Source organism: Shewanella sp. YLB-07, from assembly GCF_009377275.1.
In genome coordinates this window covers 1-57,671 of sequence record NZ_VOQB01000002.1, presented here as the reverse complement: position 1 = coordinate 57,671, position 57,671 = coordinate 1, and the positions used below count along the sequence as shown (strand labels likewise).

51 protein-coding genes and 5 tRNA genes (1 of these 56 running past the window's edge) are annotated in these 57,671 nt (G+C 43.7%); 23 read left to right on the top strand and 33 right to left on the bottom strand.

Annotated elements, in window-relative coordinates:
* Positions 1-346, bottom strand: the 5' portion of a protein-coding gene (locus tag FS373_RS04305; protein WP_144047633.1) for a DUF924 family protein. Its footprint begins 128 nt before the window's first position; the window shows 346 of its 474 coding nt (coding positions 1-346); it begins with the start codon at positions 344-346; its stop codon lies beyond the left edge, outside the window.
* A gap of 217 nt (positions 347-563) precedes the next feature.
* Positions 564-1,124 carry a DUF4136 domain-containing protein gene (locus FS373_RS04300; protein ID WP_144047634.1) on the bottom strand — a complete coding sequence of 187 codons (561 nt, stop codon included), beginning with the start codon at positions 1,122-1,124 and terminating at the stop codon, positions 564-566.
* Between the two features lie 193 nt (positions 1,125-1,317).
* On the opposite strand from FS373_RS04300, the gene FS373_RS04295 reads away from it, so the two are divergent.
* From FS373_RS04295 to ruvX, 4 genes are all read left to right on the top strand, one after another.
* Positions 1,318-1,635: a hypothetical protein gene (locus FS373_RS04295; protein WP_144047635.1), complete on the top strand. Its 318-nt coding sequence runs from the start codon at positions 1,318-1,320 to the stop codon at positions 1,633-1,635.
* Positions 1,636-1,837: 202 nt separating this feature from the next.
* Positions 1,838-2,167: a stress response translation initiation inhibitor YciH gene (yciH, locus tag FS373_RS04290; RefSeq protein ID WP_144047636.1), complete on the top strand. Its 330-nt coding sequence runs from the start codon at positions 1,838-1,840 to the stop codon at positions 2,165-2,167.
* Between the two features lie 68 nt (positions 2,168-2,235).
* The gene (locus FS373_RS04285) at positions 2,236-2,796 is read left to right on the top strand and encodes a YqgE/AlgH family protein (protein WP_144047637.1); all 561 of its coding nucleotides are present in this window, start codon (positions 2,236-2,238) and stop codon (positions 2,794-2,796) included.
* A gap of 42 nt (positions 2,797-2,838) precedes the next feature.
* Entirely contained in the window at positions 2,839-3,261 is a 423-nt protein-coding gene (gene ruvX / locus FS373_RS04280) for a Holliday junction resolvase RuvX (RefSeq protein ID WP_144047638.1), read from the top strand.
* A 110-nt stretch (positions 3,262-3,371) separates the two neighbouring features.
* On the opposite strand, the gene FS373_RS04275 is transcribed toward ruvX, so the two are convergent.
* The 3 genes from FS373_RS04275 to FS373_RS04265 form a co-directional block, all read right to left on the bottom strand.
* The gene (locus FS373_RS04275) at positions 3,372-4,475 is read right to left on the bottom strand and encodes a porin (RefSeq protein ID WP_144047639.1); all 1,104 of its coding nucleotides are present in this window, start codon (positions 4,473-4,475) and stop codon (positions 3,372-3,374) included.
* Between the two features lie 168 nt (positions 4,476-4,643).
* Positions 4,644-5,756 (bottom strand): PilT/PilU family type 4a pilus ATPase, encoded by a 1,113-nt coding sequence (locus FS373_RS04270; protein WP_152828830.1) that lies wholly within the window; start codon positions 5,754-5,756, stop codon positions 4,644-4,646.
* 23 nt (positions 5,757-5,779) lie between these two features.
* On the bottom strand, positions 5,780-6,817 hold the full coding sequence (locus FS373_RS04265) for a type IV pilus twitching motility protein PilT (protein WP_144047640.1): 1,038 nt from the start codon (positions 6,815-6,817) through the stop codon (positions 5,780-5,782).
* A gap of 36 nt (positions 6,818-6,853) precedes the next feature.
* Between FS373_RS04265 and FS373_RS04260 the strand changes: the two genes are divergently transcribed.
* The 7 genes from FS373_RS04260 (at position 6,854) to FS373_RS04230 (ending at position 14,010) form a co-directional block, all read left to right on the top strand.
* Complete coding sequence (locus FS373_RS04260) at positions 6,854-7,549, top strand: YggS family pyridoxal phosphate-dependent enzyme (protein ID WP_144047641.1); 696 nt, start codon at positions 6,854-6,856, stop codon at positions 7,547-7,549.
* A 129-nt stretch (positions 7,550-7,678) separates the two neighbouring features.
* A complete protein-coding gene (gene proC, locus FS373_RS04255; protein ID WP_144047642.1) occupies positions 7,679-8,497 on the top strand; it encodes a pyrroline-5-carboxylate reductase in 819 nt (272 codons plus the stop codon).
* A gap of 59 nt (positions 8,498-8,556) precedes the next feature.
* Positions 8,557-9,105: a YggT family protein gene (locus tag FS373_RS04250; protein ID WP_144047643.1), complete on the top strand. Its 549-nt coding sequence runs from the start codon at positions 8,557-8,559 to the stop codon at positions 9,103-9,105.
* A gap of 172 nt (positions 9,106-9,277) precedes the next feature.
* Positions 9,278-9,712 carry a DUF4426 domain-containing protein gene (locus FS373_RS04245; protein ID WP_144047644.1) on the top strand — a complete coding sequence of 145 codons (435 nt, stop codon included), beginning with the start codon at positions 9,278-9,280 and terminating at the stop codon, positions 9,710-9,712.
* A 148-nt stretch (positions 9,713-9,860) separates the two neighbouring features.
* Positions 9,861-10,463 carry an RdgB/HAM1 family non-canonical purine NTP pyrophosphatase gene (rdgB, locus tag FS373_RS04240; RefSeq protein WP_152828829.1) on the top strand — a complete coding sequence of 201 codons (603 nt, stop codon included), beginning with the start codon at positions 9,861-9,863 and terminating at the stop codon, positions 10,461-10,463.
* Positions 10,464-10,765: 302 nt separating this feature from the next.
* A complete protein-coding gene (gene hemW, locus FS373_RS04235) occupies positions 10,766-11,902 on the top strand; it encodes a radical SAM family heme chaperone HemW (RefSeq protein ID WP_144047646.1) in 1,137 nt (378 codons plus the stop codon).
* 257 nt (positions 11,903-12,159) lie between these two features.
* Positions 12,160-14,010, top strand: a complete 1,851-nt coding sequence (locus tag FS373_RS04230) for a DUF885 domain-containing protein (protein ID WP_152828828.1) — start codon at positions 12,160-12,162, stop codon at positions 14,008-14,010.
* 592 nt (positions 14,011-14,602) lie between these two features.
* Here the strand turns inward: FS373_RS04230 and FS373_RS04225 are convergent.
* The 5 genes from FS373_RS04225 to trmB all read right to left on the bottom strand — a co-directional run bounded on the left by FS373_RS04225 (position 14,603) and on the right by trmB (position 19,086).
* Positions 14,603-15,544, bottom strand: a complete 942-nt coding sequence (locus FS373_RS04225) for a LysR family transcriptional regulator (RefSeq protein ID WP_144047648.1) — start codon at positions 15,542-15,544, stop codon at positions 14,603-14,605.
* A gap of 404 nt (positions 15,545-15,948) precedes the next feature.
* Positions 15,949-16,782, bottom strand: a complete 834-nt coding sequence (locus tag FS373_RS04220) for a YggN family protein (protein WP_144047649.1) — start codon at positions 16,780-16,782, stop codon at positions 15,949-15,951.
* Between the two features lie 267 nt (positions 16,783-17,049).
* Positions 17,050-17,964, bottom strand: coding sequence for a glutaminase B (glsB, locus tag FS373_RS04215; RefSeq protein ID WP_144047650.1), 915 nt, complete (start codon positions 17,962-17,964; stop codon positions 17,050-17,052).
* Positions 17,964-18,287, bottom strand: coding sequence for a YggL family protein (locus FS373_RS04210; protein ID WP_144047651.1), 324 nt, complete (start codon positions 18,285-18,287; stop codon positions 17,964-17,966). Before FS373_RS04210 ends, glsB begins: the two co-directional genes overlap by 1 nt.
* Positions 18,288-18,369: 82 nt before the next feature.
* Positions 18,370-19,086, bottom strand: coding sequence for a tRNA (guanosine(46)-N7)-methyltransferase TrmB (trmB, locus tag FS373_RS04205; RefSeq protein ID WP_144047652.1), 717 nt, complete (start codon positions 19,084-19,086; stop codon positions 18,370-18,372).
* A gap of 298 nt (positions 19,087-19,384) precedes the next feature.
* On the opposite strand from trmB, the gene mutY reads away from it, so the two are divergent.
* Together mutY and FS373_RS04195 are read left to right on the top strand one after the other, a co-directional pair.
* The gene (gene mutY, locus FS373_RS04200; protein ID WP_144047653.1) at positions 19,385-20,470 is read left to right on the top strand and encodes an A/G-specific adenine glycosylase; all 1,086 of its coding nucleotides are present in this window, start codon (positions 19,385-19,387) and stop codon (positions 20,468-20,470) included.
* A 2-nt stretch (positions 20,471-20,472) separates the two neighbouring features.
* The gene (locus tag FS373_RS04195; RefSeq protein WP_144047654.1) at positions 20,473-20,751 is read left to right on the top strand and encodes an oxidative damage protection protein; all 279 of its coding nucleotides are present in this window, start codon (positions 20,473-20,475) and stop codon (positions 20,749-20,751) included.
* A 53-nt stretch (positions 20,752-20,804) separates the two neighbouring features.
* On the opposite strand, the gene FS373_RS04190 is transcribed toward FS373_RS04195, so the two are convergent.
* On the bottom strand, positions 20,805-21,395 hold the full coding sequence (locus FS373_RS04190; protein ID WP_144047655.1) for a YceI family protein: 591 nt from the start codon (positions 21,393-21,395) through the stop codon (positions 20,805-20,807).
* Between the two features lie 103 nt (positions 21,396-21,498).
* Positions 21,499-22,047: a cytochrome b gene (locus FS373_RS04185; RefSeq protein ID WP_144047656.1), complete on the bottom strand. Its 549-nt coding sequence runs from the start codon at positions 22,045-22,047 to the stop codon at positions 21,499-21,501.
* Between the two features lie 457 nt (positions 22,048-22,504).
* Between FS373_RS04185 and FS373_RS04180 the strand changes: the two genes are divergently transcribed.
* The 5 genes from FS373_RS04180 (at position 22,505) to FS373_RS04160 (ending at position 23,596) form a co-directional block, all read left to right on the top strand.
* Positions 22,505-22,580, top strand: a tRNA-Phe gene (locus tag FS373_RS04180).
* A gap of 7 nt (positions 22,581-22,587) precedes the next feature.
* Positions 22,588-22,663, top strand: a tRNA-Thr gene (locus FS373_RS04175).
* 452 nt (positions 22,664-23,115) lie between these two features.
* Positions 23,116-23,191 (top strand) — tRNA-Phe (locus tag FS373_RS04170).
* 36 nt (positions 23,192-23,227) lie between these two features.
* Positions 23,228-23,303: transfer RNA gene (locus tag FS373_RS04165), tRNA-Thr, on the top strand.
* A 193-nt stretch (positions 23,304-23,496) separates the two neighbouring features.
* A tRNA-OTHER gene (locus FS373_RS04160) sits at positions 23,497-23,596 on the top strand.
* Positions 23,597-23,939: 343 nt separating this feature from the next.
* Here FS373_RS04160 and nagP read toward each other — a convergent pair.
* The 5 genes from nagP to FS373_RS04135 all read right to left on the bottom strand — a co-directional run bounded on the left by nagP (position 23,940) and on the right by FS373_RS04135 (position 31,656).
* Positions 23,940-25,247, bottom strand: coding sequence for an N-acetylglucosamine MFS transporter NagP (nagP, locus tag FS373_RS04155; RefSeq protein WP_407695610.1), 1,308 nt, complete (start codon positions 25,245-25,247; stop codon positions 23,940-23,942).
* 227 nt (positions 25,248-25,474) lie between these two features.
* Complete coding sequence (gene nagX, locus FS373_RS04150; RefSeq protein ID WP_144047657.1) at positions 25,475-26,611, bottom strand: transmembrane glucosamine N-acetyltransferase NagX; 1,137 nt, start codon at positions 26,609-26,611, stop codon at positions 25,475-25,477.
* A 122-nt stretch (positions 26,612-26,733) separates the two neighbouring features.
* A complete protein-coding gene (gene nagA, locus FS373_RS04145) occupies positions 26,734-27,867 on the bottom strand; it encodes an N-acetylglucosamine-6-phosphate deacetylase (RefSeq protein ID WP_144047658.1) in 1,134 nt (377 codons plus the stop codon).
* Positions 27,864-28,766 carry an N-acetylglucosamine kinase gene (gene nagK / locus FS373_RS04140; RefSeq protein WP_144047659.1) on the bottom strand — a complete coding sequence of 301 codons (903 nt, stop codon included), beginning with the start codon at positions 28,764-28,766 and terminating at the stop codon, positions 27,864-27,866. Before nagK ends, nagA begins: the two co-directional genes overlap by 4 nt.
* A gap of 223 nt (positions 28,767-28,989) precedes the next feature.
* A complete protein-coding gene (locus FS373_RS04135) occupies positions 28,990-31,656 on the bottom strand; it encodes a family 20 glycosylhydrolase (RefSeq protein WP_152828826.1) in 2,667 nt (888 codons plus the stop codon).
* Between the two features lie 882 nt (positions 31,657-32,538).
* Here FS373_RS04135 and FS373_RS04130 point away from each other — a divergent pair.
* Together FS373_RS04130 and FS373_RS04125 are read left to right on the top strand one after the other, a co-directional pair.
* On the top strand, positions 32,539-33,429 hold the full coding sequence (locus FS373_RS04130) for a sulfite exporter TauE/SafE family protein (RefSeq protein WP_144047661.1): 891 nt from the start codon (positions 32,539-32,541) through the stop codon (positions 33,427-33,429).
* Between the two features lie 12 nt (positions 33,430-33,441).
* Positions 33,442-34,950 carry a tryptophan halogenase family protein gene (locus FS373_RS04125; RefSeq protein ID WP_144047662.1) on the top strand — a complete coding sequence of 503 codons (1,509 nt, stop codon included), beginning with the start codon at positions 33,442-33,444 and terminating at the stop codon, positions 34,948-34,950.
* A gap of 46 nt (positions 34,951-34,996) precedes the next feature.
* On the opposite strand, the gene FS373_RS04120 is transcribed toward FS373_RS04125, so the two are convergent.
* From FS373_RS04120 to FS373_RS04110, 3 genes are all read right to left on the bottom strand, one after another.
* A complete protein-coding gene (locus FS373_RS04120; protein WP_144047663.1) occupies positions 34,997-36,550 on the bottom strand; it encodes a tryptophan halogenase family protein in 1,554 nt (517 codons plus the stop codon).
* 15 nt (positions 36,551-36,565) lie between these two features.
* Positions 36,566-37,267 (bottom strand): SapC family protein, encoded by a 702-nt coding sequence (locus tag FS373_RS04115; RefSeq protein WP_144047664.1) that lies wholly within the window; start codon positions 37,265-37,267, stop codon positions 36,566-36,568.
* Positions 37,268-37,370: 103 nt separating this feature from the next.
* Positions 37,371-40,007: a TonB-dependent receptor gene (locus tag FS373_RS04110; RefSeq protein ID WP_144047665.1), complete on the bottom strand. Its 2,637-nt coding sequence runs from the start codon at positions 40,005-40,007 to the stop codon at positions 37,371-37,373.
* Between the two features lie 433 nt (positions 40,008-40,440).
* Here FS373_RS04110 and FS373_RS04105 point away from each other — a divergent pair, with 433 nt between their 5' ends.
* A complete protein-coding gene (locus FS373_RS04105; protein ID WP_144047666.1) occupies positions 40,441-41,454 on the top strand; it encodes a LacI family DNA-binding transcriptional regulator in 1,014 nt (337 codons plus the stop codon).
* Between the two features lie 109 nt (positions 41,455-41,563).
* Here the strand turns inward: FS373_RS04105 and FS373_RS04100 are convergent, their stop codons facing one another.
* A complete protein-coding gene (locus FS373_RS04100; protein ID WP_144047667.1) occupies positions 41,564-41,902 on the bottom strand; it encodes a P-II family nitrogen regulator in 339 nt (112 codons plus the stop codon).
* Between the two features lie 256 nt (positions 41,903-42,158).
* On the opposite strand from FS373_RS04100, the gene FS373_RS04095 reads away from it, so the two are divergent.
* Together FS373_RS04095 and FS373_RS04090 are read left to right on the top strand one after the other, a co-directional pair.
* On the top strand, positions 42,159-42,668 hold the full coding sequence (locus tag FS373_RS04095; protein WP_144047668.1) for a GspH/FimT family pseudopilin: 510 nt from the start codon (positions 42,159-42,161) through the stop codon (positions 42,666-42,668).
* A 162-nt stretch (positions 42,669-42,830) separates the two neighbouring features.
* Positions 42,831-43,337 (top strand): GspH/FimT family pseudopilin, encoded by a 507-nt coding sequence (locus FS373_RS04090; protein WP_144047669.1) that lies wholly within the window; start codon positions 42,831-42,833, stop codon positions 43,335-43,337.
* Between the two features lie 2 nt (positions 43,338-43,339).
* Here the strand turns inward: FS373_RS04090 and FS373_RS04085 are convergent, their stop codons facing one another.
* The 12 genes from FS373_RS04085 to murJ all read right to left on the bottom strand — a co-directional run bounded on the left by FS373_RS04085 (position 43,340) and on the right by murJ (position 57,417).
* A complete protein-coding gene (locus FS373_RS04085; RefSeq protein ID WP_144047670.1) occupies positions 43,340-43,657 on the bottom strand; it encodes a TapY2 family type IVa secretion system protein in 318 nt (105 codons plus the stop codon).
* Complete coding sequence (locus FS373_RS04080; RefSeq protein WP_144047671.1) at positions 43,654-44,043, bottom strand: type IV pilin protein; 390 nt, start codon at positions 44,041-44,043, stop codon at positions 43,654-43,656. The genes FS373_RS04085 and FS373_RS04080 overlap by 4 nt, the downstream gene beginning before the upstream one ends.
* 28 nt (positions 44,044-44,071) lie before the next feature.
* Positions 44,072-47,584 carry a pilus assembly protein gene (locus tag FS373_RS04075; RefSeq protein ID WP_152828825.1) on the bottom strand — a complete coding sequence of 1,171 codons (3,513 nt, stop codon included), beginning with the start codon at positions 47,582-47,584 and terminating at the stop codon, positions 44,072-44,074.
* Positions 47,585-47,586: 2 nt separating this feature from the next.
* Entirely contained in the window at positions 47,587-48,018 is a 432-nt protein-coding gene (locus FS373_RS04070) for a pilus assembly PilX family protein (RefSeq protein ID WP_144047672.1), read from the bottom strand.
* A gap of 8 nt (positions 48,019-48,026) precedes the next feature.
* On the bottom strand, positions 48,027-49,010 hold the full coding sequence (locus FS373_RS04065) for a PilW family protein (protein WP_152828824.1): 984 nt from the start codon (positions 49,008-49,010) through the stop codon (positions 48,027-48,029).
* 13 nt (positions 49,011-49,023) lie between these two features.
* On the bottom strand, positions 49,024-49,590 hold the full coding sequence (gene pilV / locus FS373_RS04060) for a type IV pilus modification protein PilV (protein WP_144047673.1): 567 nt from the start codon (positions 49,588-49,590) through the stop codon (positions 49,024-49,026).
* 242 nt (positions 49,591-49,832) lie between these two features.
* Positions 49,833-50,780, bottom strand: a complete 948-nt coding sequence (ispH, locus tag FS373_RS04055; RefSeq protein WP_144047674.1) for a 4-hydroxy-3-methylbut-2-enyl diphosphate reductase — start codon at positions 50,778-50,780, stop codon at positions 49,833-49,835.
* A gap of 3 nt (positions 50,781-50,783) precedes the next feature.
* The gene (gene fkpB, locus FS373_RS04050) at positions 50,784-51,206 is read right to left on the bottom strand and encodes an FKBP-type peptidyl-prolyl cis-trans isomerase (RefSeq protein WP_144047675.1); all 423 of its coding nucleotides are present in this window, start codon (positions 51,204-51,206) and stop codon (positions 50,784-50,786) included.
* A gap of 5 nt (positions 51,207-51,211) precedes the next feature.
* On the bottom strand, positions 51,212-51,742 hold the full coding sequence (gene lspA, locus FS373_RS04045; protein ID WP_144047676.1) for a signal peptidase II: 531 nt from the start codon (positions 51,740-51,742) through the stop codon (positions 51,212-51,214).
* Positions 51,743-51,881: 139 nt separating this feature from the next.
* Entirely contained in the window at positions 51,882-54,704 is a 2,823-nt protein-coding gene (ileS, locus tag FS373_RS04040; protein WP_152828823.1) for an isoleucine--tRNA ligase, read from the bottom strand.
* A 31-nt stretch (positions 54,705-54,735) separates the two neighbouring features.
* Complete coding sequence (gene ribF, locus FS373_RS04035) at positions 54,736-55,671, bottom strand: bifunctional riboflavin kinase/FAD synthetase (protein WP_144047678.1); 936 nt, start codon at positions 55,669-55,671, stop codon at positions 54,736-54,738.
* A 186-nt stretch (positions 55,672-55,857) separates the two neighbouring features.
* Positions 55,858-57,417 carry a murein biosynthesis integral membrane protein MurJ gene (gene murJ / locus FS373_RS04030; protein ID WP_152828822.1) on the bottom strand — a complete coding sequence of 520 codons (1,560 nt, stop codon included), beginning with the start codon at positions 57,415-57,417 and terminating at the stop codon, positions 55,858-55,860.
* Positions 57,418-57,671: the final 254 nt, after the last annotated feature.

The window sequence follows — 57,671 nt, the reverse complement described above, 5'->3', positions numbered from 1 at the left end:
GGTCTTGGCTATTGCCGGAGTAAAATAGCGGGTCGTAGAAGCAGCGACGCTGAACAGGCTCCAGCTGAGTATCCAGGCCTAATTCGACTCCTTCAATGCATAGAGCTCGAGCCTCTGGATGCAGGTCAATTGCATCTTTATCATTTAAAAGGTGCGCTACAGGTCCCATGAGTAAGATGAGTGACATTCGCCCAGGTGGAGAGCGCTTCCAATCTTCGAGGTCACCCGATTTGACCCTTTGTAACAGAGTAAGCCATTCAGACCGAGTCTGTTGGCAAAGAGACTCAATTTCAACACCTTGTCCCTTAGCGTATTCATCAAACCATTGCTGTAAAAACTGATCCACTTGTACCACTCACTTGGTATCTGCCAGATATGTAGTCAGAGAATAGCAGTCTATTACAAATTGATAAGTTGGACTTTAGTCTAGTAAGAAACACATTTAACAAACCACAAGATTGGTGATGAATTTGGCTAAAAAAAAAGCGCTCCTGCTGGAGCGCCTTCCATCCTGTTCCACAATTAGAACGAGTTAATATATAAAACAGACCACACCAAGAATACTAGTTAGCTTCAGGCTTAGGTGGATAATTTACTAACATCTCAGAGATAGCATGATTAACCACTTCAACACGCTCCTCAGGAGTACTCTGATCACGTATGGTATCGGCAACAGAGCCACGCCAAATAAGCTTTCCGCTTTCACGATTCACCATATCTAAAATCAAGGTACCGACTTCATACTCACGAACCGTAGTCTGAGTATTCATGCTACCGCTATATCCCCATCTAGAGCCATAATATGGGTTATAACCATAATTAGTGTTGAAGGTATCTACGTTGATTTTTTTATCAACTTTAGTCAGGTAATTAACTAACACATCGGCTGTCGCTGCATCGGTAAGGGTTATGCCTTTCGCCGCTAGCTGGCTGTCTACTGCAGCACGAATACGCTGGTCCATCAAACCATCCAGGTGATATGTCGTGTCTTTCGTCTTTTTAACGATCCAGGCATAGGTCTTTACATCGTCAAAATTTGCTGCAGGATCATAATCCGAACTCGTTTTTAGGGTGCTACAGGCACTCAGTGCCAGTGCAACCAAACCAACTATAACCTTCTTCATTTTGACTCCATCAGATATGCATCATGTAAAATTCATTTTATAATTTCAGCTTACATAGCAATTTCATGATCTACAACTCAAATTTAGTCTAATTAGTATATCGTTCAGCTTGACTTAAGATAGAACCTTAATGATAATGATTATCAATTAATTTCTAGTGTGAAATTTTGAATCCTGAGTAATGGAGTCTCTTATGTTTTGGTTTATCGGTGCCTTCTTGATCGCGAGTGCTATCTTTCTTTTTGCTCCCGAACAAGCGTCGGTGCAATCTGAGAAAGTTTCAGCCAGAAAGAGCCAGGGACATATCAGTCTATTTATCTTACCTGTTATCGTATTGGCCTGGATACTCTTTACATTATTAGACGGACATAACGGCAGCTATGGAACGGCGGCAATAGGCTTCGTTTTAACCTCTTGCGCCATTGCTCATTCAAAGTTTCATAAGTTTATTATTCCTTGTGCGTGCCTCACAGCTATATCACTCATCATTGGGGTCGTACTGGCTGCATAACTGGTTTCATAAAAGTCTGTATCCTCCTCAAAAATGTCGAAAATGAGCGAGGCTAGAGTTTGCTAGCCTGCTTAGTTTCAACTATCTCCTAATTCTCTCTTGCTCAGTGCAACTTTCTCTCAGACTTAATAAAGCATAAAGCTCCCATAAAATTATTCAGTTTGTTAAACTCTAATTATCACAAGTTATTTAGTAGTCGCCCATGAGAAAAGATCCAAACGTATCCTTGGTCTACAGCACAGATGTAGGCCGTATATCTCCCGAAGTAGAGCTCAAAGACATCCCAACTGGAGATGGTATCGTGCGTATCCATAAAGACAGTAAAGGGCGTAAAGGCAAAGGTGTTTCTGTCATCAAGGGCCTAGGCTTGAATGAGAAAGAGCTAAAAGCCCTGTCCCAGAAATTAAAGAAACAGTGCGGCTGTGGTGGAACGGTAAAAGAGTTCAATATTGAAGTGCAAACTGACAATAGAGAGCAACTCAAGACTTTGCTGGAAAAACTCAAATATACAGTAAAGCTAGCCGGCGGTTAGCAGGCTATATAGTCCAGATTATCAAGGCTAGTTGCCAGTCTCTATTCCCTTTTCCGTGGAGCCTATTAATGGAAAGTTTACAAAACCACTTCTTAATCGCGATGCCCTCACTCAAAGACACTTTTTTCGAGCGTTCGGTGATCTATCTTTGTGAGCATGATGAGAAGGGCGCTATGGGGATCATGATCAACAGACCCTTAGGCATAGAAGTCGATGAGCTATTGCAGCAGATGGAACTCGATGAGGAGCCTGAACTCGTTTCCTCCCTTGGCGCCCGAGTCCTTATCGGCGGCCCTGTGAATCCCGAAAGAGGCTTTGTCTTACACACACCTCAAGATTTTTGGAACAATAGCCAATCACTGACAGACGAGTTAATGCTAACAACCTCAAGAGATGTGTTATCGGCCTTAGGCAGTAAAGACGCCCCAAAGCAGTTTATCGTCGCCTTAGGTTATGCAGGTTGGAGCCGAGATCAACTGGAGCAAGAACTGGCAGATAATACCTGGCTATCAATTCCTGCAAGTACGGCATTACTCTTCGATGTTAAGCATGAGGAACGTTGGCAAAAAGCGACGGAATCTTTAGGCTTCGATATATGGCAACTGTCTAATCAATCTGGACATGCATAATCCCTCTCTCAACATTTTTTCATTTAAGAGAACAAGTATTTCATGAGTTCAATAACGGTATTAGGCTTTGATTACGGCACTAAAAGCATTGGCATCGCCATAGGTCAATCACTCACAGGCACAGCTAATCCAATCGGTTCAATAAAAGCTGTCGATGGCATTCCTAAGTGGGAAGAGATTGGCATGCTTATCGAAGAATGGCAGCCAGATGTAGTGGTCGTGGGCCTACCTTTAAATATGGATGGCACTGAACAAGAGATAACCCTGAGAGCGAAGAAGTTTGCTAATCGCATCAACGGCAGATTCGGCGTAAAGATTGCGACGCAAGATGAACGCCTGACAACTGCTGATGCCAAGGCCAGACTGTTTGAATTCGGTGGTTTTAAAGCACTGACTAAGGGACAGGTCGATGCCATGTCGGCGGTGTTGATAATAGAAAGTTACTTCGAAAATATGTACGACTAGTGCTTACATCTCTTATTAAAGCTATAAAATGGCAATAAAAACGGCCAGTAAAAATCATCTTCACTGGCCATTTTTTCAAAGCTACGATTCAAAGCCTAGATATTAGACATTTAGAAATAAAGCCCGATATTGATATTCAAACGTGAACTCCATTCGGTCGGCCCTTCCGAGATACCGACTCCAGGTCCATTGATAAACCACATATTGTTACCGGCAATCCAATCGACATAAGAGTAAAACTTACCTGCTGTGATGGCACAACCTGTGACATTCTGCATAGAGTCCTCTAAACCTTCACCCGATGCGAACACCTGACTGAAATCGTTGTAACAATTGAGATTGGTAATAGGTCCCCAATCCACATCTATGCTACGTGATACGTTCAAGGTAAGCACATCGGCCGATGAGGCTATTTCAAAAGGAAAAGCGAAGGCCGATAAGGCGATACGATTGCTATCAGGCATATCGTACTCATAATACATGTACTGAAACTGCCCTTGCCACTTAGCCCAATCGACTTGCCAGTGAAAGGATGCGGCATATCCATCGGTATCTTTACCCGCTACCTGATTATTTGTTGTCGGCAGATAATCTAACTGGGAATATTGTAAAGAAGCGCCAATCTTGTGTTTGGTATTCTCTGTGGTTATGTCTCGCTCTATGCGTGCATTAAGCTGACCCGACTCTTCATAGGGTGACTCATCTGTGATAGCTACATCGAAGGAGTACCTGTCATATCTGGCGCCATCACCGTATTCATCATTGAAGAAGTAGGCAAGATCGAAACGCCAATTTTTATCGTCATATTTCCAGTGTATGCCTGCGTCATAGTCATCTTCAAAACCGAGATAATAGTTGGCACTAAACCAAAATGAGTGGGCACCATAGGGAAGCAAGCCAAAGGGAACCTGAGTCACCCCAATCTGAACACTCTGCTCCTCATTGAAGCTGTATCCCGCATAAGCGTGATGAATGACGTCCATATCTTGATACCAACGATACTGAGCCGAAGCAAACAGGCCATCATCCTTATAGTTGACATCCACACGAAACAGCTCGAACTCCAGCTTAGAATCATTGGCGTAATCTTTCCAGCCATAGTTGACCCGTACGGCTCCCCCCAGATCCAACTCATCGGTCACTTGAACCGCATTAGCCGAAAATGAAACCCAGATACATAAACACCCTATTGCTAATCGTTTAAACACAGCCATGACACTCCTATGTCGTTGACATGAAAACTATTCTCCAAGTTTAATCAGAGAATCCTAATTTCGCTAACTCATATTAAATAAAAGTAAAAAGCCAGAGAATCCCCTCTGACCTTGTTTGATTTTTAGTTGGTGAATTATCGACTAGATGACTTATCGAATAATGAGTCACTAGTCTAAATCTAGTGTCACCCCTTCCATAAAGCCAGAACCCCCTTGTTCTGAACTTTGCAGCTTAATCATCAGCCTTAAATCATTAGGCGAATCTGCATGATGTAAGGCATCGGCATAACTAATCTCTCCCGCGGTATAGAGAGTCAGCAAGGCCTGATCGAAGGTCTGCATTCCCTGCTCATTAGACTTCGCCATAGTCTCCTTGAGTGAATGCAGTTCATTTTTAGCTATCAAGCTACTGATACGGGGTGTATTAATCAAAATCTCGATGGCCGCACGTCGTCCCTTACCATCCATAGTCGGCACCAACTGTTGAGCTACAATTCCCCTTAAGTTCAACGAGAGATCGAATAATAGCTGCTGATGCTTACTCTCCGGCACTAAGTTCATGATACGGTCCAATGCCTGGTTAGCATTGTTTGCATGCAAGGTCGCCATACATAGGTGCCCGGTTTCGGCAAACGCCAGGGCGAATTCCATGGTCTCTTGAGTTCGAATTTCACCGATTAAGATCACATCTGGCGCCTGGCGCAATGAGCTTTTAAGCGCGGCATCGAATGACTCGGTATCTATCCCGACTTCTCGCTGGGTGATGATACAATTGCGATGCTCATGAACAAATTCAACCGGGTCTTCGATAGTCAGAATATGGCCGCGAGAGTTAGCATTACGGTAACCCACCAAAGCAGCCAAGGATGTTGACTTACCTGTGCCAGTTCCACCCACCATGATGATGAGTCCACGTTTGCTCATCACCAGATCTTTGAGGATCACGGGGAGTTTCAGATCATCGACATCGGGGATTTGAGTCTCGATGCGGCGCATAACACAACCCGATGCTTCCCTCTGCCAAAAAGCACTGACACGAAAACGCCCTAAATCCTGCAAGGCAAATGCGAAATTACACTCACGAGTCTGATGAAACTCTTTCTTCTGCTCATCACTCATCAAAGACTCGACAAAATCCAGTGATTGAGCCGGTGAGAATGAAGTTTCGCTCAATGGTGTTAGCTCACCATCGATTTTGGCACTCGGGGGGAAACCCGCAGTGATGAATAGATCCGAAGCCTTGCGATCTATCATAGTTTTTAAGAAAGGACGAACATCCATAATAAAACCTTAACAATTAACCTTTAGAATTGTGTCTGCTTATTAGCACTCTTGTGCTGAGCATCTTCACGACTGATCTGACCGCGGTTGACCAAATTCTGCAGACACTGATCTAATGTCTGCATACCATGTGACATACCTGTCTGAATCGCAGAATACATCTGTGCCACTTTATCCTCACGAATAAGGTTTCTGATCGCTGGAGTCCCCATCATGATCTCATGGGCCGCCACACGTCCTCCACCGATTTTCTTGATCAAGGTCTGTGATATTACTGCCTGTAGCGACTCTGATAGCATGGTCCTAACCATGCCCTTCTCACCTTCGGGGAAAACATCGACCACACGGTCAATGGTTTTTGCCGCAGAGGTGGTATGTAGAGTACCGAATACCAGGTGACCGGTCTCAGCCGCCGTCATCGCCAGCCTGATGGTTTCAAGATCTCGCATCTCACCGACTAAGATCACATCGGGATCTTCACGCAGTGCGCTTCGTAAGGCCGCGTTGAAGCTATGAGTATGACGATGCACCTCACGCTGGTTGATCAGACATTGCTTACTCTGATGTACAAATTCGATTGGGTCTTCGATGGTGAGAATGTGTTCGTGGCGGCTTTCATTAATATAATCAACCATGGCAGCCAGAGTGGTACTCTTTCCCGAGCCTGTTGGACCGGTAACCAAGACTAAGCCACGTGGGAAGCTGGAAATTTTCTTGAAGATCTCCGGTGCGCCAAGCTGCTCCAGACTCAGAATATCGCTGGGAATAGTACGAAATACCGCAGCGGCTCCTCGCGCCTGGTTGAAGGCATTGACACGAAAACGTGCTAAGTTCGGTACCTCGAACGAAAAATCTATCTCTAAATGTTCTTCATAATCTTTACGTTGCTTATCATTCATGATGTCATAGACGAGTCCATGCACCCCTTGATGATCTAAAGCGGGTAAATTGATCTTTCTGACTTCGCCATCTACACGTATCATAGGCGAAACGCCAGCAGAAAGGTGTAGATCGGACGCTTTGTGCTTTACACTAAAGGCAAGTAACTCTGTGATTTCCATAGTATGGGATATCCATTCAATCAAAAAACTTACATCATGACAACAATAGCAGACAGACTGGCTAACGCCCAGCATCGAATCGAACAAGCGGCACAAATTTCATCACGAAATGTCGATGAAATTCAATTACTCGCCGTCAGTAAAACTAAGCCCAATTCAGATATTGTAGCCGCCTATGCTGCCGGCCAAAGACGATTTGGTGAAAACTATGTTCAGGAAGGCGAATCTAAAGTTAATGCGCTGAAACAGAGCTGTCCCGAAATCGAATGGCACTTCATCGGCCCCTTACAATCGAATAAGACTAGAATCATAGCCTGTCACTTCGATTGGATGCACACAGTCTCCCGGGAAAAGATAGCATCCAGACTCAACGAGCAGCGTCCGAAAGAGATGTCTCCCCTGAACATCTGCATCCAAATCAATATCAGTGGCGAAACCAGTAAATCAGGAACGACACCAGAAGCGCTTAAATCCTTGGCAAATAGAATCGATCAGATGCCGAATTTAACCCTCCGGGGTCTGATGGCCATCCCCACTGCGACATTGAATAAAAAGTTACAAAGAGATGAGTTTCAGCAGCTACAAGCTTTATATCTAGAACTCAAATCACTTTATCCTCAAGTGGACACGCTTTCCATGGGAATGAGTAATGATTTAGAACAGGCAATTGAACAAGGCTCAACCATGGTTAGAATTGGTAGTGCAATTTTCGGCGAAAGAGAAAAGCGCTAGATATTAGCCTTGTTTTAACCCTATCAAGCCCAAATATTAGTTTAAACGAACTTATGGCAATGTTTTTGTCACCTGAAATAACGGCCTCAACGAAAAAGGCTGAAGTATAGAGAACTATAGAGAAGTATCATGGCCGAAAAAAAATTGTGCTTTATAGGTGCGGGAAACATGACTCGCAGTATCACGACTGGGCTCGTCAACAACGGCTACCCGGCCTCCTTAATTCATGCAACCAACCCCAGTGCAGCTAAATTAACAGGGTTACAAAAAGCACTGAATATCGCCACATCGCATGATAATTTAGCCGCAGCGAAACAAGCTGATGTTATCGTGCTCAGTGTAAAACCCCATTTCATGCAAGGGGTTTGCGAGCAATTAAGCACTTTAGACCTAACAAATAAACTCATCATAACCATTGCAGCCGGCATTCCGGCCAAGCGTTATGGCGATTATTTTGGACAAGAGATAAAGCTTATTCGTACTATGCCTAATACACCGACTCAAATTGGTGTCGGCATGACGGGCTTATACGCAGGAGATGAGATCTCATCTGAACAGAAAGCGCTCTGTGAACAATTGATGTTGAGTGGCGGTGAAGTCGTTTGGGTTGATAGTGAGTCCGAACTCGACCAAGTCATCGCATTATCCGGCAGTTCACCCGCTTATTTCTTCCTCTTCATGGAAGCGATGATCGACAATGCGAAAGCTTCTGGAATGGATGAACACAAAGCAAGGCAACTCGTTCAACAGGCAGCATTGGGCGCGGCTCAAATGGTCAAACAAAACCCTGAGCTGACGACTGCACAACTTAGAGAAAATGTGACCTCAAAAGGAGGCACTACGGCGCAAGCTATCGCCGCTCTCGAAGCTGGTAATTTAAGGGGCATAGTCAAGCAAGCCATGGATGATTGCGTGGCTCGGGCACAAGAGATGGCCGAGCAATATTAGCCCAGCGTTAAACCGATATTTAACCAAGAATTTTGATTTACTATAAATAGAGAAAATACATGAATGCACTCAGTTTCTTAGTTAGCACAGTCTTCGATCTGTATCTGATGGTTGTGATTATTCGTATCTGGCTTCAACTCGCTAAAGCCGACTTCTACAACCCTTTTAGTCAGTTTATCGTAAAAGCCACACACCCTATCGTTGCCCCTATGCGTCGTGTTTTACCTTCCATGGGTGGTTTTGATACAGCCTCTGTAGTATTGGCTTTTATGGTCGTCGTCGCAAAATTTGTGGTATTGAGTCTCATCGCTGGCGCCGCGATTAATATACCAACAATCTTATTAATAGCTGTGGTTTCAGTATTTAAGCAAGCCGGAGTCTTGCTGTTCTGGATGTTGATTATCCGTGCAATCTTAAGCTGGGTGAGCCAAGGCCATAACCCTATCGAAATGGTTATGGGCCAACTAACCGAGCCACTTCTGTCACCAATTCGCCGTATCCTGCCGCAGATGGGTGGCTTAGATCTCTCTTTATTGGTGGTGATGATCATTCTAAATTTTGTCAATATGCTCCTAGCTCAATATGTGCCTTTTTGGGCTAACGTCTAGGTCATGCTGCTAGCGGTATCTATGCAGCAGGACTCCCTGCTGCTAAACCTTTATATTCACCCAGTTAATTTTGTAAGTTGATAAATCGAACGAAGCGAGTCATGGGCTAAACACCTATACTCAAATATATGATAACCATAACGAGTCAGTCCATTACCGCAGGAGCAGCGTCATGTTTAGAGCTATTTTATCTGTACTCATACTTACCCTTGCCTTCGTTGGCAACGTGTCAGCAGAGCAGAAACAAAAAGTTGGCAATTACGATATTCACTACGTGGCCCTAAGCAGCACATTTTTAACCCCCAGCATAGCTAAATCCTATGGTATCAAACGCAGTAGCTACATTGGCATCATCAATATTTCAGTGTTAGACACTAGCCAAGAAGGCAATCCACCTGTGCCTGTTGAGATCTCAGGTATTGCCAACAACCTACTCGATGCCCGCATAAACCTAAAATTTAGAGAGATCCGCGAAGGAAAAGCTATTTATTATGTCGCCGAAGTCCCTTACCGGGATGATCAAGAGATCAATTTTAAGGTCGCCATAAAATATAACAAGAAACTCAATACCCAATTGAAGTTTAAACAAAAGTTTTATGTCGAGTAACTTTTGAGGTTTATCATTAAGCACAGGAACTAAAAGCAGCGGCTTTTAGTTCCTTACTCCCTCCTTAAATAGCTTCAATATCTGCTATCGTTTCCCCTCCTCCTTAGCTATCATGGCGCCAATTACCCAAACCCCATCAAGGTCTCTAATGGATAAGTTCGTTCTCGCCAGTGGCAACAAAGGCAAGCTCAAAGAGTTTTCTGAAATTTTCTCAGCATATGATGTAGAGGTACTTCCTCAGAGCCAATTCAATGTAGAAGAGGTCCCTGAAACCGGAACAACGTTCGTTGAAAACGCCATCATTAAAGCGCGTCATGCAGCCGAAATCACCGGACTAGCGGCAATTGCCGATGACTCGGGTTTAGAAGTTGATCTTCTCGATGGCGCACCTGGAATCTACTCGGCTAGATACGGCGGAGAGAATGCTGGCGAGAAAGATAATTACATTAAGCTCTTAGACGCACTAAAAACTAATTTAGAAGGCAGGACCGCCCGCTTTCAATGCATCTTGGTTTATATGCGCCACGCAAAAGATCCGACCCCCATTATTGCTCAGGCATCATGGGAAGGAAAAATAGCCTTCGAAGCGGCCGGAGATAACGGTCATGGTTACGATCCTATCTTTATTCCTAATGAGCATAACTGCTCCGCGGCAGAGCTAGATAGCGAAGAGAAGAATCGCCTCAGTCACAGAGGAAAGGCGATGAAGCTATTGATCGATGCCATGAAGCGTAAAGGTATGATTATTTAATGCTAACTCTGCCACCTTTGAGTCTATATATTCATATACTTAGGTTTGATCTAAGCAGAAGTGCCTCAGGTATTACTTCTGCATCTAGTAAGGCTATCCGATGTTAACTCTGCCACCATTAAGCCTGTACATTCGTCTTCCTTGGCTTGTTCTAGACAGAAGTGCCTCAGGTATGACTTCTGCTTATAGTGAGACAACCCTATGCTAACTCTGCCGCCATTAAGCCTGTACATTCGTCTTCCTTGGCTTGTTCTAGACAGAAGTGCCTCAGGTATGACTTCTGCTTATAGTGAGACAACCCTATGCTAACTCTGCCGCCATTAAGCCTGTACATTCATATTCCTTGGTGTGTACAGAAGTGCCCCTATTGTGATTTCAACTCCCATGGTCAGAATGGTGAGCTGCCACAGCAGGAATATGTCGACGCCTTACTTGCCGATCTTAAAAACGATCTTCACTATGTGCAGGGACGCGAGATACACACGATATTTATCGGTGGTGGCACGCCTTCACTGTTCGACGCGGCTCAAATCGAGAGGCTACTCACGGGTGTCAATGAGATGATCCCTTTCAGTGAGCAGATAGAAATAACCATGGAGGCCAACCCTGGTACGTTAGAGCATGACGACTTCGAAGCATATTCTAAAGCCGGTGTTACCCGACTATCTATCGGCGTTCAGAGCTTCTCAACAGACAAGCTGAATCTATTAGGCCGTATACATGGTAAAGATGAGGCTGAAGTCGCGGCGCAGAAGGCCCAGAGCTCAGGTTATCGCAGTTTCAATTTGGATCTGATGCATGGGCTGCCAAATCAAAGTTTCGAAGAAGCTATGGCTGATATCGACACGGCAGCTAAATTGTCTCCGCCTCATCTGTCCTGGTATCAGCTGACCATAGAGCAAAACACCTTGTTTCACTCTAAGCCCCCGCAATTGCCTGATGATGAAGCCCTGTGGCACATCTATGAGCAAGGGCAGAAAAAGTTAGCAGATCTGGGTTACGAGCAGTATGAAATTTCGGCATACGCGAAACCCGGATTTCAGTGCCAACATAATATCAACTATTGGCAGTTTGGCGATTACTTAGGCATTGGCTGTGGTGCTCACGGCAAGGTGACCCTTCTGGAACAGAACCAGATATTACGTACAGTAAAGATAAAACACCCTAAGGGCTATCTAGCGGCCGATGAGTACACCTTCGACACAGTAGAAGTGACAGAAGATGAACGTCCACTGGAATACCTGATGAACCGATTCCGCCTTATGTCCGCAATACCTAAGGCCGAGTTTGAACAAAGAACTGGCTTATCTCATCGGGTGATCGCTCAAGGAATAGAAAAAGCTAAAAGCAAAACTTTATTGATTGAAAACGAGACTCACTGGGAATTAACCGCCAAAGGTAAGATGTTCGTTAACGAACTCTTATCCCAGTTCTGTTAAACAGTTCGAAGGTAACAAACTTCTTGTATCAGGCTTGAGCTAGCAGAGCCTGATACGGCAGCCTTATTTACTCAGGCTTGGTTTGCTGAGAATGCTGCCTAGATCGCTGTAATTTAAAAAACATTCTACTTTTAAGGGTTAACTCTTTGAATTAGCCCTAATTGACACATTTACTAACACTTAGATCAAAACATTAACGATTAGCTTTATTAGGATTAGCGTTACTTTTTAAGAATCCATAAAAATAAGACTAATTCATGCCTATAAAAACTAAAACTAGCTTACTAGCCTTAACATTAGCCAGCCTGATTGGCAGCAGCGCAATAGCAGCCACAACTCAAGTTCCATTACTTAGCCCTAGCGAGCCAGTAGCCTATAAGGCCGAGAGCGAGTCAGAAAAAGCCAATGCACTTTTTGAAGCCATATTCATGGAAAATGTAATGGCCAGCCCTATCTCCCAGACACATTTAGGCATTAAAACCGATTATGGTAAGTGGGACGATCGCGGTGAAGAAACCGATGCCCAAGACTTAGCCCGGTCACAGAAACACCTTAAGCAACTGAGTAAATTAGATCAGAGTAAACTCGATAGCCAAACCAATCTCAGCTACACACTGCTAAAGCAAAAACTCGAACAAGAGGTTAACGATTACCAATGGCGCTATCATAATTATCCTGTGAATCAGATGTATGGTGGCCACTCTATGGTCGCGTCCTTCTTAATCAACCAGCATCAGATCACAGAGATTTCCGACGCAGAGGCTTATATCAGTCGCCTCAATGGCGTGCCTAAATACCTGCAGCAGCTTGAAGACTCTTTAGAAGTTCGAGCGCAAAAAGGCATCATAGCGCCTAAGTTTGTCTTCCCACACGTACTGTCAGACAGTAAAAATATTATCACAGGCCAGCCTTTCGATTCGAGTGAAGATAGTGATAGTGCCCTGTGGGCCGACTTCCAGCGTAAGCTAGCCAGCTTAGACATAGATGAGAATGACAAGAACCAGCTGCTAAGCGATGCTAAGCAAGCATTACTAACGAAAGTTAAGCCAGCGTATGTTCACTTGATCAGTTATATCACTGAACTCGAGACTAAAGCCGATACACGAGACGGTGCGTGGAAGTTCCCTCAAGGCGAAGCCTATTACAACAATGCACTGGCTCGCACTACTACGACTGACATAACAGCAAACCAGATCCATGAACTTGGCATTGCCGAAGTTGCCCGTATCCATGGCGAGATGCGTGACATCATGAAGCAGGTCGGCTTTGAAGGTGACCTGCAAGCCTTCTTTAAATTTATGCGCGAAGACAAGCAGTTCTATTACCCCCCTACAGATGAAGGACGTGAAGCTTACTTAAATGATGCGATTGTACTCATAGACACCATGTCTTCACGACTCGATGAGGTGTTTAACGTCAAACCTAAAGCACCTATGATAGTAAAACGTGTTGAGGCATTCAGAGAAAAATCTGCCGGTAAGGCTTTCTATAACCAGCCTTCACCGGATGGAACCAGACCAGGTACCTATTACGCTAACTTATACGATATGAAGGCCATGCCTAAGTATCAGATGGAAGCCCTCGCTTATCATGAAGGCACCCCGGGTCACCATATGCAGATAGCCATAGCGCAAGAACTTGAAGGGGTCCCTAAGTTCCGTAAGTTTGGTGGCTACACGGCCTATATCGAAGGTTGGGGCCTGTATAGTGAGTACTTCCCAAAAGAGATGGGACTCTATTCAGACCCTTACTCTGATTTTGGTAGACTCGCCATGGAACTATGGCGCTCATGTCGCCTAGTGGTAGACACAGGCATACACGCTAAGAAGTGGACCCGTGAACAGTCTATTGCTTACTATGTCGATAATACCCCCAATGCTAAATCAGACGCAGTTAAGATGGTTGAACGCCATATCGTTATGCCTTCACAAGCCACGGCTTACAAAGTGGGCATGCTGAAAATTCTCGCCTTGAGAGAGAAAGCGAAAAAATCCTTGGGTGATAAATTTGATATACGTGAATTCCACACCTTAGTGCTGCAAAATGGGCCCTTGCCATTAGATATACTCGAAGATCAGATTGATCTTTGGGTGTCTCAGAAAAGCTAATATTATATGAGTGGGCTATTTCAACCTAGTCCACTTTTTCACACACAATAAAAAAGCCACATTGATTAAATGTGGCTTTTTTATTGTGTCGACTCTGTACTGCTTGGCCTAACTTATAGTTAGTCAGTAGCAAGCTTGTAGGGTACAAAGAGACGAATCTCTTTCTAGTTGAAAAGTACCCCAGCAACTAGGCTGGGGTAAACCAAAACTAGGATGATGGTTTTAAGGCTAGCATTGTTTTAGTTGTTAAAGCTCTGCCAGCATCGATTCGGAACTGCAGTAACGCTAATCTGTATAAGTTTAGTAAGAGGGGTCATTCTTAATAAACTTATAAGATTCAGATTATCCCGTATCAAGTGTCACCAATTGTATTGATTTGAGAACAAACCGCAAGAAGAATACGACACGTTCATTAGAGGAGGGTAAATTAACCGAGAGAAATGTCCGACCAGGTAATACGCCAAGCTTTTGATATATAACAAAAAAGCCAACCATTCACAGAGTAGTTGGCTGATAGTTTTAAATTAAGAACAATGTTTCCTGAATACCCAGTAAACTTATTCAGATTTTGAATAAGTTATGACATCAAAAATCACTTTCTTTTCGCGTACAACTCAGTGTAAGGGGCATCCCAATATGGCGGAGAACCAATATGTCCCTTAATGAAATCGATAAAAGCGCTGACCTTAGGCGCCAAATGCTTTCTTCTTGGGTATACGGCTTGAAGGGGAAGATGATGAGTAAGCTGCCAGTCTTGAAGCAGAGGCACTAAGGTCCCCTTCTCAACTTCATCCTCAAGCAGGTAACTGGCGAGATAAACAATTCCAAGCCCACTGACGGCGGCAGATTTTAAAGCGGGTGCATTGTCTACTCTGAAGTTACCCGAGACACCTATCTCACAGTAATCTTCACCCTGCTTAAACTGCCAAACACTATGCTCGTGCCACTCGCCATGATAAACCAAACAGTTATGATCGACTAACTGCTCTGGGCGATCGAGTTGACCATGTTTTTCTATATATGATGGAGAGGCGGCAAGCAAAAACTGACACTTCATTAGAGGTCTGGCAACCATACCTAAGGGCAGTTGCTCTGACATAGTCAAAAGGAGATCTAATCCTTCGCTGACGACATCAACTTTATGATCTAACAAGCTAATTTGTAACTCTAACTCGGGATGAGTATTCATAAACTCGGGCAAGGCGGGAATAATATGCATGGTACCGAATGACTGGGATATCCCAACCTTTAACACACCTCGGGTAGCATCATTTAGATTATGAACACTAGCAATGGCTTGATCAGCATCCCTAAGTAACTCTTCACCTTGTGTGTACAGGAGTTGTCCAGCTTCAGTTAAACTCAGGCTACGAGTTGTGCGTTGAATTAACTGAACTCCCAATTTATGTTCAAGATCGGCTACTTGAGTACTCACTTTGGATTTAGAAATCCCCAACTTTCTTGCCGCGGCACTAAAGCTGCCAGCTCTGGCAACATGAGTAAAAATTGCGATAGGTTCCAATAGTTCTAACATGTAAATCGCCTTAGGGTGTTTACGACACTAATAATACTTACACTAAAGATGAGTAAACTGAATTTACAGAAACAAAAAAGAAACCATTAAAACAGTGACTTACTAAGAGGAAGTACACGGGAGTAGAGTCAAATATATGAACCACTCAATAATTGAGGGTCCGTTTGTTATTATTTTTTATAAGTATACCAAAGATTTGCGCTTTAATTCTAATGCCTAATCGATAATGTTTATTCTGCAAGGCTAAACTCGATTGAAATGCTAGCAAGTAACGATTAATAAGAAGAGGCGACACATAGAAAAAACCCCTGTATTCAAGTCAAATACAGGGGGGTTGCGAATATGGGAGGGTGCAACAGGGTCCAAGGTTTCAAGCTATGACTTCATAGCTCAGAATAAACTGCCTATTCGAGTAATTCCACTTTAGGCGCATCGATGAGTGGGTATTTTTCCAACTCAGGAACTGCGATTCTTAATTTTTGCTCAAGGGCTATCAAGTTTTGGAAGTTATCACACATCTTATCCGCTCTCACCTCAAGATCTTGTGCTTGAGCTTCCATCTGCAGCTCTATGTCTTGGCCAACATTTTCCATTTTTTGGCCAAAAGCTTCCATTTTCTGTTCAAATGAATCGCCGTCACCGGAAAGCATCTCGCTGCCTAAATTGATCATCATGGTGCCGATGGAGTTTTTGACTAATTGCTCAACTTCTTGCTCAAACTCTTCACCAAAAGTCTCTTCTAAAGAAGATTGAGTCGACCCCAGGTAGAACTTATCGCCATTTTGATAGGCAACCTTCTCGATTCTCTGCTCTAGTCCATCCATCATCTCATCGAGTTTAGCACCCGCGGCATCACCCAGTAGTGGGGTTAATGCCATACTCGCCGCAGTCGATGCGATACCCACCGCGTCATGAACCAGGGCTATAACTTCCGGAACCTGAGTCGACACTTGGTCTGAATACTGGGTCAAGAGTTGCTGCTGTCTGGCATTCAATGTCACCTGCTTGCCTTCAACATATAGCTTACCCATCTCGATGCGATACACTTCTTTGCCTTCATCACTTATCGCCAGTAGCTTAGGTTCTACTGTGATGTCATAGTTGAGTGTAACCTCGCACTGATGATTATCACTCGAGTATGAAGCCGATGAATGATCTTCGTGAGCAGATGCAGAGGTAATCGTTCCACTAGCAAATAAGACCGCGCTGATCCCAATAGAAGTCGCTAATTTTCTCATCAAATTTATCCTTAATTTAAATGTTCTTTCGACAATCGCTGAATACTCTTTGCTATTTATTTTCTAACATCGGCGATGACTCTCATACCAAACAATAAAGCACAAGCCGTGCCAAAACACCTAATCAATTGATAAATATTGAATTAATGTTTAAGTAAGGAAATGTATTAGCAGAAGTTTAGTGAATCAAACCAGTAGTTGGTCAATTCACTAAATTAAATTTATAGTAAATGGATTTAGGACAAGATGAGAAATTGAAAACTAGCCTTAGAAAATAGAACGCCCCAGCCTTTGACACAAATCTTCGAGCGCGGCGGTACCTGCCAGAGAGTTACCATTGCGATCTAATTCGGGAGACCAAACACACACGGCCATATCACCAGGGATAACGGCAATGATCCCGCCACCAACTCCACTCTTACCCGGCATACCCACTCGATAGGCAAATTCACCGGCACCATCGTATAGGCCTGAAGTGGCTAATAATGCATTCATCTGCCGGGTCTGTACCGGAGAAAGCAATTGAGAACCATCTAAACATGTGCCCTTGTTGGCCAGATACAAGATGGCTTTTGACAGGTCGGCACAGTTCATTCGTATGGAACAATAGTGAAAATAGCTTTGAAGCACCGTATCCACATCGTTGTTAAAGTTACCAAAGGACTTCATCAAGTAAGCAATAGCCGCATTTCTGGCGCTGTGTTCAAACTCTGAAGCAGCCACAATTTTATCTGAAACAAGCGATGGATTAGCACTCAGGCCACGAATGAGTTCAAGCATCCTGTGCTTAGGTGCCCCTAATCGCGCTTGTAACAGGTCCGCAATGACAAGAGCGCCTGCATTGATAAATGGATTTCTGGGGAGACCATGCTCTAATTCAACCTGAACCAGGGAGTTAAATGACTGCCCCGAAGGTTCTTTACCGACGCGAGACCAGATCTCATGCTCTTCATAGAGAGTTAACGCCAATGTCAGGCTAAATACTTTGGAGATACTTTGAATAGAAAAAGGTTCCAGATAATCTCCGGCACCTATCGTTGTACCATCGACACTGGTAACAGCGATGCCAATTTTATTAGGATCAACTCCTGCCAAAGCAGGAATATAGTCAGCCACTTTACCTTGGCCTAACAGGGGCCGAACTTTATCGACCACCTGCTCGAGTAGTGCAAGTTCGGGCACTAACTCCACCAAATATCGTACAGCTCGCTAACGACAACGTCTGATGCCGTTTGTCCCTTCCAGAACTCAGTGACGGCAGTACGATCTTCTTCGCTGCACTTACCAATGGATTGAGTGGCTATGATACCTTCCCACTGCTTATGACCACCGCCGTGGAAGCCTAGTTGACGGGGCTCTATCACCTGTTCGATAAACTGGTCCACGATAGTATCAATTTGTTCTTCAGATACAGACTCATCGAAAGTCCAGTTAACATCGAAACCAAACTCTTGAAATTCATCTACACGTAATTTTTTTCGTAAACGACGACTGCGTGTTGCCATGGTAATTCTCACCTTATTTAAATAACCTAAAAAATAATTTTATTTGCAAGTATTGATTCGATTCAATTAATACTCATCAAATTTAATCAATACGCTCGAACATGATATCCCAGACACCATGGCCTAACCTGTGACCTCTGGCTTCAAACTTAGTCAGAGGACGATGCTCTGGACGCTGAACCACGTCACCTGTAGTCGATTGGTTTTGATAACCTTCAGCTGCGCCCATAACCTCGAGCATATGCTCGCTATAGTTTTCCCAATCAGTTGCCAGATGAAAAACGCCACCAATTTTTAACGTGCGACGGATCAGCTGCGCAAACTCAGTTTGTACGATACGACGTTTATGATGACGCTTCTTATGCCAAGGATCGGGGAAGAAAAGCTGCACTCGTGCCAGAGAGCCGGCAACAATACTGTTTTCTAATACTTCGACAGCGTCATGATGGAATACGCGTAGATTAGTCACACCTGCTTGTGCTGCATCGGATAAACAAGCGCCCACTCCGGGTTTATGAACTTCTATGCCGATGAAATTGAGCTCCGGTGAGGCTTTAGCCATCTCAACAAGAGAGGCGCCCATGCCAAAACCTATCTCGAGTACGGTATCAGCCTCTCGGCCAAATATCTGAACCAGATCCAGAGGCTCTGGCGAGTAATCTAGCCCCATTAATGGCCATTGCTGTTCCATCGCGGCAGCCTGACCTTTAGTCAATCGGCCTTCTCTTAATACAAAGCTTCTTACTTTGCGAAGGTACTTACCTTCTTCATTAAATTCCGCGGTTGTCACGTCGCTCATTTTCGCCCTCTGTCTGGCAGGATTAATAAGAAAAGAAAGGCATTATCCAAAGATTGTAAGTCAGTGCAAGCCTTAGTTACTCTTAATCGGATTAACAATAATTCGGCAAAGTATACCAAGATTCTCAAATGCTGTGAATTTACTCCATTTGAGCTTAGCTAAATGAGTGGCCAAATCACCAATACTCGGCAAACTCGACTTGTTAAAAGACGCCTTGCTAGATAGACTGCCTGCATAAAAATCATGTTTCAAACTTCTCTTTTCTTATTTTGATCTCTAATAAAAAGCAATGACCACTATGTCTTCTGTCGCCATCAGCAATGCCAGTCACGCCTCTTTTTCTTCCCGTATCATTACTTGGTATGAAAAATGTGGTCGTAAACACCTTCCATGGCAACAAGACAAGACGCCCTACAAGGTCTGGGTGTCGGAAATCATGCTACAGCAGACCCAAGTCAGTACTGTAATCCCCTACTATCTTAAGTTTATGGAACGCTTTCCCACCATAGACTCACTGGCCGATGCGCCTCAAGATGAAGTGCTGCACTACTGGACAGGCCTCGGCTACTATGCGCGAGCACGTAACTTACATAAGTCGGCTCAACTCATTCGTGATGAGCATGGTTCACAATTTCCCAGAGATTTTGAAGATGTCCTGTCGCTGCCAGGCATAGGTCGCTCTACTGCAGGCGCCGTGTTATCCCTAGCTCTTGCACAGCACCATGCCATCTTAGATGGTAACGTGAAAAGAGTCTTAGCACGTCATGGAGCCATCGATGGCTGGCCCGGAAAGAAACAAGTCGAAAACAAACTTTGGGATCTGACTGAAAAACTGACCCCGGATTTAGATGTTCAAAAATATAATCAAGCTATGATGGATATTGGCGCATCAATCTGTTCTCGCTCAAGGCCTGTTTGTAGTGACTGCCCTGTGGCTATCGATTGCCTGGCTCAGCTCACTGGTCGACAATCAGACTATCCGGGGAAGAAACCTAAAAAGGTGATACCGGAAAAAAATGCCTACATGTTGGTGCTAGCTAAGGGCGATGAAGTCATCTTAGAAAAAAGGCCACCAGCTGGGATATGGGGAGGACTATGGTGCTTCCCACAGTTTTCTACACGAGAAGAACTTGATGACTACTTGATAACAAAAGGCTTAACTGTTTCCGAAGAGGAAGTATTACCCGGATTTAGACATACTTTCAGTCATTTCCATCTAGATATCAGCCCTATACTGGTCTCAGCCGAAGGCTTTAGCGATAACCAGATCATGGAAGATAAGCCTTCACTCTGGTATAACTTACCCCATCCCCCAAAAGTTGGTTTAGCTGCGGCGACTGAACGTATTCTCGCCAGCTTAAATTCTGTATTAATTAAGGAGTAATCATGGCTCGCACCGTTAACTGCGTCTATCTGAAAAAAGAATCGGAAGGCCTTGGATTTCAGCTATACCCAGGTGAGCTTGGTAAGCGTATTTTCGATAATGTCAGCAAAGAAGCATGGACACTGTGGCAATCAAAGCAGACCATGCTGATCAATGAAAAGAAATTGAACATGATGAATGTTGACGACCGTAAGTTTCTTGAAGAGCAGATGATCAACTTCTTGTTTGAAGGTAAAGCCGTAGAGATTGAAGGTTACGTACCTGAAAAAGACGACGAATAAACACCGAAAAAGCGCCGTAAGGCGCTTTTTGTTTACCGATGTTCAAAGAGCGATTACAGCCTGATACCTTCTACGACAATAGCGAGCTGAACATGGGATGATGCTGGACCCAAGTCCATCTTTATATTGTAATCTTTCAAAGCAAACTCAGTGGTACCAGTAAAACCGGCACGATAGCCGCCCCAAGGATCTTGCCCTTCACCGATGGCTTTTGCTTGTATCGTAATAGGCTTAGTCACACCGTTGAGAGTAAAATCACCGTTAAGCAAGAAATTCCCCTCGCCCTTATCAACAATTGAGCTCGACTTAAAGCTTGCCTCCGGGAACTTGGCGGTATTTAAGAAATCAGGGCTACGCAAGTGCTTGTCTCGCTCGGCATGATTAGAATCTAGACTGGCAGTCTTAATCGTCACATTCACATGACCATCAGCTAATTTTTTGCCATCAAAACTGAAATCGCCCTCAAAGTCATTGAAACGCCCCACCACGAAGCTATAACCAAGGTGACTCACCTTAAAGTCTATTGAAGCATGTGCCCCCTTAGTGTCGATGACGTAATCGGTGGCCGATACAGCACCACTCAAGAGTAAAGAACCTGCCAATGCCGTGGTTAAAATCGCTCTTGATAATATTGTCTTTTTCATAAATCTATCTTCCTTTTATCTGTTTCTGATTTTCTATTTCTAATCTTTTGTTTATTAAGATTGTGTTTGTAATTTTCTATTTAAATAATCTGTTTATCAGCTTCTATTTTAAAACCGTGATCATTCTTACCAGTGTTGAATCTTTATCAAAAAAGTGGTGTTTAAATGCACCTAACATATGTATGACGACAAGTCCGATCAAACTGTATGCGGCAAACTGATGAACTAAACCGGCAATATCGGCCTGGCTATCGAACAACTCACCGACTCCTGGAACTTCAAACAGATTGAAAACGGCGATCCCTCGTCCGTCAGCTGTAGAGATCAGATATCCACTACACATGATTAAAAGCAATAACAAATAGATAGCTCCATGGGCCAGATGCCCGGCTTTAACTTCCCAACTTTTATGTTCCGTTAATGGTGCTGGCTTAGGATTAGCAAACTTCCAGGCAATTCTTACCATAGTTAATACAAACAAGACTATGCCGACACTTTTATGTAGATCGGGCGCTGTCTTATACCAGCTACTGTAATAGGTTAATTCAACCATCCATACCCCGGCAGCAAACAGGCCTATAACAGCCATTGCCGATATCCAATGAACCAATATCGCTATGACCCCATAGGATTTTTCTGTATTACGAAACATGACAGACCTTATAATTAACTGCTGATTAACTTATGACTCACATAATACGTTCTATTTTTAAAACTAAAACCTCTAAAAATCGACTCTACACTCCTACTTTTTAGAAGCTTGTATCTATTTTGTTCTTTATTAAGTCATTTAAACCTTATAGAGGCCAATCAATAATGGTAATCATTTGTAAATGAATCTTATTTTAGGGGGTAAGGGAGTGTTCTGCAGGGCTTTAGGGAAATTTTAGAGCGTGAAATAGAATAGAAGTAGGAACTGCAGTGTGGAGAAATACCGGCCTAGTTTGCACACTAACTAACCGAACGGTAGGTTTATGACAAAATAGCACTTGCAGGTAGAAAGGCTGCGCTATAAGATACGCCCACTTCAAGCGAACTAGGTATAACAGCCTTATTTAGACTCATGTTTAAAAGCCATTTGAAGTAGATGACTAACACTTAGTTTAGTTGCCCGAATAGCTCAGTCGGTAGAGCAGAGGATTGAAAATCCTCGTGTCCCTGGTTCGATTCCGGGTTCGGGCACCAACATTTAGCCGGCATAGCTCAGTTGGTAGAGCAACTGACTTGTAATCAGTAGGTCCCGAGTTCGACTCTTGGTGCCGGCACCATATAATAAAAAAGCCTCGACATTGTTCGGGGCTTTTTTATGTCTAAAATATATTAGTTAATGAACAAGCCAGCATAGCTCAGTTGGTAACGCAACTAACTGACTCATTCTAAGAGCTGCAGTCCCTTCCATTAGCATCCGTTAGCTTTTAGTTAACAAAGAGTCCCCTTCGCTACATTTTGCTACATTTCGCTACATTCGGTAACTAAGGCTTGAATGATCTTTTTAGCGCTCTCAGGAGAAGAACATCGCTTTATTCAGGCTAGGTCGCAGGCCTCACAAGATTGACTGTATAGTTTTTGACAGCTTAAGCTCGTTTGACAAGAAACTGCTTGCACAGCTAATAACATCGCTATATTATACGCGCACTCCAAACGAGACAGGACTAAAACTCCTCATTAAAGCCTTGGTTTAAAACTCATTTGAAGTAGATGACTAACACTTAGTTTAGTTGCCCGAATAGCTCAGTCGGTAGAGCAGAGGATTGAAAATCCTCGTGTCCCTGGTTCGATTCCGGGTTCGGGCACCATCATTATATTAATAGTCCATGACTGTTAAAGCATAAGCCGGCATAGCTCAGTTGGTAGAGCAACTGACTTGTAATCAGTAGGTCCCGAGTTCGACTCTTGGTGCCGGCACCATACAATAAAAAAGCCTCGACATTGTTCGGGGCTTTTTTATGTCTAAATTTTATGACTCTGTCGGATGAATCAGTAGGTTACTTCCACCGGAGCTTCGACTCTTGGTGCCGGCACCATCTTCCTTAAGAAGAACAAGCAAGCCACTTTAATTAGTGGCTTTTTTGTGTCTGAAATTCCCCTGGTAAAAGCTCAAGCCGGCATAGCTTAGTTGGTAGAGCAACTGACTTACTCTTTACACGAGCAGCAGTAGGTCCCTCTATCTTACAAAAAGCCGACTCTTGGTGCCGGCACCATATACGACGAAGCCACTCTTTGAGTGGCTTTTTTATGCCTAGAAATTATCTTCTCGAAACGAATTACAGCTCAGGCCAGCATAGCTCAGTTGGTAGGGTAACTAACTTACGCGCTAAATCTCAGCAATATACGCGCAGCAGTAGGTTCCTGACTCTACTGAGAGTCCATGCTTAGCTTTCTATCTAATATTCCCCTGCTTTTATCCTGGTGCCTTATCCCTAAAGCCTAGATACTCTATACAAGCTACATACAGCCATATAACTCGATAGCTGCATATGAATATGCCGGGCACAAAAAAGGAGCCTTAAGGCTCCTTTTGGGGATGTGAAAAGCAAATAACAATTACTTCCAGCTTTTCATCTTATGGCCTTTCACCGCATAGAAAAGGATAAACAGGTAACAAGGGAACATCACCATATAGCCACCTTGAATACCTAAGGGTGTAGCCGAGCTGGTTAAGCCCCAAAACAGTGGCCCGAATGCGCCACCAGCAATACCCATGACTAGAAGTGCTGAACCAGTACTTGTGAGCTTGCCCATACCTGAGAGTGCTAACGGCCATACAGCAGGCCATACTATGGCATTGGCGAGTCCAAGTAGAGCAATCATCAATAAGGTATCGGGTAGCTGAGCGCCACCAAAGGGTACTAATACTGCGTTTGCAATGGCATAAGACTCATTGTCACCAAACAAGATCCCTAGCGTCAGCACCATGCCTAAAATAGCTGAAACCATTAACGCCTTCGGCTGAGAGATAAAGCGAGGAATGGTTAAGATGCCGATGATATAACCGACAACCATACAGATCATGGTATATGAGGTCATTACACCATAGCTTTCAATGCCAAGTGATAGTGCAAATATGCCAATAGTGTCACCAGCTATCACCTCCACAGCAACGTAAAAGAAGAGTGCTACAACACCTAATGCTAAATTGGGATGAGATAAGGCTTCTCTCGTATGGCCTTTACCGCTGGCTTCCACATCATCTTCTTCATTTTCCAGTTCAGGGAGAGATGACTTCTTAACTAAAATGGCTAATAAACCAATGAATACGGCCATACCTAGATAAGGAAATACCAAGCTATTGGCCATCTCATCGATATGTGCAGGAGTGAGCTCCATCCCCACTCGGTCTCTGAAGCTATCAAGAATAAGGGCACTGAAGACTAATGGTGCGATAACGCCGGCGCCTTTGTTCAATATTCCCATCACACTGACTCGCGCTGCGGCCGACTCCTCTGGACCGAGGCGGACAACATAAGGGTTAACTGCGGTTTGAAGCAAAGTTTGCCCCGCTCCCATGACAAGCTGGGCAAATAAGAACAAGCCAAAGATTTGCGTCTTAGCCGCAGGAATAAATAGCAGGCCAGCAATCATCATGATCCCCATGCCTAACGCCATTCCGGTTTTATATCCGACCTTTCTTATCAGCCAAGCCGAAGGTAAGGCTGTAAAAGTCACCGCGATATAAAATGAGAAGAGGATAAGAGACGCTTGAAGGGGGGTTAACTGAAGGATCTGCTTCAGATAAGGCATCAATGAACCATTGAGCCAGGTCGCGAAACCTAAAATAAAAAATAGCCCGGCGACAATTGCCATCGGAATAAAATTACTACGTTTATTTTCACTATTTACTGTCATTTCCATAAGCCTGCTTCTTATAATTTTATTTTAGATATCAGGTACAGCTGATATCACTTCTTATTAATACACTAGATTTACAGTCAAAAGTCACCTATCAAATAGATAGAATAGACTTTGTTTCATCGATGTTAAAACAGAACAACCAAAAAGACAACGCTGTCATTACCTTTTGTTCAAAACCTGTTGACGCCAATTTCAGGCTAAAACCATCGAATCATATTGGTTAAAACTTAAACCTTAATGAAAATATTTCGTTTATACATCCAATATAGAACCAGCCACTGTACGAGCAGCAGAGCAATAACACCTATTAGGGCTTGAGCTGCAATCGGGAAGGAATTAACCACACCACCGAACAGACTCTGGGCCGTGTACTTCCAATTAACTAAACTAGATGCCAGATAGATGATGATGGCATTACAACCAATAACCACAAACGGAAACGCAATTTTTTGCCACTTAAGCACATCAACCAGAGCGTAGAAAACGGCTAACAATATGATGCTCCATCCTGCGGTTACCAGCGCGAAGGAACTGGTCCAAAGATCTTTATTCACAGGAATAACCAGATTGACCAACCAGCCCAAGGCTAAAATAACAGCACCGACAAGTAACAAGTAAGCCACTTTAGTCCACTCACCTTTCTTGTGTTCCTTAACAATAAAGTGACCGACAAATACTCCGATCATGGCATTGGCAACTGCAGGGATCGTTGACAGGATCCCTTCGGGATCTAAAGGTCTATTCTGATAAGTGATCCCAGGTAAAAAGTGTGTATCAACATAAGCGTTGATCGTCCCTTGTGGGGTAAACACCCCCGCTGTCCCACCAGGGAATGGAACAAATAACTGCAACAGCCCATAAGCTATCAATATCCCTAAAGTAACAAAAATTTGGGTTCTTAAGCTGGTATGCCAGACTAACATGGCAGCAAAAAACCAGGCGAATGCAATACGACCCAGAACACTGGCGTACCTCACTTCATCTATGGCTACTGGTGCACCGGTACCCCAACCATGGTTATAGAGCACACCAAAGAAGAGTAACAAGAAGAGTCGTTTCACTGAATGCTTATAGAGTGGTATTCTCTGGGCAATAGGTAGCTTATCTAAGCGTTTAGGAGATAAACCAAGCGCAACACCTGAGAGAAAGATAAAGAGAGGAAATATCAGATCGTAGAAAGTAAAACCATGCCATTGGCTATGATGCATTTGAGCATCTGCCCATTTCCATCCTTGCCAACTGCTCCAGGTCAACAAACCGGCAAAGAGAGCTTCACCGCCTAAAATCCAGAACATATCGAAGCCCCTTAGAGCATCGAGCGACATCAACCTGCGTTTAGGTGCTTTAGCAAGACTCGCTTCCATTACGATTTCCCTATATTTTATCGTTTATTATTATTTCTATTTTTTATTATGCTTTTATAGACAAACTCTAGATAACATAAAGCCCCAGACATATTGCTAGGGCTTTATATTAATGGATAATGCTAGGCCTTAAAGACAGATGTGCCGCCTATCAATGTCTGCTGTACTTTCAGCTCATCGTTTAACAATACTAGGTCTGCTCGACTGCCCACACTTATTTGCCCCTGCCTTTTGGCTAAACCTAAGTACTCAGCTGGGTACAAAGAGCCCATACGAATCGCTTCATCTAAGGGTAAACCTAGCATCTTGACCGTGTTTCTAATCGCTCCTGCCATGTCTAATACACAGCCGGCCAGCTCACCCGTCACAGCATTTAACCTATCACCCTGACGTATGACCTGAGTGCCAAAGAGTTCGAAACTGGTTTCCTCATCGAGACCTACAGGTGGCATAGCATCTGTGACTAACATCACCTTGCCTCTTGGCTTAGCGTAAATTGCCACTCTAGCCGCGGCAGCATGCACATGGTGACCGTCGACGATGAGTCCACACCAGGCATCTCGGCTCTCGATTGCCGCTCCGACCATACCCGGCTCACGGGAACCGAAGGGGGACATAGCATTAAAGAGATGTGTGAAGCCTGTTGCCCCAGCCTCTAATGCCGCGACTACGGTTTCATAATCGGCATTAGAATGACCGAGGCATACTCTGACATCGGCAGCGACTAAGGCTTTAATCACATCCAGCGACACATTTTCGGGCGCTAAGGTGACCATTTTTAATCCTAAGTCATCACGGCTAAAGATCTCAAGCTCAGCGTCGGATATACCACGAATATGAGATTGAGGATGAACCCCTTTCTTTGGAATAGACAGGTGTGGACCTTCAAAATGCACACCTAAAACCCCGGCGCTGCCTTTAATCAATGAGGCGGCTACGGCATCCGCCGCTCGGCTCATGACGTCGACATCGTCGGTAATTAATGTCGGTAAGAAACCTGTGGTGCCAAACTTTGCATGAGCGCTGCCTATGGTTTCTATGCACTCGACTGAAGGTTCGCCGTTAAATAATGCACCGCCACCACCATTCACCTGAACATCGATAAATCCAGGAACCAAGGTCCCATCGACTCTTATCTCTTTTGCACCAGCGACACTGTTCAAGGCAAGAATATGACCATCTTCTATAGTGATAGGCAGGTCATTATGAAACTGCTCACCATCGAATACGCGCTTAGCGATTATTGTCTGCTTCATGTCTTCTTGACCCTAAATTTTTGACGCGCAAAATAGGTCGCCCCAAGCTCAGGAGGAGCTAACGTTGGCGATAACTTAACGATGACATCTTTATCTAACCATGGAGCCAGAGGCTCTGCCAATCCACCTATCATAGAAAAACGCGGGGGATTCACTTCGAAGAGTTTACGAGCGAGCTCACTGATATAGGCAGCCCCCTCTTTAACGATTTCTTTGGCAACATGATCTTGCTCATTAGCACATTCAAGTACGGTTCTGGCTAGCTTGGCGTAAACACTGGAAGTTTGGCCGGCTAGGTTTTCGACTATGCCCATGGCGTTATGAACCTTGAAATGATTGAGGATACGCTCGGTCAGTATGGTTTTATCTGCGAAGCCATCGAGATGTAACAAAGCTTGCTCGGCTGCCTTTAATCCTAACCAGGCACCACTGCCTTTATCGCCGAGAGCGAAACCATGGCCACCGAGATACAGATGCTTATCATCCACATGAGCATAGCCGCAAGAGCCTGTTCCCGTAATGATCACCGCACCTTCACCGCCACGGTGGGCGCCGATACACGCGGTATGTAGATCCGTCGTAACAAACATATCGGCAAAGGGATGTTGCCAGTTGACGATATCTTGATAAAGCCTGGGGACATTCACCCCAGCAAGTCCGACTCCAGCAACGAGTGCCTTACTGTCGCTTAAGCTCATTCCAGCATCTTTTAACGCTAGCTCGGTCGACATCTGAATGGAATCAAATGTCTGTGATAAACCGTGAAGTGGATTTGCACGCCCAGCTACACCAGTACCAATTACACCATCTTCGCTAGAGTAAATTGTTGCCCTGCATTTACTGCCGCCACCATCAATACCTATAAACAACGGTTTCTCCTTCGTCTGGTTCACACTCATACAGACCTCATTCACAGTTTTTTTATCCAAGACTTAGCGTTATTCGCTGATGCCTTGCTCACTGACTAAGTTAACTTCATGTTACAACATAAATGACAGCGCTGTCATTTATTTTGTTTAAGCTGAAGAAATTAGCCTTCACTCGGCTGAAAGCACCACAGCGGATGGGAATTAAACTGGCTGCATTTACTGGAAAAACGCAGCCACAAGTGTTAACCCCATGTTATCTGACAATTAAGGAACGCCCTTTCCTCTTACCATCGGCTGCTACGGCTCTAACTTCTACTTGGCCATCGACAGCAACTGGCGAATGATAAACAAGCCATTCACCACCATTGACTCGATACTCGACGGTTAAACCTGGGTAGATAAGGTTCGTCAGCAGCTGTCCGTCATGTATATGCGCCCCTACAGTCGGTACCCGGTATTCGATGCCAGCCTTATCCAGTTTAACTAATTCTTTCTGTCCCAGAGTATTGGCTAACACAGCCCACTGACTCGCCTGCTCATTGCGCATCTCTTGGGTAAAGTAACCACTAGTTTGATTATAGACGGCCCCTTTATATTGATAAGGCACTTCCCAGCTCGCCTTGTGCCAGGCTTTCTCCGCCAAAATGAGTAGACGTGGAAAGGTCATGTATTCAACTACTGAATCGCTTCTGAGCGTTTCACTCCAGATCTGGCCCTGAAGCCCGGTAAATAACCTCCCCTCCTTCATTGGGCCACTGACTAGCTTACCAGCTTCATCTCGCTTCTCTGTGTCATCGGCTTCGAAGGGCTTACCTTGAATATCGGTCCACTGCTCAGCATTAGCCGGCAAGTTGTCTGGCATAAAACCATATAACTTACGCTCGTTGGTGTTACGACTCGCCCAGTAATATCCATGCTCTTTAGGATCTGCCTCATAGGGGAAGTCAAAATAAAGCATCTCAGGTATACCCAATACCGCATCCCAACCTAAATTTGCTTGCTGGTGTGCGCGGCGAAAACCATTATGTGAGATAACATCCCATACATTAGTTTGGGAGACTTCGGGCATATTTTCAGGACGAGTATGGCTCATCCCATCACTCCAACCCGCAGGCTCTATCCCCTTATCATGTAAGATATTCGATACTCGCTCGACAAAATAAGCACCAAATTCATCGCTGCTAGTTACCCCTTGCTTATTGTCGGCAAGAAACGCTTTACATAAAGGTGAGTCTAACCAAGCACCGGCAGTTTCATCGGCACCGATATGATAGACAGACAGAGGCTGGCCCGCTTGTTGGTGCAATTTAGCTATCTCATCGATAACCTTATCGACGAAGTGAAAGGTCGACTCCAGACACACGTTAAGGGTGTTATCGTCATAGTATTGAATCGATGAATAAACAGTGGTGTCTTTGGGATCTATTAAGCGAAACTCATCGGCACCTTTTATATCGCCAGTTGCAGCTAACTTACGGTAACGCGCTTCCATCGACTTGATGGCGGCTCTTGAGTGTCCCGGCATATCCATTGAGGGAATGACCTGAATCTGCCTGGCGCCGGCATATTTTAAGATCTCGATATAATCGGCTTTAGAGTAATAGCCATTAACCTTAGCATCGGCAAACGGGCCACTACCAAGCTGAGGTAACAGACATCTGGTTTCACTCAAGTCATGACATCGCTTGCTGCCGATATCGGTAAGCTCAGGTAAGCCGTCTATCTCTAAACGCCAACCTTCATCGTCGGCCATATGCAGATGAAGCTTATTCAGTTTATAGGCCGCCATCTGATCTAACATATCCAGCACCAACTGCTTGCTGTGGAAGTTTCTCGACACATCGATATGCATACCGCGAAAATCATAACGGGGAGAGTCTTCGACTTTCATGGTGTTAATAACCAAGTCATGACTATCGAGAAGGCTGGTCAGTGAAGATAGGCCATAGGAAAACCCTGCATCATCCGCCGCAGAAATAGTGATTTTATTTTTGGTGATATCTAACAGGTATGAGCCTGGTGTTGACTTCATTTCCAGTGGTAAGAAGCTGACAGCTAAACCAAACGATGACTCTTCGACACCGATGCGGCTCAGACGAGCAACAGCAGCATCTATGGCTTGGCGTTTAACATCATTAAGCTCAAGCTTGATGCCGCTTTTTAGGGATACTGGCTTATCGGTTGAACTGACTTCAACTTTCAGAGGCGTAGGAATTATGGTATTAGTGACCAATTCAGGCTCAAAATCTATTCCCTGGTTAGCCTGAAAAAGTATTTCAGGTGTTGCCCACTTCACTTTATCGGTATCACTTCGCTTATACTGTTTACCTTCATCGGTGAAGGACACGGCATAGGGACGAAGCTCCATGCCGGTTTCACTGTCCTGGGTCACTGCCGTGCTCTTGATAAGAACTGGCGCTAACTCTCCTGATACCAGATAATAATTTGGCATCGCATCGGTTTCAGATAGTTGCCATAGCTCACCTTCAAACTCTATTGTCTTAGTGACACCCTTCTTAAGTCCTTTAAACTCAGGGGTTGGCGCTATCTTATGTAGATCGCCTTTCACTCGAGTAATAGTAAACTCAGCTGAACTCACAGACTTTACGGGGCGCATCTGACTGAAATAGATAGACCAATCTTGGCTATCTAAGTCGACAGCTGAAGTCAGATCTATCTGCGCCGTGAAGCAACGGCCATCGACACCGGAAGTCGGACATCCTTCTGGATAGTTAGTCACTAAACGATACTTGATATCTAATGTATCCCCAAGCGTGTTCAATTGTGCTTGATCTAGGCTATTAGCCATAGCTTGACTGGACTCGGCAGACACTTGCTTATTCGTTTCAGTTTTTACATCGGAGCAAGCACTCGTTGCTAGCACCAGTGTTATTGCGGCAGTGATCAACTTCAATTTCATTCTATCCCTCTACTATGATTCAATGTCCTCTCATTTCAAGATGAAATGAGCTAGCTTACCCGCAATCTTTCCCCTTGATATAACCAGAACTTACACCTCTATCTCACCTTTAAGGCGCTAAGCTGTATCTGAGACTGTGGACTACAATATGTTGATTTTATGTCAATACTAAATAATGTCAGTTCATACTCACTGACGCAAACCTAGACAAACATTAAGCTCAAACTGGCTAGTTCTAAAAGATGTGAGATAGATTGAAGGTGGGGCCTTGAAGGAAGTCATCTGAGTAACCTCAGTTATCTGTTTACAAGGTTAAACTCTCTCATCAATTGTAGCGCCTCTCTTATACACCTTAAACCTGGATCATCTTTCTATTAGCATGAGCAAGAGTGTTTGGATTTTTTCGCTTACAACTTCAAAAACTATTCCAAATGGTCAAAACCCACATAAAAAAAAGCTAGGTGATTCATCACATAAATACTGATAAAACACCTAGCCAAGTCTAGTTTCTGGGGAGAGACTATTGAAATTTCAAACACAAATGTAATTCAGTTTTACCCTATTACATCTGCCAAAAACATGAATCAGGAGACCTCTTCCTATCCATGCAGACCTTACAAGACAACTCATCACACAAGCAGATGACAACGCTGTCATTCACAAACATACACAAGAGCGAACAGAATATCTACATTTTTTTGACATTGATTTATGACTTTTTCTGTTCAGCACAGATGAGATCTATATCGCTATGGCTTGTTTTTCTCAAAGCACCTCATTCAAAACACCAAAATATGACAACGCTGTCAAAAGTTGATAACATCACCTCAGATGTTAGTGTGATAAATAGGCACCTAAAAAATATAACAAAGTGAACCTACCATGAGCGAGCACAATAAAAGCAGAACAATTGTCATCTCTAAACCAGTATTTCTGTTTCTAGGTTTAGCTAGTCTTTGGTCTATTTGGGCATTTCAATTCTCTAATCCCGTTGAACTTACCCGTGACTACCTTCATTACATCTTCCTTGGGATCACAGGCGCTATCTTCGCTAATTCAACAGGCGCTGGCGGAGGCGTTATTTTTATCCCAGTCTTTAGCAGTCTCAACTTCAGCAATGAACAAAGCATATCGACATCTTTCGCTATTCAATGCTTCGGCATGACTGCTGGTGCACTAACCTGGTGGTTTCACTTTAAAAAAGAGAATCAATCAGGCCTGCGAAGAGAACTTGTTAAACTAATCTGTATTTGCTCTCCATTTTCCATAGCCGGGATCTGGACCACACAAGTTTTCGCGATTCAAGCACCTACTTCGCTTGAGCATGGCTTCAGTTTGTTCTCTATCGTGCTAGGTTTCGCGATTCTCTTAAGCAGCATAACGCTAACAAGTACAACTCAGCATCGTGTACTGAATCGAAATGAGGTCCTGCAACTTTCACTTTTAGCTTATGTTGGCGGAATAATAACAGCTTGGCTGTCAGTAGGCGTGGGCGAAGTCATCGTTATCTACTTACTCCTGAAAAAGACAACGCCAACCTTAGCTATTGCTCTGGGCGTAATCGTCACAGCGCTTACAGTCTGGTCTGTTAGTCCAATACACCTATCTAACCAAGGTGACGCCTATTTCAATGTGGTCTTATTCGCGGGGCCAGGCGCTATCCTAGGCGGCATTTTGGCAAAGAAGCTAGCACTACACCTCCCGGTGAAAGGACTTAAAATATTTTTTGCTGGATGGATAATTCTTTCCGGTATCGCAATGCTATTGATTTAACAAGAGGTATACATGGCTAAAGAAGCAATTAAAAGTATCACAATTGTTGGCGGCGGTAGTTCAGGCTGGATGACTGCTATGTATTTGCAGCGACTCTACAATCAATCTGGAGGAAGGGTAAAGATTAGACTAGTAGAAAGTAAAGACGTCGGTACAATTGGTGTAGGTGAAGCGACAGTACACAGTATCAGATTTTTCTTTGCCGCTATGGGCTTAGATGAGAACGAGCTACTAAGAGAAACTAACGCAACGTTGAAAAGCGGAATCATGTTCCGTAATTGGATGAAACCTAAGGATGGTCAAACCCATGAGTATTTCCACCCTTTCGAGCAACAAAGGCCTGCGGGTCCATTAGATAATGCAACAGCATGGATTCAGTCTCCTAAACGCGTTAGCTACGCGCAAGCAACAAGTATCTCATCTGAACTAATAAGCAACGCAAACTGCCCTAAAGCAGCGACTTCACCTCAGTACCAAGGCATAGTTCCTTACGGTTACCATTTAGATGCGATATTAATGGGGAAGTACCTTCGTAAGAAAGCTTGCGCAGCTGGTGTCGAGCATATTGAAGCTAATGTGGAACATGTTAAAACTAATGGTGAAACCATTACTTCAATCATTACAGATAAGGGAGAATTTACCTCTGATATTTTCATTGATTGCACGGGCTTCAAAGGCTTATTAATAGAATCATTAAGGGAAAATAATTGGCAATCATTTGAACAAGAACTCCCTTGTAATAAAGCCGTTGCAATCCAAAGAAAACCTCTATTGGGCCAACCCCCTAAACCCTATACCCTTGCAACAGCTTTGACTAACGGCTGGGCCTGGGAAATAGATCTTTCAAACCGTCAAGGGACTGGCTATGTGTATGATGGGAACAGACTAACAAAAGAGGAAGCGGAAGCAGAGCTATTAGAACACCTTGGTGATAGCCAAGAAATCCTAAGAACTGTCCACCTTGATATGAAGATAGGCTGTAGAAAAGAGTTTTGGATAGGTAACTGCATAAGCATTGGTTTATCCGGTGGTTTCATAGAGCCTCTTGAATCAACAGGGCTACATATTGTCAATCTTGGAGCTCGTTTATTAGCGACCCATTTATCTTCAAATGCCCCGACTCAACCGGTTCGAGACTCCTATAACAAGACATTAAATGGGATATACCAAGACCTGAGGCAGTTTATCATATTGCACTACTGTCTCAGCGATCGGGACGATACTGAGTTTTGGAAGCAGGCGGCTAAAACAGCAGCCTATGCTAAGGGCTTACCTGAAAAACTTGAATTATGGCGTAACAAGACCTGTGAATTTATGGATTTGGCTGGTGGCTATGGCACCATTTTCAATGATGAAAACTATCGTTTTATCTTATATGGAATGGATCATACACCTGACCTCAGTCAACCGGCTTCGGGATATGAAATTCAAAATATTTTACAGAGGTTAGCGCAACAACAAGAACAAGCCGTTAAATCAACCATGTTACATTCTGAGTTTTTAAAGCAGGTCTCTAGATAAAACAATAAGATGAAGGAGACACTAGATATCTCCTTCATCTTAATATTTACACTTTTTGTATGCCAAACTTATGAATTTTGTCAATTAACTCACGATGAGGCTCAAGCTGAGTTTTAGCTTGATGAATAAATTCAGCAATCTTATTCTGTTCAGATAAGAATTTATCTAAGCCATCTTTTGAAACTTCAGAACAGCCTAAGTCTGTATCAAAGTCCATCCCATAAAGTACATACTGGTAATTCTCTAGATTAAAAATCTCAAGAGTCGAAGTGAAATCATAACGATTGGGCAGCTCAGAGGACCATAGAGCAAGCTTTTGCTTCAGAGAATCTGGTATAGAGGCTTCTTTGCGATTATCGCTCCAAAACTCAGTGTCATTACGTTTAGAAACCACATAATGAAGTTTAATAAAATCAATGACCTTATTCCAAGTCTCTGCAGTCCGCTTATTAAAGCGTTCAGCAACTAAAGGCATACTACTCAACTTATTAGGAATACACTCAGCTAGCATTCTTGAAGTTACATCAAAAACAAGTAAACCCGTCGCTTCTAAAGGCTCAACAAACCCACCGGATAAACCTATAGCAACACAATTACGATGCCAAGCTTTCTCGCGATAACCGATACGCATGGGGATATGCCTAAACTCAGCTTCACTCACTTTTCCGCCCAGATATTCTGAGAGTACTTTTTCAGCGTCTTGCCTAGAGCTATGGCGACTTGAATAGACGTAGCCAACTCCTCTTCGCTCAGTTAAGCCGATGTCCCAAATCCAGCCAGCTTCTTTAGCTGTCGATAAAGTAAAGCAAGGAATTGCATCATCAGTTTTTTCATAGGGAACTTGAACGGCTAGCGCAGAATCAACAAACAGTACGTCCCCTTTATCGACAAATGGTACCTTGCAAGCTTTTTCAATAAGCCGCGCACTAAACCCTGTACAATCGATAAATAAATCAGCCTCTAACTCCCCATTCTGACTCGTTGACACAGTAGAAATATCGCCATTATCAGATAGAGTGACCTCAAGCACATCATCAAGAATGTGGGATACGCCAAATTTGGATAAGGCATTAAGCCTTAATACCGCTGAAAACTTACGTGCATCCAGATGATAAGCGTAACTAGTGACTCCTTGAAACTGAGGTTGAGTGACAAGTCTAGGCCCAAAACCTGCATCAGCTAACACACCTTGCACAGATACAGAATTGGCAAAACTATCACGACTCGAAGCAGATGTTTTATGCCAATAAAAAGCAGAATCATGACTCACAGGATAATCAAAAAGATGGTGATACGAGTGACTTTTCTCTTTGGGGTTGTATAGCCAATCGACAAATTTAATGCTCTGCTTAAAGGTAGCATCACAAGATTGGACAAAATAACCTTCATCGATTCCCAGATAACGTAAAGTTTCACGCATCATAGGCACTGTACCTTCCCCTACACCAATATTAGGGATATTAGGTGACTCAATCAAAGTCACCTCAATGTTAGGCCCATCTAGATCAGAAAAACGTTTACCAAGATGATTCGCAGCTAACCAGCCTGCAGTTCCACCACCAACAATTAATACCTTAGTGATCTTGTTTTTTTCTGGCATTAATAGACTCCTATATTAACCTTTTGAAACCTCAGTTCTTGCTAAACGATTGACTTGATGCAAAGACGTTAAATGACCATAGATGGGTCCCAATAGGCCTCTTTTTTTCAAATCAAGAAAGTCATCATCATTTAGGTCATTAAGTTTGGCTTCATCTATCATATATAAGCCATTTATATTACGTTGGTCACCTTTGATATTGACAGTCAACGATTGTTGTCTGAATAAACCCTTTTCGGCGATTAATTGCAAAATAGCTTGAGTTGCCTGCTCTTGCTCGAAATGTTGTACGATTTCTTCTCTACGCTTAGTGAAGAAAGGTGTTTCTTCACCAGCATTAAAAAGGGGCTCACCCACTTCAGTCCCTACTTGAGCAGATTGCTCTTTGATCCCTATCCATATTTTCTCAGGCTGCTCTGCATTTAACACAACAGCAAATGGGTAATCTTTTACAATGTTAGGAATATAGCTTCCTATCCACTCACCATTAACCACACTTAAATTTTGCTCAGGCTGGAGACCTAGCATGACGACAGGTTGGAACTGACCTGTTTCACTATTTTTAACAAAAACAATTGGGTATTCAGTTGCTGCTCTAGAGAACTCATGAAGGGTGATAGGGAGAATATGTTGATTGGCAACTTGTGAATAGTTGGGTTTTGAAACTTTAACGTCTGAATGCTTGTTGGGTTCTAAAAGTGTTATTTCATTAGGCATCTTCTTTGGCTCCTTGATAGGGCTTCTTTTAAAATGAATTTTTTACAAAAAAAAGGGAGAGCTAAACTCCCCCTTCCCTTTTTATACCTTAATTCTAATTAGATTAGAACCTTACACTCGCACCTAAAGTAACGCGACGAGCCATTTCATATTCAAATGTAGGGAAACCATCAGTGAAACCGCTACGGTTTGTCTGGAAGTTATTGTTACCAGTCTGAACCGAACCTTCTTCAAGTAGGTTATTACCATCAAGTTTGATATCTAAATAATCAGTTACATGCCAGATAGCACTTAAATCTAAGCTACCAAATGCATCATGTAAGCGATTTCCATAAGAACCTTGCTCACGGATCATGTACTCACTACGCCAGTTATAGGCTAAACGAACTTGGAAAAGATCATTTTCAAAGTAACCTGTCACGTTATATGAATGTTCTGAGCTATCACTCAAGAAAGGATTCATATCAGTGTAAGTATTCTCACCTGTCTCTGTATCAGTGTAGGTATAGTTAACAATAGAACCTAAACCATTACCGTAATCTTGTTGATACTGAAATTCAGCACCTTGGATAATCGCTGACTCACCATTTTGTTTCTCTTGAACAGTCCAACCAGCTGCTTCTTCATCAGGTCGTAATGTTCCTTCGAATGGAATGTCTGCACTATCTGCACGGTATTCATTGATAGTTACGAAGTTCTTAATATCTTTCCAGAATAGGCCTACAGACACTAAAGAGTCCTCGTTGAAGTACCACTCAATACCTAAATCCATTTGATTAGCCACGTATGGCTTAAGACCAATATTACCTACTACCCAGTACTGATTATCAGGCAGGTCATCATCAGCGCCTAAAACATTCGGGTTAACATACATATCATCATATTGTGGACGTGCCATAACTCGAGCTGCTGAAGCACGCATTATCACATCATCAGAAAGGTCGAAAACTACGTTTAAGCTTGGTAACCATTCACCATAGCTTGCATCATCCGAAACTTTCTTGCCACTTTGATAATATGTTGAAGTTGCTTCAGTCCCAGCATAACGAACACCAAAGTTACCGCGCATGCCGTCTGTACCAAAATTCGCCATCACATATGCAGCATAATTATCTTCATCAACTTCACGATATGAACCTAAATCTTCATTTTCGCCAATGATGCTAGACTTAGCCCACGCTTTTAGCGCTTCAGGATCAAACTTTGCTATCTGATAGTCACCGGCTCCGACATCGATAGTTCCAGCAGCAACACTGCTTGTTGCAATACTAGTATCAAATCCTTCAGCCTGAATATACTCATAGCGACGAGAAGTTGTATTGTGCTGTGCGTATTTAACACCTGTCTTAATCGCATTGATCACACCGAAATCAACATCGAATTTAATATCAGCTTGAATGTAGCTTTCATCATCAGTCTTTGGGGTGCGGTTAAAGTTTGAACCTGTCCCCATGGTTAATGACCCTGGATCGTAAGCTGCGATGTCGAAACCATTAGTATCCCAAGTCTGGCTTCCACCAGTAAAGTCATAGGTACCACCTGGGATTGGTGTGCCACCCGTCCCGTCATCTACAACCATTTCAAAGTCTGTACCGCCAGATGACGTTGTTGTGCCTATCTGTGTGCTAAATTCATAGCTATCACCTGAGTATTCCATCTTTAAATCGAATACTTGAGACTTCATTGTCGCTTCACGTGGACGAGCCTGCCAAAAAGCGACATTCAAAGGACCAGCAACTTGAGTCCCAGAACCATCTGCACTTGGGGCATCACCACCACATAGACCACAACCGCCTAACCAGGTTGTGTCATCCCACGCACCAGAACCAGGGGCACCAGACCAAGATGTATCACCTTGAGTAAGCCAAAGTGCATAGTTGGTGTTATTTGCTTCCATCTGCATATCTATAGCGTTGAAAACAAAGTTTAGCGAATCTGTTGGAGCATATTGGAAAGTAGCAGTAAGAGCCGAGCGTTTACGCTCTTGCTCAAATGCAACGGGACCTGCTCCCCACTCCCAAAAAGCTTCGTTACCCTGGCGCTGTAAGCTACGATCTTGCAAAACACCTGAAACTAAAACACCAAATGTTTCATCATCATTTTTCCAAGAACCCAAAGCTGAAAACTGGGGGTCTACCGTATCTGAGTCACTCTGGTATTGACCTTCGGCGGAAGCATAAAAAGTTAGAGAGTCCATATCAAGCGGTTTACGAGTATTAATAATTACCGTACCACCGATACCACCTTCGGCTAGATCAGCTTGAGATGATTTATAAACTTCTATATCGCCAACAAGCTCAGAAGGGAGTAGCTCATAGTTAAATGAACGCTTCGCAGGCTCTAATACAAACCAACCTGTTGACGCAACATTCTGACCATTAAGTGTAGTTAAGGTCAGATCTTGACCAGCACCTCGTATTGAAACACCTGCACCTTCACCGAACTGACGCTGGATAGTTACACCAGGAATGCGCTGTAAAGACTCAGCAACGTTTTTATCCGGGAACTTACCGATATCTTCAGCGGTAATAGCATCAACAGTACCATCAGAGAAACGCTTGGCGTTCAAATTGGCCTGTTGCGAAGCACGAATACCACGTACTTCGATTTTTTCAATGTTGTCGTCAGCCGTTACAGCCGAATCAGCTTCTGCTGAGATTGCAGACATAGAGACTGCAGTACCGAGCAATAGCGCTATATTTGTAGCTAGTACACTTTTCTTAAAATTAGATGGTCGCATCTCGTTTCCCTTCCATAACTTTATTTTATTTTTTAGTATCCATAACCATCCCCTTAGGGAATGACAACGCTGTCATGTCTAGTACAAACATTACACAATTATTTACACCGGCGCCACAAGAAAATAACCAGAAGCGACAGAAATCGGTTCATCTGTACATTTTTTTCACAGGTGTCGACCAACTACCCATTTGTAAAACCTTTGTTGCATGCGGGGTTGAAGGATAAAAGTTGTTGTTATTAGTTATAAGAAAATTATTTTTATCAGAGATAAATTACATTTGCCGATTGCTAATTAAAGTAAAAGTTCGCACTATAGGCTGTAACAAAATGAAATAAAGTTCTTTGTAAACCTGATTATAAAAGACGTACATTCATCTTTACAAGTATTAGAACTTACCTATAACACACTGATAAAACGAGTGTTTAGTTGTATGAAAGTCACAATAAATGACGTAGCGAAGCATGCTGGTGTTTCAATTAAAACAGTTTCTCGAGTCACCAATAACGAGCCATCTGTAAAACAAGCAACCATAGATAAAGTCAATAAAGCCATTGCAGAGCTGGATTATCAACCTAATTTAGCGGCGAGAAACTTAGCAGGGACTAAGTCTTATGTCATTGGTTTTATCTATGATAATCCCAACGCTTATTATGTTATTGATATGCAAAATGGCATCCTGTCCTCATGCAAAGCACTTGGATACGAGCTACTCATTCATCCTTGCAATGCGAAGTCTGATAACATTTGCAATGAATTGACCACTATGGTGAAGCACGCAAGACTAGCAGGATTAGTCTTGACGCCTCCGCTTTCGGAAGACCCAAAAATCCTCCAAGCCTTGGACGAAATTGATGCCAATTATGTGCGAATCATTGCCGGAGAGAAAATCGATAGCAACACTGGGTTAGCCGTACTTGTGAATGATAAACATGGAGCCGTTTCAATCACACAGCATCTGATTGACTTAGGTCACAAGAACATCGCCTTTTTAAGTGGTGATCAACACCACGAATCTACCAAAGCACGTTTATCTGGTTATACCCAAGCGTTAAAGGATAATAACCTGGAGCTAGATGAACAAAACATTATTGAAGGCGAATATTCTTTCGAATCAGGTGTATCCGGTGCAAAGATTTTACTCAACAGGGTAAACAAACCTACCGCTATCGTTGCTTGTAACGATGAAATAGCCGCTGGAGCTTTATTTGCCGCACGCTTAGAAGGATTGGATATCCCTAAGGATATCTCTATCGTTGGTTTCGAAGATAGTCCGTTCTCTAGACAGACCTGGCCAAAACTGACGACAGTACATCAACCGAATCAAAAAATAGCCCAGATGGCGACTGAACTCTTAATTGCGAAAAGACGCTCGCAAAAGTCTGCACAGGCGAAGATATTCATACCAGAGCCAGTGATTAGAGACTCATCTTCGAAAGCGACATAGATTTTAGTCGCTAAAATATTAATTCCAATCGGAATAAGATCAAAAACGGCGTTGAAGGAAGCTCTTCAACGCCGTTTTTATAAATATCTACCAATGCTTATAAAGAGAGTTATACCGCCTCTTCGTTCTCTTCACCAGTACGGATCCTAATCACACGTTCAATCTCAGTGACAAAAATCTTACCATCACCAATCTTTCCTGTACGCGCCGTATCCACTATGACTTCAATGGCTCGGTCTAGCTGCTCATCTTGGATCACTAGCTCTATTTTAACCTTAGGTAAAAAGTCCACCATGTACTCGGCACCGCGATACAGTTCGGTGTGCCCTTTCTGTCGGCCAAAGCCTTTGACTTCAAGAACGGTCATGCCGGTAATGCCGATCTCAGCGAGAGATTCACGAACATCGTCCAGCTTAAATGGCTTAATAATTGCCTCGACCTTTTTCATCAAATGCTCCTTATAGGGTAGAAATTGCTTATCTGTATTATTGATCCAGCTTATCACGAGCTTGGAACTCACTAAAGTTAATATACCAATCAATCTCATGGAAGCAATTTCCTTTCCACTAAACAATAAAATTGCCTTACCATTTCTTCTAACCTAACTATACTTTCACTATTGGCCATAGATTTTATGTGATTGCAGGACGCAACACGGGCCTTTTAAAAGCAAATGTATCGAACTTATATTCAAAGGACTGAATATGAAAAAAAATAATGGTTTTACACTCGTCGAACTCATGACCACTCTAGTGATATCTACAACCTTAATCAGTATTGCAGTTCCAAACTTCAACTCCCTTTATGCACACTATCGAGCAGACTCATCCATTCGAGTCATTCAACAGACACTCCAAATGGCACGCAATAGCGCCATCAGTTACGGCGTACGCGTCACGGTTTGTCCCATAATAGAAAACCAGTGTAGCGACGACTGGACGATTGGCATTACCGTTTTCATTGACTCTGGAGCCAGTAATGTCATAGATGGTCAAGATGAAGTCCTGATGAAAACCGCCAGTTTCTACCATGAGGATTTTGTCACTTATAACCGTAGCGCCATCAGATTTCAAGCCGATGGCCTAGCTTCTGGCACCAACGGTACCTTAAAATATTGCCCATCGTCGACAAGAAGTGAATACTCGAAAGCAGTAATCATTAACCAATCAGGGAGAATCCGCTTCTCGAAAGCCGCTATCATCGAGTGCAGGTAATGGCTAAGTAGCAATAAAGTTTTAAGTAATAATACAAACAAACTGAAACAGTCAAAATACCCTTTGCAGCCAATATATTGGCTTTAAATAGTTGTTTTTTCGTGCTGTAAATAGACCTGTTCTCGCTTATACTTAATACTGTAATTGAGAGGAGAGAAAGTTATGCGACCGATACAAAATGGATTTACTTTAATTGAACTTATGGTGACACTCGTGGTTGCTATGCTCTTAGTCGGTGTCGGCGCGCCCTCCTTAAAAGCTATGTATGAAGGCTATCGAACTGATAGCCAAATACGTAAGGTTAATCAATCTTTACAGTTTGCGCGAAGCCACGCCGTTAGCTACGGCTCTAGAGTGACCATGTGCCCAATAGTATCAGGAAGCTGTAACGCAGACTGGAGTAAAGGGTTCAAAATATTTCTCGATAACGGCGCCCCAAATCAAATCGATGGCAACGACGAGGTGTTGACCGTAGTAGGTCCTTTTAATTCTAGCGATTTTGTTTCATTTGCCCCCAGCGCAATAAATTTCACTACCGATGGACTCACCAGTGCAGGCTTATTTATCTACTGTCCCGGTAGTAAGGTGAGTGATGAAACTATGGGTCTGCAAATTAATGCCTCTGGAACAGCAAGATTTAGCACAGCAACCAACCTAAACTGTAACTAAGCCTATCTTGCCGTCTCTTCATCTAGCTTTTGAGCTGCGCCTAATGTAAATGAAGCATCAAGCTCTACACACTCTTCAACGTCCTTGATATAAATACGCTTACCCGGGAGCTTTCTTGACGGCAATTTGGCCATGTTCCTTGTGAAATTCTTTACCTCCCATCTATAGAAAGCAATTTCATAACCCTTAGTCGTCTTCAAATAGCACTTATATTCAAGTTTTTCAGCTTTTTTATCATCCGCATTAACAGATGACGAGTTAACTAATAGTGCAAATGCAATAAAAGAAAATATTAAATATGTTAACTGTGACTTATTCATTCCCAACACTCCGCAGGTGACTTTTCTCCGATATCATTAATCTGAATAGTGATACATGCGCTATCTCGACTAGCCTGCTTCCCTTGAGCCGTTGCTACGACGATAAAGCTAGTCGTTCCTGTTGAATCTACGCTATATAATCCACTATCAATAACATAGGGATCTGCACCTAGGTTTAGATCATTCATATCTGTAGCATATTGCCTGTTATCCAGATAAAACTGCTCTTGTAGGTTGGCGACTCGCATTACCGCGGCTAAACCATCGGCTCGGCCTCCCTTAGCGACAAAGTCTGTATAAGTTGGATAGATCACAGCGGCTAAAATCCCCATAATAGCCACTGCAATCATCAACTCAATTAAACTAAAACCTTTAATTTTATTCATCCGATTTTCACTCATCATATTGCAATCATTACTCGTTAATATGGTAATAAATACGGTTCACACCTAACCCACCACCCACGCATTTTTCATCACCTGGAGGGCAACCATCACCGCCACCACCACCACCACCGTCAGCTTTTTTCATCTCATCACCGGCTGCACCGATGCCAATCAGGTACATATAGGAATCTCCATTTCCGTTCGGAGGAATAACCAATTGAGGGGTATCCGGCACTCTCTCTCCCATTTCAAGATATTCATGAGTATAGGAACGAGTCCCCTTATGAAGATCAAACCCATAAAGTCGTCCTACACCAGAGACTAGGCATTGAGTACTCGAAGCCGTGTCCCCGGGAACATATGAAGTAAAGAAAACTCGGCCTTCAATGATTGAAGCACCAGCCAGACTCTTCTCACCAACACCACCAAAACCATAATACCAGCCTCGCTTTAAACCGAAGCTGATATTATCAGCATCAGAGGAAGGGGCTGCTGATGTCACATTATAAAGATTAGCTAAAGTCAGTGTTTCCGGTACTTCATTACCGGGTGCCCCGTTGAATGAGCGGGATATGACATGTCGGTCCTGAAGCATGTAGAACATATCTGAGCGCGAAGTATCTGTCGGATGAGGCCTATGACCAGTGCCAACGACTACCGCATCATAAGCGACATTCTGATATGTTTTAGTTTTAGTCGTGGTTTCGCCAATAGTCACATCAACTTCAGACAGATTGGTGAATACCGTTTGTGCCACTGCAGGTTCTGAAAAAAATCGTCTATCAGAGGCTAAAGTTCCACCGCCAAGGTCGGCAAACTTAAATACTGTCCATGGATTAGTCGAGTCTTTAGGGCTGCCGCTAGGCAGATCCATACGCCAAACATTACCACCTGTATCGGTCGCATATATTCTGTCGGTTAATCGGTCACCATTGGCATCTAACACAGCGACAGAGTTAGGGATACTGTCGCTAATCCCAGGCATCTGGGTCATTTTGGTGTCTGAAGTAGGTCCAAAAGCGTGTACTAACACTCCTGTTTTAGCATCGACAATAAATACACCGCGACCTTGCGCATCAGGTAAACCGACAGCAGCAGGATCTTTTGATGAAGGAGAATAACCTGCACCAAAAATAAGTACAGGTGAAGCAGTTTCCGGATCGGTATTACCTATTGGCCAGCCTGGGATAAGGGTAATAACAGGTTCTGACCAAGTTTGACCAAGCTCACTCATGCCTGCACTATCTGAATCAATTTTCCACATATAACTAGGAGAATCAGGACTAGTAATATCGATAGCATAGTAAGACTTGCCTCCACGGCGCATCCCTGTAAATACCCAAGCCTTCTCTATTCCGCCTGAGCCCGTTTTCACATAGGCCACTGGAGGGCTATCCATCCCATAGACTGAGTGTACTCCGGTGGGAACATTCGCTCGTAATTCGACTAAATTAGGTAACAACTCATAGGGCATAAATGCCCATGACTCAGCGACTGAATCTCCCGAGTCCTTAAACATATGTAAGAAGCCATGATTTGTCCCCACCAATATTCGCAGGTCAGGTGATGATGAGCTTCCGAAGTTAATGGCCAACGGCTTTGAGTGCAGCGGATCACCTAGTACATCGTCACGAATATCACTGGTGCTATTGTCGTTGTCATCATCGTCTACATCTTTACCTTTAGCCCAATCAAATAGCTTATTGAGTTCAGTGCTATTAACTCCCATATACGCAGCTAATGCACTGTCGCCGCCAGCAGCACTGGAAGCATTACTTTTTGTGAGTGATTTTAACGAGCCACCTGTACCTAAGTTACCATAAAGTGTCCTTACAGCAGCCCCCCTCAAAGTATGTGCGGCTCCGCCGACTCGGACATCATTACCATCACCTCCTCCACTAGAACCTGAGCAGACTGAATTTGGGGTCCAATATGAGCACGAGGATGCTTTAAGGTTACCGTCTGTACCTATTGCAAGGGCACCATTTTTATCGACGATATCACCACTACCTGTCACCCTAAACTTCTTGATATTGCCCATCCAACGAGGTCCTTTATTGGGCAAGAACATGGCGTAGTAAACAGAATCAAATGTTTGAGTTCTATCGAAGTTATTACTTGCAATGGAAGGTGAAGTGAAGCTCGCATTGACCTCTAAAATCTGTGAGAAAACTTGTGAGAGTGCACTTTGCAATTGAGTCGCATCCTTTGCAGCAAAGTATGCACCTCCGCCTAAGTCTGCCGTTTTCTTCAATATGGGAGCAGCGTCATCGGCACCATCACTAAATCCGATGGTAAAAGTACTAACAAATTGATCACCCTCTAAATTTGTGTTCACATCCTTGCGATTTAATATACTCGCAAGTGCAGGAAGGTAACTACCATCCTCCCTATCGGCTGAGCGATAACCAGACATATTCTTAACAAGACTATTCGCTGCCGAATCACGAGTAGGAGAACCATCGGTAACATAAACGACATAAGAGCGATTCGAACACTGAGTTTCACCAAATGGAGAGATATAATAGTTACCATCCTCGACACTTCTATCTCGTTCTGGATTTAAACTTCCTGCTTCTTTAGCAAACTTAACCTTACCCCCAGAAAAGTAACGATAGGCCTCATACAAGGTTTCACAAAGCGGTGTCCAAGTATCAGCATCTAAATTATTAATCGTTTCAACTAATGTCTTTTTACTGGCTGCATTTCGTCTCTGTATTCCTGAGATTATGCGCCCACCATCACTAGTTCGACCTGTATTATAATTAAATACCGATAATCCAAAATCAACACTGGGTGTCGTGACAACAGTGTCTTCCATGACTCGCTTGGCAATTTCCATTCGAGTCGTCCAGCGCTTACTTTTCGTGCTGTGATACCAATCAATATAAGTTTGTGTGTAAAAAGTAACAGATTTACCTATACCAAACTTTGTCAGAAATGCTTTATCAAGAGCTGCGGTTTTATCTGAAGATGATGAACTGCTAGTTACATTGGTATAAGGAATTGGCGAAGATTTCGAACCTAAACTGTCTACAGGAAAACCATCGAAAATCCCAGTAGCATTGCTGAATTGTAAAGCTGCAGCATCTTCGAAATCTTCGAAGCAATCCACATGTGAAACTATACTGCCTAGCTCATCGGGTAACTCTGTCCAGGTACCATTTTCACCTGTAAAGCCATATTCCCTAATAAAACCGGTAAAAAAACCATAAGATTCCAGATATACTTTTGACGTTTTACAACCATTTACACTTTGGAGAATATAGTTATTACTATCGACTTCCGGAACCCCAACACCACCTTTACTGTAATAGAGTTTTGTCGAATCATTGACGGTTTCTCCGCGATCGTAAAAAGTCTCCGTATACTCACTCGTATCCATGCTTCCAGAATTATCGAAGATTATCAGAACCTGCGGTCTTGCACCGGAACGTGCTGATGACTCAAATACATAGAGTTCAGTATCATCTCCATGAGTCACTCCCGATATCATGCCTAAACCCACGATAACGGCACATAGAAAACGTTTAATCCACATAACTAACTCCCGGTTAATACTTCCTGTTCAACGCCAGCGACGACGGTCAATTGCCCCAAATTTTTCTTACCAAATGTTGCAACGCTGGAAACCTCTATCCGTCTACAACTTACTAGATTCGCCGAGCTAGCTTTTGTGCTTCTCTGGCAGTTAACATCTCCATCAGCTAAGGGACTTAGAGTATTAGTAACCCCTAAAGCCGCGTCAACCACTGTCATAGTGCCGGCTATGTTAGCCATGGTTGCCCCTTGGTTATTTGCTACCACCCTATCTTGTGCTCCTTGAGCAGCAGACATGGCTTCGACACGTTCTGAGCCGGCACCAGCCATCTTCATCGACTGGCTAGAATTAACGGCGAGTGCAACGCCAATAACGGTCATGATGATCAGTATTATCAAGGAGAAAAAAAGTACCATACCTTCTTGTTTCTTCATGATTTCCCCTAGTTCCTTATCAATACCGGATTTTCGAGTACTATGGTGGTTGAAACCACCTTTCTTCTATAATGGTCATTAGCGGCAGCGATGATTTTGTCACCCAACTGATAACGGGACTCGCTAGTAAAATTTCGATCCTCATCGACTGATCTGACTAATATGAATATCCTCAGGGCTACGAGACGTTGAAATAACTCGTTATCCCACATTAAATTAGTGACATTTTGTACAGGCATAAAACTATCGGCGGTATCATCACCATCGTTATCGAAACCATAGAGCACTCGAATATTCTCGATCCCCTCCACAAGTTGTTCGTAACTGCCCGAAGTTTTCATACCACCATTTCTCAGCACGCGGCGTCGCAGTACCGGGACTCCATCGTCTTCCTGTATATAGTAAATATGATGTTGATACTCCCAGAAGCGACCGTTGTTCATCGCCGGGGTGACTTGGTCACCGCTGAAAATTACCGCCTGGTTTGCAGTAGTCCCCATGTAATAGCGATTATTATCATTAGGCACTGCAACAGAAGGGCCGACTAATCGTTTGATCTGTAAAACATCTGTCGAAGTCAAAACCCCAGTCAAACAGGCAAACGACTCGAGTGAAGCCCCTTCTTCATACCCCCAAAGTCGCCGAAAATGAGCCGGATTATTATTTGGCAGACTCGCGTTATTAGCCCCCCCCCCGATGCAATCATTGCCGGCGGGAATGGCAACAGCATTGATCTGGGTATTAGTCCCTATAATAAAATCGGTACCTGTCATATCCGCCATGAAACCAAGCTGACTAATATCACGCTCCATCAAAGCCAGCGCAATGCGGCCATTCTCCTGCAACTGATTAAATTGACTGGTCGTTATCACATTCGTGGCCGACATATTAAACATTGAAAACAGGCCAGCACTTAAAAACAGTGAGATAACCATAGCTACCATCAACTCCACTAAAGATAAGCCTTGCTGAACTTTTAATTTATTACTCATAAAATTAACCAAACTAGATAATCACCGTACTGATTGAATAGGCTCTTCTGCGTTTGTTTGCTGTGCCGCAAGATTTAACAAAATCTGCAGCGTTGGCTGCACCATCGGAAACAGCACGAATTCCTCTCCAGGTCATCACAACTAATACGTCACCAGTACCTGATACCTGGATACAGGCAGTCGGAGTGTCCAAACCACCAATAGAGCGGGTACCTTTGGTTTCACCCACCCCATTCATCGACTGCTCCCAGCCGTATAAATCCCATGCACGAGTCTGAACATTCGTACAGGTGATGCCTGCATTGCCACCGCCAACATTAAGAGCAACATCACAAGACTGACTGGGTTCAGACAGATTGCCGGCATAAGTACCTGCATAGCCAACTAACTGGCTTCTATTGAGCTTCATTCGATTGATAATATCGATGGCATAATAGGATGCTTGTGTCTGTTGGAAAGATTCGAAGCTGCCTCTCTTGGCAACCAGATGTAAATTAAAAATACCAATCAAGCCAATCACGAGAATGACTAATGAGACTAAAACTTCAACAAGTGAGAATCCGTTGGATTTATGATTCATTAGCGTCAAACTCCCTTCAATCGCCACATATTTGACGCTTTAATTGATAACTTACCTGTTATAAATCTGTAAGTTAGCATTCTAAACTATGATATAGGTTAATCATAGTTTAGTCGAATGTTGCCCGCTAGTAATATTAGTGTCTAAGAATGCTACTTGTTAGACTCTACGTAAATTTCAGACCATAAAAAAGGAGGCCTAAGCCTCCTTTTTTATGGTAACCATCAGTTTTTCTGTGGTTTCTATCTCAGCTCCGCAGGCACAGCAAAGACGGTATCTTCTTTGCGCCCCTCGACTTCTGTTATCACGCTTGGTGCTAACTCGGCAATAGCATCAATAACTTGCTTAACCAGTACTTCAGGAGCCGATGCACCCGCAGTTACCGCCACTTTAGTCACATTAGTGAACCAAGTCGCGTTTATATCATCTGCATTGTCTACCAGATGCGCTTCTGTGCCACGCTTCTGAGCCAGCTCTCTTAGACGATTCGAGTTAGAACTATTTTGTGACCCTACAACAATAAACAGATCTACATCATCGGCTACGTTACGAACCGCATCCTGTCTATTTTGTGTGGCATAACAGATATCATCTTTACGCGGCCCTTCGATAGATGGGAATCGCTTCTGCAACGCAGCTATGACACCAGCAGTGTCATCCATAGACAGGGTAGTTTGAGTGACGAAACACAAATTATCTGGGTTTTTAACCACAAGAGACTCGACATCTGCTGGTGATTCGACCAGCAATACGCCCCCTTTAGGGTTATCGTACTGACCCATGGTGCCTTCAACCTCCGGGTGTCCGGCATGCCCAATAAGGATACATTCGACTCCTTTACGACTGGCCCGAGTGACCTGAAGATGAACCTTAGTTACCAGAGGGCAAGTCGCATCGAACACCTTAAGGCCGCGACGCTTAGCTTCGGCTCTCACAGCCTGTGATACACCATGTGCACTAAAGATAACAATACTGTCATCGGGGACCTGATCCAGTTCCTCGACAAATACGGCGCCGCGCTCTTTAAGATTCTCGACCACATAACGGTTATGCACCACTTCATGACGAACATAGATAGGTGGAGAAAACAGCTCGAGTGCACGCTCGACTATGCTGATGGCTCTATCGACACCGGCACAGAAGCCTCTGGGATTGGCAAGTTTTATCTGTAGACTATTTGCTTTATTCATACACTAAAGTACCTGTATCACTTCTAGCTCAAACGTAAGTACCTGACCCGCTAAAGGATGATTAAGATCGACCGTCACCGAATCACCAGCCACTTCACGAACTATGCCAGGGATCTCACTGCCACCCGGCCCACCGAAACTCACAATAACACCAGGTTCGAGTTCCATATCCCCGGGAAACTTACTTCTATCCATATAATGAATTGCATCTGGATTAGACTCACCAAAGGCATCGACAGCTTCTAGGGTGAAGCTATGGCTATCACCCTCTTCCAAGGAGTTTATCTGTGCCTCAAAAGCCGGGCTTAAACTTTCATCACCGATATTAAGCCTCGCAGGTTTACCAGAAGCCTTGGTGCTATCGGCGGTAGAGCCATCTTCAAGCACGATATTCATATGACATAAAATAGAACGTACATCAGTCAATTCAATTACTCCTTTGCAGCACTTTTTTCATCTTGCGCTTTTTTCTGTTTCTCGAGGCGATCTGAGATAAATGAGTCCACAATAATAAGTGCAGCTCCGACACAAATTGCAGAATCTGCAATATTAAACGCTGGAAAGTGACTCTTATTCCAATAAAAATCCAAGAAATCGACCACGTATCCATGTTGCAGGCGATCGATAAGATTACCTAAGGCACCACCGATAACTAAAGTATAGGCAAGATTGAGTCGCCACATCTGCGCTGGCTGTTTTCTCAACCAGAACGTCAGCAAGGCGCTAAAGCCCACTGCGATAAAGGTAAATAACCATTTCTGCCAACCACCGGCATCACTCAAGAAACTGAATGCTGCCCCATAGTTACGCACATAGGTAAAATTAAACACAGATAATAGCTGTACAGACTCATAAAGATCAAAGTTAGCTAAGACCCATTGCTTAGAGACTTGATCGGCAATAAATACCAGTACAACCACCCAGTACCAGCGTATACCGCTCTCTTTCCAATTAGTTGGCATAGGGCCTTCCTCTTAAAAAAAATGACGCATAGCAGCGTCACTTTCCATAGTTCAAATATATAATGCAGCTGAAATACTCAAGCCACTGTCCATCAAAGTATTAAGCCTGACACATTTATCAGGCTCTTAGCATAGCAAGTTAGGCAAACTGACGAACTTCACCCTCGCCTTCGATGTTAGTAACACAACGAGTACAAAGAGTTGGATGTGCTTCAACCTGAGCAACGTCTTCCCTGTGATGCCAGCAGCGCTCACATTTTGCAGCTTCAGACTTCGACCAGCCAAGTTTAAGCGATGCAAGCTCAGTTTCAATCGCATCATTTGGCGCTGCTGATAAAGCAAGTACTTGTGTCTTAGACGTCAGCAGAACGAATCTTAACTCATCACCCAGACTGTTTAGCGCTATAGATAACGCTTCATCGGCATATAGGGTGATCTCAGCTTCCAATGAACCACCGATCAGCTTTTCACGTCTGGCTTGCTCAATAACCTTGTTGACTTCACCACGGACGCTAAGCAACTGCTCCCACAACCCATCACTAAGATCTGACTCTAGAGTTACCGACTTAAGTCCATCGAACCACTCTTGAGTAAATACATAAGCATCTCGCTCACCAGGAAGTAGCTTCCAGATCTCATCGGCTGTGAAAGATAGAATAGGTGCGATCCAACGTACCATAGCCTCAGAAATCAAATAAAGTGCAGTCTGGCAACTACGACGTGCATGACTATCGCCTTTAGCCGTGTACTGTCTATCCTTGATGATATCGAGATAGAAACTACCTAACTCAACCGAACAGAACTGCATTAGCTTCTGGGTCACGGTGTGGAAGTTATACTGCTCGTAGGCTTCCAGCAACTCCTCCTGCAAAGCTGCAGCGCGACGTACCACCCAACGATCCAGGGCAACCATATCTTCAATGGCTACCGCGTCTTTTACCGGATCGAAACCATTGATGTTAGCTAACAAGAAACGCGTAGTATTACGAATTCGACGATAGGAATCGGCGCTACGCTTGAGGATCTCATCAGAAACCGTCATCTCACCGCTATAATCAGTGCCAGCAACCCAGAGGCGTAAAATATCTGCACCTAGCTTATTGGTGATAGTTTGCGGAGCAATCACATTGCCCACAGATTTTGACATCTTACGGCCTTTGCCGTCGACGGTGAATCCATGAGTAAGCACTTGCTTATATGGCGCTTTACCATTCATCGCAGTCGATATCATCAAAGATGACATAAACCAGCCACGATGCTGATCGCTGCCTTCCAGATAAAGATCTATACCGTGCCCCTGATATTCAGGGCGAGCAGCAACGACCGATGAGAATGAAGAACCAGAGTCAAACCAGACATCTAAGGTGTCAGTCACCTTACGGTATTGGTCTGCTTCGTCACCCAGAAGCTCTGCCGCATCAAGATCCCACCAGGCTTGAATGCCCTTCTGTTCGATCTTGTTAGCAACGCGCTCCATCAAGGAGATGCTATCAGGATGCAAGTCTTCGGTTTCACGGTGAACGAACAAAGTAATAGGAACGCCCCAGGTACGCTGACGCGAGATACACCAATCCGGACGGTTCTCTACCATTTTCTCGATTCGGCTCTGACCCCAATCAGGGATCCATTTAGTCTTCTCGATTTCGCCCAAAGCTTGCTTTCTCAGGCCTTTGTTGTCCATAGAGATAAACCACTGAGGTGTCGCTCTAAAGATAATAGGAGTCTTGTGTCTCCAACAATGAGGATAACTGTGAAGAATACTCTCGTGCTTGATTAAGGCGCCCTTCTCTTCAAGAAGAGTCACCACATTCGCATTGGCTTTAAATACGTGCTGTCCAGCAAAAATTTCAGTGTCTGACTTATAAACGCCATTATCGCCGACTGGATTAGCAACTTCTAAACCATATTTCAGACCAATAATGAAATCGTCTTGACCGTGACCCGGTGCAGTATGAACAATACCCGTACCCGAATCGACAGTGACATGGTCGCCTAAGATAACTGGCACATCGAAGCCATAGAAAGGATGGTTAAAGCGTAAAAGCTCTAATTCTTGGCCTTTAACTTGAGCTAATACCTTATGAGAATCGACCCCATAACGCTCCATACAAGACTCTACAAGTGCCTCAGCTAAGATAATGACTCTGGTAGCATCGTCTTTAACAAACTCAACCAGTGAATAGTCAATATCCGCTGCGATTGAAAGTGCGCGGTTTGCAGGTAAGGTCCAAGGGGTCGTAGTCCAGATAACCATAGAGACATCAGTTTCAATCTCGACGTCACCAAACTTCGCCAGCAGTGCTGCTTTATCTGTTGCAACAAAAGCAACATCGATAGCCGGAGACTTCTTATCTTCATATTCAACTTCAGCTTCTGCTAGTGCCGAACCACAATCGGTACACCAATGCACGGGCTTGACACCTTTATGCAAGTGACCACTTTCGATCACCTTAGACAGTGAGCGCACTATGTTGGCTTCGGTACCGAAATCCATAGTCAGATAAGGTTTATACCAATCGGCAAACACCCCGAGACGGATAAAACCATCACGTTGACCATCGACTTGCTTAGCCGCATATTCACGACACTTCTCGCGGAATTCGCTAGCGGTAACCTTATGACCAGGCTTACCCACTTTCTGCTCAACTTTTAGCTCGATAGGTAGACCATGACAATCCCAGCCCGGAATATAAGGCGCATCGAAACCGGATAGCGTCTTAGATTTTACAATAATATCTTTGAGGATCTTATTAACTGAGTGACCGATATGAATATCGCCGTTGGCATAAGGAGGACCATCATGCAAAATAAATGGTGTACGGCCAATACGGCTATCACGGATCTTTTGATACAGCCCGTCTGCTGCCCAGGATTTCAACATCTCTGGCTCACGATTAGCCAGATTACCACGCATCGGAAACTCAGTTTCCGGCAAATTCAAAGTAGATTTATAGTCGCTCATTGATCCTATACCATTAATTTTAGCCAAGCAGTTAGCCTGCATCATTGCCAAGCAGAGCCTTGGCTTTGTCAGCGTCATTGTTAATTTGTTTTTTCAGCGCATCCAATGATTTGAATGGCTGTTCATCTCTAATCTTAGCAACCAACTCAACTTCGACGGTACGACCATAAAGATCATCATCAAAATCAAACAGGTGTACTTCTAACTGACAGACCTGACCATTTACTGTCGGTCTAAAACCCACATTGGCCACGCCATCATAAATATCACTGTCATCCCAATACATCTTAACGGCAAATACCCCCCTAACTGGAGACACTTGACGTTTAAGCGCTATATTGGCAGTAGGAAAGCCTAAAGTCCTGCCGAGTTTTTCCCCATGGGCAACTTTACCACACAAGGTAAAAGGATGGCCGAGTAGACGCCTTGCTTGTTCCAAGTTGCCTTTCGCCAACTGATTTCTAATCTCGGTGGAGCTGACTCGTTTGTCGCCTAAAACGAAACTTTGGGTACTCACCACGGCAAACTGGTGTTTTTCTCCTGCCGATTGAAGCATCTTAAAGTTACCTTTGCGCTGCTTACCGAAGCAAAAGTCATCCCCTATGACCAGGTACTTAACCCCAAGGGACTCAACCAATAATTTGTCGATAAAGTCCTGCGCCGATAGATCAGCAAAATTAGCATTGAAGTTAATGCATACTAACCTGTCGATCCCCAACTCTTCGAGTAAAATAATTTTATCTCTGAGAGTACTGAGCCTAGCTGGCGCATTATCACCTCTGAACATCTCTTGCGGCTGAGGCTCAAACGTCATCAAGGTTGCGGGGACATTTAACTGTCTCGCCTTCTTGACTAACTTAGCGATGACTTCAGCATGGCCTCGATGCACGCCATCAAAATTGCCGATAGTGAGAACACAACCGTGATGTGCAGGTAAAATATTGTGTATACCGCGGATTAGTTCCATTACATTACATAACTAGCAGGCCTGAGTGGGCGGATTATATACCAGCTGAAGAGGATAATCAGCAAGGATCTTTCCCTGAGATAATTGATGTCGATTTTAATAAACAATCAAAGAGTAAAATGCCTCCAAAATTAAGGAGGCATTTAACGGCTCGCTGGACTCAATGTCTGACATGAATTCACAGAATTACAAGCCAGTTTTTATTTTCCAGGGCCTGACTCCAAAAATCACCAGAGTGATAAGGTAGCTAGCTCCACCTCCCCCTATGAGTAATAGCAAGGTCGAGGCTCGTTCATGAAACACCTGTCCTACCCACACTTCTTGGGACGGAAGAAAGGACAGCAGTAAACCGACCATGACACCACAAGACAACAGCGCCTTGATAAAGAAAAAACCAGTTTGCCTACTCACTCTATAGACACCAGCCTTATGCAGGCCACGATAAAGTAAACCCGCATTGAGTAGTGCAGACATCGAAGTTGCCATGGCTAAACCGACATAACCAAAGGGAAAAGCAAGGATCAGGTTAAACACCATATTGCTGACCATAGCTATGATGCCATAGCGTACCGGTGTCCTAGTGTCTTGCCTCGAATAGTAACCAGGCGCCAACACCTTAATCAACATGAAGCTCAGTAAGCCACAGCCGTAAGCCACTAAGCTATATGACGCCATTTCAACATGATGCAGAGTAAACTCACCACGCATAAACAACACCATCAACATAGGTTTAGCCAGCACAATCAAACCACACATGGCAGGCATCCCCAGAAATAAGATGGCTTTCACCCCCCAATCCATGGTGGACTCAAACCCCTTGCCTTCGGCATTGATATGCTTCTTAGACAGAGCCGGCAAAATAACCGTTGCGATTGCGATACCAAACAAACCTAGGGGGAACTCGAGCAAGCGATCGGCATAATAGAGATAACTGATAGAGCCCGTCATCAGAAAGCTGGCAATGAAAGTATCTAATAACAGGTTTATCTGAGAGACAGACACACCAAAGAGTGCAGGTATCATCAAGGTACGAATTTTAGTCACACCAGGGTGTTTCCAACCCCAGCTGGGTTTGACTAAGGCTTTTTCTTTTAAGAGAAAAGGGATTTGAAACAAAAACTGAATTAAACCACCAACAAATACACCAATAGCCAGTCCAATCTCGGCCTGTTCCATACGAGGTGCGAGAAAGATAGCGGCACCGATAATGGCGATATTTAAAAATACCGGCGTAAATGCCGACACGGCGAATCGCCCTCGGCTGTTTAAAATAGAGCCAGCAAGGGCGGTAAAGGTAATAAACCAGAGATAGGGAAAAGTTATCTTCAACATCAAGGATGCTAACTCAAATTTAGCCCCATCAGGCTCTCCATTCATCCAGGCAAGAAACCAGCCGCCACCGAAAAGCGCCGTTAATACCGGAGAAGCGATAACACCAACTAGCGTAACCACAGTAATGATAACGCCTAATGTCCCCGCGACCTTAGACAGTAGGTCTCTAATCTCTTCGGAAGTCTGTTTCTGTTGATATTCAGTTAAAACCGGAACGAATGCCTGAGCAAAAGCACCTTCAGCGAAAAGACGTCTTAGAAAATTTGGAATTTTATTAGCGAAGAAAAAAACATCAGCGCTGGTTCCAGCACCCATAAGATTGGCGATAACCACATCTCTGACTAAACCCAACACACGAGAAATCAACGTCATAGCACTCACTATCATGCCTGACTTAAATAAAGCTTTACTCAAAACACCCCCTGATCTGAGCGGTACATTTCAGGCGAGTAGTCTCAAGAATTGATTTTCCCCCTGTCACTGGCTAACAATTACTGCTAGAATTGCGCACCATATTACACGAGTTAGGTTGAAGATAGCCAAGTCTGGTTGAAGATAGCCAAGTCTGGTTGGATTAATTTATCTTTAAGATAAAGATTCAATCATTGTCATTGACAAAATGACAAAAAAGAGGCATATTCCCGACCTTTAAAATATCTAACCCTATT

What these genes read in the sequence shown, in the direction of transcription:
- FS373_RS04300 (WP_144047634.1), bottom strand. Translation starts at nt 1,124, where the DNA reads ATGAAGAAGGTTATAGTTGGTTTGGTTGCACTGGCACTGAGTGCCTGT.
- FS373_RS04295 (WP_144047635.1), top strand. Translation starts at nt 1,318, where the DNA reads ATGTTTTGGTTTATCGGTGCCTTCTTGATCGCGAGTGCTATCTTTCTT.
- yciH (WP_144047636.1), top strand. Translation starts at nt 1,838, where the DNA reads ATGAGAAAAGATCCAAACGTATCCTTGGTCTACAGCACAGATGTAGGC.
- FS373_RS04285 (WP_144047637.1), top strand. Translation starts at nt 2,236, where the DNA reads ATGGAAAGTTTACAAAACCACTTCTTAATCGCGATGCCCTCACTCAAA.
- ruvX (WP_144047638.1), top strand. Translation starts at nt 2,839, where the DNA reads ATGAGTTCAATAACGGTATTAGGCTTTGATTACGGCACTAAAAGCATT.
- FS373_RS04275 (WP_144047639.1), bottom strand. Translation starts at nt 4,475, where the DNA reads ATGGCTGTGTTTAAACGATTAGCAATAGGGTGTTTATGTATCTGGGTT.
- FS373_RS04270 (WP_152828830.1), bottom strand. Translation starts at nt 5,756, where the DNA reads ATGGATGTTCGTCCTTTCTTAAAAACTATGATAGATCGCAAGGCTTCG.
- FS373_RS04265 (WP_144047640.1), bottom strand. Translation starts at nt 6,817, where the DNA reads ATGGAAATCACAGAGTTACTTGCCTTTAGTGTAAAGCACAAAGCGTCC.
- FS373_RS04260 (WP_144047641.1), top strand. Translation starts at nt 6,854, where the DNA reads ATGACAACAATAGCAGACAGACTGGCTAACGCCCAGCATCGAATCGAA.
- proC (WP_144047642.1), top strand. Translation starts at nt 7,679, where the DNA reads ATGGCCGAAAAAAAATTGTGCTTTATAGGTGCGGGAAACATGACTCGC.
- FS373_RS04250 (WP_144047643.1), top strand. Translation starts at nt 8,557, where the DNA reads ATGAATGCACTCAGTTTCTTAGTTAGCACAGTCTTCGATCTGTATCTG.
- FS373_RS04245 (WP_144047644.1), top strand. Translation starts at nt 9,278, where the DNA reads ATGTTTAGAGCTATTTTATCTGTACTCATACTTACCCTTGCCTTCGTT.
- rdgB (WP_152828829.1), top strand. Translation starts at nt 9,861, where the DNA reads ATGGATAAGTTCGTTCTCGCCAGTGGCAACAAAGGCAAGCTCAAAGAG.
- hemW (WP_144047646.1), top strand. Translation starts at nt 10,766, where the DNA reads ATGCTAACTCTGCCGCCATTAAGCCTGTACATTCATATTCCTTGGTGT.
- FS373_RS04230 (WP_152828828.1), top strand. Translation starts at nt 12,160, where the DNA reads ATGCCTATAAAAACTAAAACTAGCTTACTAGCCTTAACATTAGCCAGC.
- FS373_RS04225 (WP_144047648.1), bottom strand. Translation starts at nt 15,544, where the DNA reads ATGTTAGAACTATTGGAACCTATCGCAATTTTTACTCATGTTGCCAGA.
- FS373_RS04220 (WP_144047649.1), bottom strand. Translation starts at nt 16,782, where the DNA reads ATGAGAAAATTAGCGACTTCTATTGGGATCAGCGCGGTCTTATTTGCT.
- FS373_RS04210 (WP_144047651.1), bottom strand. Translation starts at nt 18,287, where the DNA reads ATGGCAACACGCAGTCGTCGTTTACGAAAAAAATTACGTGTAGATGAA.
- trmB (WP_144047652.1), bottom strand. Translation starts at nt 19,086, where the DNA reads ATGAGCGACGTGACAACCGCGGAATTTAATGAAGAAGGTAAGTACCTT.
- mutY (WP_144047653.1), top strand. Translation starts at nt 19,385, where the DNA reads ATGTCTTCTGTCGCCATCAGCAATGCCAGTCACGCCTCTTTTTCTTCC.
- FS373_RS04195 (WP_144047654.1), top strand. Translation starts at nt 20,473, where the DNA reads ATGGCTCGCACCGTTAACTGCGTCTATCTGAAAAAAGAATCGGAAGGC.
- FS373_RS04190 (WP_144047655.1), bottom strand. Translation starts at nt 21,395, where the DNA reads ATGAAAAAGACAATATTATCAAGAGCGATTTTAACCACGGCATTGGCA.
- FS373_RS04185 (WP_144047656.1), bottom strand. Translation starts at nt 22,047, where the DNA reads ATGTTTCGTAATACAGAAAAATCCTATGGGGTCATAGCGATATTGGTT.
- nagP (WP_407695610.1), bottom strand. Translation starts at nt 25,247, where the DNA reads ATGGAAATGACAGTAAATAGTGAAAATAAACGTAGTAATTTTATTCCG.
- nagX (WP_144047657.1), bottom strand. Translation starts at nt 26,611, where the DNA reads ATGGAAGCGAGTCTTGCTAAAGCACCTAAACGCAGGTTGATGTCGCTC.
- nagA (WP_144047658.1), bottom strand. Translation starts at nt 27,867, where the DNA reads ATGAAGCAGACAATAATCGCTAAGCGCGTATTCGATGGTGAGCAGTTT.
- nagK (WP_144047659.1), bottom strand. Translation starts at nt 28,766, where the DNA reads ATGAGTGTGAACCAGACGAAGGAGAAACCGTTGTTTATAGGTATTGAT.
- FS373_RS04135 (WP_152828826.1), bottom strand. Translation starts at nt 31,656, where the DNA reads ATGAAATTGAAGTTGATCACTGCCGCAATAACACTGGTGCTAGCAACG.
- FS373_RS04130 (WP_144047661.1), top strand. Translation starts at nt 32,539, where the DNA reads ATGAGCGAGCACAATAAAAGCAGAACAATTGTCATCTCTAAACCAGTA.
- FS373_RS04125 (WP_144047662.1), top strand. Translation starts at nt 33,442, where the DNA reads ATGGCTAAAGAAGCAATTAAAAGTATCACAATTGTTGGCGGCGGTAGT.
- FS373_RS04120 (WP_144047663.1), bottom strand. Translation starts at nt 36,550, where the DNA reads ATGCCAGAAAAAAACAAGATCACTAAGGTATTAATTGTTGGTGGTGGA.
- FS373_RS04115 (WP_144047664.1), bottom strand. Translation starts at nt 37,267, where the DNA reads ATGCCTAATGAAATAACACTTTTAGAACCCAACAAGCATTCAGACGTT.
- FS373_RS04110 (WP_144047665.1), bottom strand. Translation starts at nt 40,007, where the DNA reads ATGCGACCATCTAATTTTAAGAAAAGTGTACTAGCTACAAATATAGCG.
- FS373_RS04105 (WP_144047666.1), top strand. Translation starts at nt 40,441, where the DNA reads ATGAAAGTCACAATAAATGACGTAGCGAAGCATGCTGGTGTTTCAATT.
- FS373_RS04100 (WP_144047667.1), bottom strand. Translation starts at nt 41,902, where the DNA reads ATGAAAAAGGTCGAGGCAATTATTAAGCCATTTAAGCTGGACGATGTT.
- FS373_RS04095 (WP_144047668.1), top strand. Translation starts at nt 42,159, where the DNA reads ATGAAAAAAAATAATGGTTTTACACTCGTCGAACTCATGACCACTCTA.
- FS373_RS04090 (WP_144047669.1), top strand. Translation starts at nt 42,831, where the DNA reads ATGCGACCGATACAAAATGGATTTACTTTAATTGAACTTATGGTGACA.
- FS373_RS04085 (WP_144047670.1), bottom strand. Translation starts at nt 43,657, where the DNA reads ATGAATAAGTCACAGTTAACATATTTAATATTTTCTTTTATTGCATTT.
- FS373_RS04080 (WP_144047671.1), bottom strand. Translation starts at nt 44,043, where the DNA reads ATGAATAAAATTAAAGGTTTTAGTTTAATTGAGTTGATGATTGCAGTG.
- FS373_RS04075 (WP_152828825.1), bottom strand. Translation starts at nt 47,584, where the DNA reads ATGTGGATTAAACGTTTTCTATGTGCCGTTATCGTGGGTTTAGGCATG.
- FS373_RS04070 (WP_144047672.1), bottom strand. Translation starts at nt 48,018, where the DNA reads ATGAAGAAACAAGAAGGTATGGTACTTTTTTTCTCCTTGATAATACTG.
- FS373_RS04065 (WP_152828824.1), bottom strand. Translation starts at nt 49,010, where the DNA reads ATGAGTAATAAATTAAAAGTTCAGCAAGGCTTATCTTTAGTGGAGTTG.
- pilV (WP_144047673.1), bottom strand. Translation starts at nt 49,590, where the DNA reads ATGAATCATAAATCCAACGGATTCTCACTTGTTGAAGTTTTAGTCTCA.
- ispH (WP_144047674.1), bottom strand. Translation starts at nt 50,780, where the DNA reads ATGAATAAAGCAAATAGTCTACAGATAAAACTTGCCAATCCCAGAGGC.
- lspA (WP_144047676.1), bottom strand. Translation starts at nt 51,742, where the DNA reads ATGCCAACTAATTGGAAAGAGAGCGGTATACGCTGGTACTGGGTGGTT.
- ileS (WP_152828823.1), bottom strand. Translation starts at nt 54,704, where the DNA reads ATGAGCGACTATAAATCTACTTTGAATTTGCCGGAAACTGAGTTTCCG.
- ribF (WP_144047678.1), bottom strand. Translation starts at nt 55,671, where the DNA reads ATGGAACTAATCCGCGGTATACACAATATTTTACCTGCACATCACGGT.